General features: G+C 72.5%; 48 protein-coding genes (1 of these 48 cut by a window edge). 37 read left to right on the top strand and 11 right to left on the bottom strand.

Going from position 1 to position 57,671, the window contains the following annotated elements; genetic code table 11:
* The 9 genes from AB0J40_RS19015 to AB0J40_RS18975 form a co-directional block, all read left to right on the top strand.
* On the top strand, positions 1–932 hold the end of the coding sequence (locus AB0J40_RS19015; RefSeq protein ID WP_364454487.1) for a phage tail protein I. It extends 985 nt beyond the left edge of the window; the window shows 932 of its 1,917 coding nt (coding positions 986–1,917); its start codon lies beyond the left edge, outside the window; it ends in the stop codon at positions 930–932.
* A gap of 15 nt (positions 933–947) precedes the next feature.
* Entirely contained in the window at positions 948–2,150 is a 1,203-nt protein-coding gene (locus tag AB0J40_RS19010; RefSeq protein ID WP_364454484.1) for a hypothetical protein, read from the top strand.
* Positions 2,147–4,126, top strand: a complete 1,980-nt coding sequence (locus tag AB0J40_RS19005) for a hypothetical protein (RefSeq protein WP_364454482.1) — start codon at positions 2,147–2,149, stop codon at positions 4,124–4,126. The genes AB0J40_RS19010 and AB0J40_RS19005 overlap by 4 nt, the downstream gene beginning before the upstream one ends.
* Complete coding sequence (locus AB0J40_RS19000; RefSeq protein WP_364454480.1) at positions 4,123–5,259, top strand: hypothetical protein; 1,137 nt, start codon at positions 4,123–4,125, stop codon at positions 5,257–5,259. Before AB0J40_RS19005 ends, AB0J40_RS19000 begins: the two co-directional genes overlap by 4 nt.
* Positions 5,260–5,261: 2 nt before the next feature.
* Positions 5,262–5,789 carry a hypothetical protein gene (locus AB0J40_RS18995; RefSeq protein ID WP_364454478.1) on the top strand — a complete coding sequence of 176 codons (528 nt, stop codon included), beginning with the start codon at positions 5,262–5,264 and terminating at the stop codon, positions 5,787–5,789.
* Positions 5,786–7,441, top strand: coding sequence for a hypothetical protein (locus AB0J40_RS18990; protein WP_364454475.1), 1,656 nt, complete (start codon positions 5,786–5,788; stop codon positions 7,439–7,441). The genes AB0J40_RS18995 and AB0J40_RS18990 overlap by 4 nt, the downstream gene beginning before the upstream one ends.
* Position 7,442: 1 nt before the next feature.
* Positions 7,443–9,506, top strand: coding sequence for an ATP-binding protein (locus AB0J40_RS18985; RefSeq protein WP_364454473.1), 2,064 nt, complete (start codon positions 7,443–7,445; stop codon positions 9,504–9,506).
* Positions 9,506–9,802 carry a hypothetical protein gene (locus tag AB0J40_RS18980; RefSeq protein ID WP_364454471.1) on the top strand — a complete coding sequence of 99 codons (297 nt, stop codon included), beginning with the start codon at positions 9,506–9,508 and terminating at the stop codon, positions 9,800–9,802. Before AB0J40_RS18985 ends, AB0J40_RS18980 begins: the two co-directional genes overlap by 1 nt.
* A gap of 104 nt (positions 9,803–9,906) precedes the next feature.
* Entirely contained in the window at positions 9,907–10,275 is a 369-nt protein-coding gene (locus AB0J40_RS18975) for an STAS domain-containing protein (protein ID WP_364454468.1), read from the top strand.
* On the opposite strand, the gene AB0J40_RS18970 is transcribed toward AB0J40_RS18975, so the two are convergent.
* On the bottom strand, positions 10,265–10,555 hold the full coding sequence (locus AB0J40_RS18970) for a hypothetical protein (RefSeq protein ID WP_364454466.1): 291 nt from the start codon (positions 10,553–10,555) through the stop codon (positions 10,265–10,267). The genes AB0J40_RS18975 and AB0J40_RS18970 overlap by 11 nt on opposite strands.
* 158 nt (positions 10,556–10,713) lie before the next feature.
* On the opposite strand from AB0J40_RS18970, the gene AB0J40_RS18965 reads away from it, so the two are divergent.
* From AB0J40_RS18965 to AB0J40_RS18945, 5 genes are all read left to right on the top strand, one after another.
* Entirely contained in the window at positions 10,714–11,223 is a 510-nt protein-coding gene (locus AB0J40_RS18965; protein ID WP_364454464.1) for a hypothetical protein, read from the top strand.
* Between the two features lie 9 nt (positions 11,224–11,232).
* Complete coding sequence (locus AB0J40_RS18960) at positions 11,233–12,171, top strand: GNAT family N-acetyltransferase (RefSeq protein WP_364454462.1); 939 nt, start codon at positions 11,233–11,235, stop codon at positions 12,169–12,171.
* A 94-nt stretch (positions 12,172–12,265) separates the two neighbouring features.
* Positions 12,266–13,705 (top strand): hypothetical protein, encoded by a 1,440-nt coding sequence (locus AB0J40_RS18955; protein ID WP_364454459.1) that lies wholly within the window; start codon positions 12,266–12,268, stop codon positions 13,703–13,705.
* Positions 13,702–14,736 (top strand): hypothetical protein, encoded by a 1,035-nt coding sequence (locus AB0J40_RS18950; protein ID WP_364454456.1) that lies wholly within the window; start codon positions 13,702–13,704, stop codon positions 14,734–14,736. The genes AB0J40_RS18955 and AB0J40_RS18950 overlap by 4 nt, the downstream gene beginning before the upstream one ends.
* Before the next feature lie 28 nt (positions 14,737–14,764).
* Positions 14,765–15,364, top strand: a complete 600-nt coding sequence (locus tag AB0J40_RS18945; protein ID WP_364454453.1) for a TetR/AcrR family transcriptional regulator — start codon at positions 14,765–14,767, stop codon at positions 15,362–15,364.
* Positions 15,365–15,392: 28 nt separating this feature from the next.
* Here AB0J40_RS18945 and AB0J40_RS18940 read toward each other — a convergent pair whose 3' ends face one another.
* Positions 15,393–17,699 (bottom strand): hydantoinase B/oxoprolinase family protein, encoded by a 2,307-nt coding sequence (locus tag AB0J40_RS18940; RefSeq protein ID WP_364454451.1) that lies wholly within the window; start codon positions 17,697–17,699, stop codon positions 15,393–15,395.
* The gene (locus AB0J40_RS18935) at positions 17,696–19,792 is read right to left on the bottom strand and encodes a hydantoinase/oxoprolinase family protein (RefSeq protein ID WP_364454448.1); all 2,097 of its coding nucleotides are present in this window, start codon (positions 19,790–19,792) and stop codon (positions 17,696–17,698) included. The genes AB0J40_RS18940 and AB0J40_RS18935 overlap by 4 nt, the downstream gene beginning before the upstream one ends.
* A 140-nt stretch (positions 19,793–19,932) precedes the next feature.
* Between AB0J40_RS18935 and AB0J40_RS18930 the strand changes: the two genes are divergently transcribed.
* From AB0J40_RS18930 to AB0J40_RS18900, 7 genes are all read left to right on the top strand, one after another.
* Positions 19,933–21,408, top strand: a complete 1,476-nt coding sequence (locus AB0J40_RS18930) for an FAD-dependent monooxygenase (RefSeq protein ID WP_364454447.1) — start codon at positions 19,933–19,935, stop codon at positions 21,406–21,408.
* Entirely contained in the window at positions 21,405–23,051 is a 1,647-nt protein-coding gene (locus AB0J40_RS18925) for an AMP-binding protein (RefSeq protein WP_364454444.1), read from the top strand. Before AB0J40_RS18930 ends, AB0J40_RS18925 begins: the two co-directional genes overlap by 4 nt.
* Entirely contained in the window at positions 23,048–23,797 is a 750-nt protein-coding gene (locus tag AB0J40_RS18920) for a maleate cis-trans isomerase (protein WP_364454442.1), read from the top strand. Before AB0J40_RS18925 ends, AB0J40_RS18920 begins: the two co-directional genes overlap by 4 nt.
* Positions 23,794–24,507, top strand: coding sequence for a TetR/AcrR family transcriptional regulator (locus AB0J40_RS18915; RefSeq protein ID WP_364454439.1), 714 nt, complete (start codon positions 23,794–23,796; stop codon positions 24,505–24,507). Before AB0J40_RS18920 ends, AB0J40_RS18915 begins: the two co-directional genes overlap by 4 nt.
* A gap of 561 nt (positions 24,508–25,068) precedes the next feature.
* Complete coding sequence (locus AB0J40_RS18910; protein ID WP_364454436.1) at positions 25,069–25,698, top strand: VOC family protein; 630 nt, start codon at positions 25,069–25,071, stop codon at positions 25,696–25,698.
* Positions 25,695–25,943 carry a hypothetical protein gene (locus AB0J40_RS18905; RefSeq protein ID WP_364454434.1) on the top strand — a complete coding sequence of 83 codons (249 nt, stop codon included), beginning with the start codon at positions 25,695–25,697 and terminating at the stop codon, positions 25,941–25,943. Before AB0J40_RS18910 ends, AB0J40_RS18905 begins: the two co-directional genes overlap by 4 nt.
* The gene (locus AB0J40_RS18900) at positions 25,940–27,151 is read left to right on the top strand and encodes an alpha/beta hydrolase (RefSeq protein ID WP_364454432.1); all 1,212 of its coding nucleotides are present in this window, start codon (positions 25,940–25,942) and stop codon (positions 27,149–27,151) included. Before AB0J40_RS18905 ends, AB0J40_RS18900 begins: the two co-directional genes overlap by 4 nt.
* Here the strand turns inward: AB0J40_RS18900 and AB0J40_RS18895 are convergent.
* Complete coding sequence (locus AB0J40_RS18895) at positions 27,142–27,585, bottom strand: helix-turn-helix domain-containing protein (protein WP_364454429.1); 444 nt, start codon at positions 27,583–27,585, stop codon at positions 27,142–27,144. The genes AB0J40_RS18900 and AB0J40_RS18895 overlap by 10 nt on opposite strands.
* A gap of 69 nt (positions 27,586–27,654) precedes the next feature.
* On the opposite strand from AB0J40_RS18895, the gene AB0J40_RS18890 reads away from it, so the two are divergent.
* The 5 genes from AB0J40_RS18890 (at position 27,655) to AB0J40_RS18870 (ending at position 34,262) form a co-directional block, all read left to right on the top strand.
* Positions 27,655–28,779, top strand: a complete 1,125-nt coding sequence (locus AB0J40_RS18890) for an MFS transporter (protein WP_364454426.1) — start codon at positions 27,655–27,657, stop codon at positions 28,777–28,779.
* A 177-nt stretch (positions 28,780–28,956) separates the two neighbouring features.
* Positions 28,957–29,880, top strand: coding sequence for an ABC transporter permease (locus AB0J40_RS18885; RefSeq protein ID WP_364454423.1), 924 nt, complete (start codon positions 28,957–28,959; stop codon positions 29,878–29,880).
* On the top strand, positions 29,880–30,875 hold the full coding sequence (locus AB0J40_RS18880; RefSeq protein WP_364454421.1) for an ABC transporter permease: 996 nt from the start codon (positions 29,880–29,882) through the stop codon (positions 30,873–30,875). The genes AB0J40_RS18885 and AB0J40_RS18880 overlap by 1 nt, the downstream gene beginning before the upstream one ends.
* A 10-nt stretch (positions 30,876–30,885) precedes the next feature.
* A complete protein-coding gene (locus AB0J40_RS18875) occupies positions 30,886–32,556 on the top strand; it encodes an ABC transporter substrate-binding protein (protein WP_364454419.1) in 1,671 nt (556 codons plus the stop codon).
* Positions 32,553–34,262, top strand: a complete 1,710-nt coding sequence (locus AB0J40_RS18870) for an ABC transporter ATP-binding protein (protein ID WP_364454418.1) — start codon at positions 32,553–32,555, stop codon at positions 34,260–34,262. Before AB0J40_RS18875 ends, AB0J40_RS18870 begins: the two co-directional genes overlap by 4 nt.
* A gap of 33 nt (positions 34,263–34,295) precedes the next feature.
* Here the strand turns inward: AB0J40_RS18870 and AB0J40_RS18865 are convergent, their stop codons facing one another.
* Positions 34,296–34,928: an HD domain-containing protein gene (locus tag AB0J40_RS18865; protein ID WP_364454416.1), complete on the bottom strand. Its 633-nt coding sequence runs from the start codon at positions 34,926–34,928 to the stop codon at positions 34,296–34,298.
* Positions 34,929–34,999: 71 nt separating this feature from the next.
* Between AB0J40_RS18865 and AB0J40_RS18860 the strand changes: the two genes are divergently transcribed.
* Positions 35,000–35,947, top strand: coding sequence for a helix-turn-helix domain-containing protein (locus tag AB0J40_RS18860; protein ID WP_364454413.1), 948 nt, complete (start codon positions 35,000–35,002; stop codon positions 35,945–35,947).
* A gap of 84 nt (positions 35,948–36,031) precedes the next feature.
* Here the strand turns inward: AB0J40_RS18860 and AB0J40_RS18855 are convergent, their stop codons facing one another.
* Positions 36,032–36,199: a hypothetical protein gene (locus tag AB0J40_RS18855; protein ID WP_364454410.1), complete on the bottom strand. Its 168-nt coding sequence runs from the start codon at positions 36,197–36,199 to the stop codon at positions 36,032–36,034.
* 65 nt (positions 36,200–36,264) lie between these two features.
* On the bottom strand, positions 36,265–40,881 hold the full coding sequence (locus AB0J40_RS18850) for a DUF6531 domain-containing protein (RefSeq protein WP_364454409.1): 4,617 nt from the start codon (positions 40,879–40,881) through the stop codon (positions 36,265–36,267).
* A 184-nt stretch (positions 40,882–41,065) separates the two neighbouring features.
* Between AB0J40_RS18850 and AB0J40_RS18845 the strand changes: the two genes are divergently transcribed.
* A complete protein-coding gene (locus AB0J40_RS18845) occupies positions 41,066–41,644 on the top strand; it encodes a helix-turn-helix domain-containing protein (RefSeq protein WP_364454407.1) in 579 nt (192 codons plus the stop codon).
* Positions 41,645–41,657: 13 nt separating this feature from the next.
* Positions 41,658–41,846: a hypothetical protein gene (locus AB0J40_RS18840; RefSeq protein WP_364454404.1), complete on the top strand. Its 189-nt coding sequence runs from the start codon at positions 41,658–41,660 to the stop codon at positions 41,844–41,846.
* Here AB0J40_RS18840 and AB0J40_RS18835 read toward each other — a convergent pair.
* The gene (locus tag AB0J40_RS18835) at positions 41,804–42,832 is read right to left on the bottom strand and encodes an epoxide hydrolase family protein (RefSeq protein WP_364454401.1); all 1,029 of its coding nucleotides are present in this window, start codon (positions 42,830–42,832) and stop codon (positions 41,804–41,806) included. The two genes, AB0J40_RS18840 and AB0J40_RS18835, sit on opposite strands and share 43 nt — an antisense overlap.
* A 37-nt stretch (positions 42,833–42,869) precedes the next feature.
* Between AB0J40_RS18835 and AB0J40_RS18830 the strand changes: the two genes are divergently transcribed.
* Positions 42,870–43,430 carry a TetR family transcriptional regulator gene (locus tag AB0J40_RS18830; protein WP_364454399.1) on the top strand — a complete coding sequence of 187 codons (561 nt, stop codon included), beginning with the start codon at positions 42,870–42,872 and terminating at the stop codon, positions 43,428–43,430.
* Positions 43,431–43,496: 66 nt separating this feature from the next.
* On the opposite strand, the gene AB0J40_RS18825 is transcribed toward AB0J40_RS18830, so the two are convergent.
* Positions 43,497–44,309 carry a SigB/SigF/SigG family RNA polymerase sigma factor gene (locus AB0J40_RS18825; RefSeq protein WP_364454397.1) on the bottom strand — a complete coding sequence of 271 codons (813 nt, stop codon included), beginning with the start codon at positions 44,307–44,309 and terminating at the stop codon, positions 43,497–43,499.
* Between the two features lie 75 nt (positions 44,310–44,384).
* Entirely contained in the window at positions 44,385–45,362 is a 978-nt protein-coding gene (locus AB0J40_RS18820) for a hypothetical protein (protein WP_364454394.1), read from the bottom strand.
* Between the two features lie 177 nt (positions 45,363–45,539).
* On the opposite strand from AB0J40_RS18820, the gene AB0J40_RS18815 reads away from it, so the two are divergent.
* Together AB0J40_RS18815 and AB0J40_RS18810 are read left to right on the top strand one after the other, a co-directional pair.
* Complete coding sequence (locus AB0J40_RS18815) at positions 45,540–47,117, top strand: metallophosphoesterase family protein (protein WP_364454391.1); 1,578 nt, start codon at positions 45,540–45,542, stop codon at positions 47,115–47,117.
* A 14-nt stretch (positions 47,118–47,131) separates the two neighbouring features.
* Positions 47,132–48,577, top strand: a complete 1,446-nt coding sequence (locus AB0J40_RS18810) for a metallophosphoesterase family protein (RefSeq protein ID WP_364454389.1) — start codon at positions 47,132–47,134, stop codon at positions 48,575–48,577.
* Between the two features lie 15 nt (positions 48,578–48,592).
* Here the strand turns inward: AB0J40_RS18810 and AB0J40_RS18805 are convergent, their stop codons facing one another.
* The gene (locus tag AB0J40_RS18805) at positions 48,593–49,063 is read right to left on the bottom strand and encodes an SDR family oxidoreductase (protein WP_364454386.1); all 471 of its coding nucleotides are present in this window, start codon (positions 49,061–49,063) and stop codon (positions 48,593–48,595) included.
* Between the two features lie 159 nt (positions 49,064–49,222).
* Between AB0J40_RS18805 and AB0J40_RS18800 the strand changes: the two genes are divergently transcribed.
* The 5 genes from AB0J40_RS18800 (at position 49,223) to AB0J40_RS18780 (ending at position 57,578) form a co-directional block, all read left to right on the top strand.
* Entirely contained in the window at positions 49,223–51,490 is a 2,268-nt protein-coding gene (locus tag AB0J40_RS18800; protein ID WP_364454384.1) for a cellulase family glycosylhydrolase, read from the top strand.
* Positions 51,491–51,517: 27 nt separating this feature from the next.
* Positions 51,518–53,335 (top strand): rhamnogalacturonan lyase, encoded by a 1,818-nt coding sequence (locus tag AB0J40_RS18795; RefSeq protein WP_364454383.1) that lies wholly within the window; start codon positions 51,518–51,520, stop codon positions 53,333–53,335.
* A gap of 62 nt (positions 53,336–53,397) precedes the next feature.
* A complete protein-coding gene (locus AB0J40_RS18790) occupies positions 53,398–54,609 on the top strand; it encodes a helix-turn-helix domain-containing protein (protein ID WP_364454381.1) in 1,212 nt (403 codons plus the stop codon).
* A gap of 152 nt (positions 54,610–54,761) precedes the next feature.
* Entirely contained in the window at positions 54,762–57,092 is a 2,331-nt protein-coding gene (locus AB0J40_RS18785; RefSeq protein WP_364454378.1) for a molybdopterin cofactor-binding domain-containing protein, read from the top strand.
* A gap of 9 nt (positions 57,093–57,101) precedes the next feature.
* Positions 57,102–57,578 (top strand): (2Fe-2S)-binding protein, encoded by a 477-nt coding sequence (locus AB0J40_RS18780; protein WP_364454376.1) that lies wholly within the window; start codon positions 57,102–57,104, stop codon positions 57,576–57,578.
* Positions 57,579–57,671 lie beyond the last annotated feature (93 nt).

Below are 57,671 nucleotides of genomic sequence, written 5' to 3'. Positions count from 1 at the left end.
ACTTCCTCGTCGACCAGCCACCCGGCCGCTACCTCACGGCCCGGGTGCGGTTGTCCGGCGACTCGTCGGCGACGCCGGTGCTGCACCGGATCCGGCTCGACTTCCCCCGGGCCACCAGCGCGGACCTGCTGCCCGCCGCGTTCCGGCAGGACCCGGCGGCCGACGACTTCACCGAGCGGTTCCTGGCGCTGTTCGACGCCACCACGGCCGAGATCGACCGGGTCGTCGAGCGGTACCCGGCGCTGCTCGACCCGGCGGGCGTGCCGGACGGCGCGCTGCCGTGGCTGGCCGGGCTGCTCGGCCTGTCGTTCGAGGCCGGCTGGGACGCGGCGACGCGCCGGAAGCTGATCCGGGCCGCCCCCGCGCTGTACCGGCGGCGCGGCACGCCCCGCGCCCTGACGGAGGCGATCGAGATCGTCTTCGGCGTCACGCCGGTGGTCGACGAGCTGGCCGGCGACCGCCACTGGGCGCAGGTGCGCGCGACCGCGGTCCCGTCGCCGGCCCGCGGTCTCGGCTCGGTGCGGTTGTTCGGCCGCTCGTCGGCGCGGCTGCGGCTGGGCACCTCGACGCTGGGCGGGGCGCCGCTGCGGGCGTTCGGCGACCCGGACACCGACCCCCTCACCGAGCACGCCCACCGGTTCCGCGTACTGCTGCCCGCCGGCACGGCCGACGAGGACGCCGTGCGGCGCCTGGTCGTCCGGCAGGCGCCCGCGCACACGAAGGGGTCGGTGCGCGTCGGCGGGACGGGGTTCGTGGTCGGCGCGCGGTCGGCGGTCGGGGTGGACACCGCGTTCGTCCCGCTGCCGCCGCCGGTGGTGGGCGCGGTGCGGCTGAACCACGACGGAGTTCTGAGACCCGGGCCACGGGGTGCCCGCCACGGCGTGGGCGTCGGCGTGGTGTCCGCGGTCGGGGTCCACACGCGAGTGTCTTGAGAGGACAGAAGAGAGATGACCGAGGCAACGACGACACACGAACAGCCCTTCCGCCGGCTGCGGTACTTCCACGGGCAGCTGCTCACCGCCCGCGACTTCCAGCGCGAGCAGGAGTACTTCCGCGAGAAGCTGAAGCTGCGGATGCGCTGCCTGCTGGGCTACGGCGTGGTGTGCGGGCTGCTCGTCGAACCCGCCCCGCCCGCCGACGACAAGGAGCAGCACGACCACCAGGCGCGCGTCCGCATCACCGCCGGGCTCGGCGTCGACTGCGACGGCAACGAGGTCGTCGTGCCCGGTGGCTGCGCGATCGACCTGTGGGAGGCCCTGCACGAGGACGAGCGCACCGCCGGGACGACGGTGTGGGTCGGCGTCGAGTACACCGAGCGCGCGGTCGAGCCGACCCGGACGGTCTTCAACTCCGCCTGCGCGGACACCTCCGACTGCGACTTCGGCTACACCGAAGAGAGCTACTGCGTCCGGGTCACCACCAAGACACCGCCGACGGACGAACGGTGCGAGACCTGCTGCACCCCGTGCGAGCACAAGGTCCTGTGGCTGGCCCGGATCGACGACGTCGACTTCGGCAAGCCCGTCGCCGAGAACCGGATCCACCTCAACGTCCGCCGCTTCTTCGGCAGGCACGTGCCGACGGTCATCACCGGGATCAACTGGCGCCACGGCCACACCTACACCGTGGCCGAAGCCAAGGAGCTGCTGGGCACGCAGAAGAACTCGGGCGGGCTCGTCGTCGAGTTCTCCGACGACGTCCGCGTCGACAGCCTGCGCCGCGGCGTCGTCGAGATCCAGGTGATCGAGGGCGGCGCCGGTCGCAACGCCGACACCTGGTACATGGGCGGGCAGTTCGAGGAGCCCACCGGGAAGGACGGCGAGTTCACCCGCCACTTCCGCTACCGGCAGACGACCCGCGAGACGCTGCAGGACGGCGACCGCGTGCTCGTCACGGTCCGCGCGGCGTTCCTGCTCGACCGCTGCTGCCGCCCGGTGGACGGCACCAACGTCGGCGGCCGCGTCCCCTTCACCGGCGCGGCGACGGCCGACGCCGAAACCGAAACGGGGCACGGCCACGACCCGGGGCCCGAGCCCGAGCCGACGGGCTGCCTGGTCCCGCCGTCGGGTATCGGGCCGTGGACGTCGGGTACCGGCGCGGGCGGCGACGTCTTCGAGAGCTGGTTCTTCATCACCGAGGAGCGTTCATGAGCAAGCCTGATTGCGGATGCGGGTGCGGCGGGACGTCGGCCTTCCCGGCCGCGTTCGCCCGGCCGCGGTTCTACGCCGGCCAGCTGCTCACCGAGGACGACCTGTCGCTGCTGACCGACTACGTCGCCGGGAAGGACCGGTTGCACAGCCGGATGCTGTCCGGCCCCGGCGTGGTCTGCGGGCTCGAGGTGTCGTGCGACTCGTGCGCGGGCGGGACGGTCCTCGTGCACCCCGGGCACGCGCTCGACTGCTGCGGCAACGACATCGTGTTGTCCTGCAAGGAGAAGGTCGACGTGCAGGCGCTCGTGCGCGAGCTGCGGGTGTCCTCGCCGGGAGTCGAGTGCGGCGACCCGTGCGACGACGGCTCGCGCCACTACGGGCTGTACGTCCGGTACGAGGAGAGCATGGCCGACCCGGTGACGCCGTTCGCCACCGAGGAGCCGTGCCCCGCGCCGGGCTGCGTGCCTTCGCGCGTCCAGGAGGGCTTCCGGTTCGTCGTCAAGTGCGACACCGCCGACGACCACCGCTACAACCCCGGCACGCGGCTGCTGGAGCGGATCGGCCCACTGGCCAAGTACGAGGCGGTGCGCCTGCGCGCCCAGCGGCTCGGGCTGTACCTGGACGCGATGTCGGTGGCCAAGTCCGCGTCGACCCGGACGATCGAGTTCGCGCCGGCCGACCGGACCCGGTACCAGGACTCGCTCAAGTGGTTGCAGGACAACACCGGAGTGGCGCTGACGCCGCCGGTCGTCGCCGAGATGACCGAGCGCGTCCGCGCGCTGGCCGCCGCGCTCGCCCGGTACGACACCTACGACGCCGAGGGGCAGCAGGCGCTGGACCTCGGCGACGTCGAGGACGCCCGGCGGGTCCTCGGCACCGCGTGCGACACACTGGGTGGCCTCGACGCGGAGAAGATGTGGCCGGAGCCGGCGCACCGCTCGATCGCCGTCGCGGTCGTGGCGGAAGCGCGGGCCCGGGTCGTCGAGCCGGCTCACGACGCGCCGCTGGAAGTCCGCCTGCTGGCGCAGGGCACGCCGATCGGCAACGTCCTGCAGGCCGAGTTCCGGGCCGACCTGGTCCAGCTCCGGGACTGGCTGCTCGGCCGCCTCGACCGGGTACCCGGCGTCGCGGACTGCACGCTGCGGGACCAGGTGCGGCAGGTGGCGGTGCCGCAGCCGCTGCCCGCACCCGACCCGGATCCCGCGCAGCGCCTGACGATGACCGACCTGGACCAGCTCGTCGACGCCGCCGGCAAGCTCACCCGGCACCTGCGGCGGTTCGTCACCGACGCCGCCTGCTCGACGCTGAACCCGCCGTGCGTCGACTGCTCCGACAACGACGTGCTGCTCGCGCACCTGGAACTGGACGGCTGCGACGTGGTGCGCGTCTGCTCGGCGACGCGGGAGCAGGTGCTGCCGGGCGGTTCCGCGTACGGCGAGTGGCTGCCGAAGCTGTATCCACTGCGGGAACTGGCCGAGCGCGTGTGCTGCCAGCCGCCGCCGGTGTATCGGGAACCGACGCCGCCGCCGAACGGCCCGGTGCCGTCGCCGTACGTCGCGGGACTGCTGCTCGACTGGCCCCGCGACACCGACCTGGACCGGATGTGGAGCCTGCTGGTCCAGCGCGCGCCGGGGGAGACGCCGCCGAAGCCGATCCACGAGCAGGTGTACACGGTGCCGGACGAGGTGACCGACAGCCTGCAGGAGATGAACGCGCTGCGGAGCCAGGTGAGCGATCTCGTCGCGACCGTGGAGGCGTTGCGCGGGCAGCTGGACTCCGCGCGGGAACAGGTTTCCCGGGTGCGGGAGGAACTGCCGGAACGGCTGTCCGACCGGCTCTCGGAGCTGGAGAACGCGCCGGAAGCCGCTCCGGAGGAGGACGAGGAGAAGCCGAAGCCGCCGCCCCGGCGGACCCGGTCGACGTCGAGCCGCGGCAGTGGCTCGGCCCGCAAGCCGCGGTCGGGTGAGTCGTCGTGACCGGTCCGCTGCGCCCGGAGTTCCGCGAGGGCCAGGTGCTCGCCGCCGCGGACCTGGCGGCGACCGTCGCCTACGCCCGCGCGACGGCGGTCCGGCACGCGCGCCTGGCGCACGACTGGGGTATCGCCGACGGGCTCGCCCTGACCACCGAGAGCCGGACCGACCCGGCGACGGGCGCCCGGTACGTCGAGGTGAGCGTGCAGGCCGGGCTGGCGGTCGACGGGACCGGCCGCGAGATCGTGGTGCCGGCGCCGGTCGTGCTGTCGGAGGCGGACTTCGCGGCCGTCAACGGCGCCGACCGGGCGACCTCCGAGCCGTACCCGGTGTTCCTCACCGCCGCCGACCGGGCGCGGCCGGCCACCGGCCCGGCGTCCTGCGCCGGCTCGTCGGGGCCGGCCCGCGTGGAGGAGTCCTACCAGCTCCTCTTCCGGCGGCTCGGCGACGAGCGGCTGGTGGCCGACCAGCAGCCGCCCGCGGTGAGCGCCGCGCCGGCCGCGCCGCCCGTCCAGTGGCTGGTGCTGCTGGGCTTCGTCCAGTGGACCGCCGGGCACTTCACCGCGGTGTTCCCGGCGGCCCGGGGCGTCGGCCCGCGGTACCTCGGCGTGCGCGCGGACACCGTGTCGGCCCGGGCCGGCTCGCTCGCGCTGCGGACCCAGCCGGTGGCACAGGAAGGAAAACCGGCCCTGGTGCTGTCCGATGCGGATGCTCCGACGCTGGTCTACGGGCTGTACAAGGGAACCGGCGCCGTCGATCCGCTGCTGACGGTGGAGTCCAACGGCAACCTCACCATCGCGGGGAGCTTCTCGGGCCGGATCTCCGCAGGCAGCGTGCTGGCGACGTCCGGCAGCGCGACGGACGGCGTGGTGCTGCCGCTGCCGTCCGGGGTGACGCCGGAGGAGGTCGCCGACGGCCGGGTGTCGCTGCACGTCCACGTGACGCCGCGGATCCCGCCGACGGCGACGGGGTCGGCGCTGACCAGCCCGGCCGAGGCCACTGTGGACAGTGCGCGGCGGGTCCGGTGCCGGATCCGGGTCTACGACCCCACGGCGTCCCCGGCGCAGGTCTTCGAACAGCCGGGCGTGGTCGACTTCCTGGTACTGGCAACGGTCGCGGCGACGGGTGGTGGTGGCTGACCATGAGCCTCTTCGTGGTGTACGTGAAGAAGACCGGCCACGTCGTCGGCGCGGTCCGGGCCGTCGGCGCTGCCCTGCCGACCGTGGCGCAGGTGGTCGGCGACGAGCTGCCGGTGCGCGTCTCGCTCCTCCCGGCGGAGGTCGCGACGCTCGCACTGGACGCCGGCGAGCTGGGCGTGCAGGAGGCCGACGACGAGCCGGACGTGTTCCTCGACCCGCTCGCGTTCGGGGTCGAGCCGGTGCCGGAGGGACAGCCGGCGAAACCCGCGCTCGTGCCGCTGGTGGCGTCGAGCAGGCCGTTGGTGTTCAAGGACAACGGCCTGCGCGTCGAGGTGGACAACCCGGTCGGGGCCGACACCGCGGTGCGGGTGTTCATCTCCGCCGGGCGGGCGACGACCGTGCTGCCCGGGCAGATCAACAAGGGCGACACCGCCACGACGCTCCCGACGGCCGTCGACGACGATCCGCACGGCGTGCTGGTGCTGGTCCCGGGGTGGGCGGGCCGGCTGGAGAAGGTCGAGAAGCCGTGAGCGCGCCCGCCACCGGCGAGATCACCGTGCGGCGGTGCGTGGTGCACGTGGTCCGGCGGGGTGGGTGGAGCTGGGGGCCCGATCCCCGGGGCCTGGTCCGCCGGGTGCTCGACGCGCTGCCGGAGCTGCTGGCCGCGGAGTTCGACGAGTACCTCGCCGGCGACGGGCCGGACCTGGAGATCACCGAGCCGGTGCGGCTGTCCGTCCGGTTGTCCGCGCTCGGGGGAGGAGGGGCGCTGGTGCCGGCCGGTCTCGTCGTCGAACCCGTGCCGGACCGGGGTTCGCGGCCCGAACCCCTGGCTGTCCCGGCAGCGTCCACAGTAGACGTCGTGGCGGAGTTTCCGGAGCCCGGAACGGACTTCCCGGAGCCGACGGTGGCCGCGTTGGTCGAGGAGCTCGCCGTGCGCGGCGAACTCGGCGCGCTGCTCGCCCTGCTGCCCGAAGAGACCTTGCGGGCGTACCTCTCGGCGCTGCTCGAAGATGCTCCCGGAGAACGCACCGGATCGTTCACCGCGGGCGGACCGGTGGACGAGCTGGTACGGGAACTGGCCCGCCGGTGGTCTCTCCCGCGGCCGCCGGCCACTCGCGCGGAACTCGCCGAGCTGCTGGGTTCGCGCGGCGGAACCGGCTCACCGGATGCGGCCGTCGGCGAGAGGGCGACCGTCTCGCCGCGGACGGCGGGGGAGACGAGGATCGGCTCGGTGCTGCCGTTCCTGCTGGCCGGCCCCCTCGCCAGGACCGGCTACCTGGACGCGATCGGTCCCGCGCTGTCCGGAGTGGACCTGCTCCCGGAGACCCCGCTGTTCGCCGCGGCGCTGGCGTACAAAGTACTGGGCGCGCCGCAGCGGGGCTGGCGGCGGACGCCCGAAGACGAGGCCTCGGCGGCGGCGTTCGCCGGTCTGGACGCGGTGCCGGACCTGGCTGCCTTCGCGCGCCGGGTGGCTCCCGCGCTGCCGGTGCTGGACGGCGTGCTCGCGCTGTCGCTGTGCCGCGGCCACGATCCCGCCGACGCGTTGCTCGTCGCGGGCGTCGACGACGGGCTCCTGCTCGTCGACACCGCAGGCCTGTTCCCGGTCGCGTGGGCGTCCACAGTGGACGGTCTGCTGCCGCACTGGGAAGCCTGCGGCCGGCCGCCGGTGCTGGTCCGGGCCGGCCCGTTCCCGCTCCCGCCGGCGTGCCTGCGCGACCTGGCCGCGGCCGGCGTCCGGTTCGTCACGGACGCGCGCCCGCTGCGCGACGACCCGCTGACCCGCCTGCGGTGGCGCACTCCACTGTGGACGACCGGCGGCGTGCAGCCCCGGCTGGCCGCGGATCTGCCCGCCGAGCGCGTGGACGAGCTGGTCCGGACGGTGTTCGTCGAACACCGGGCCGTGCCGTTGGCGGCGGAGGGGGCTCTGGACCGCTGCGTCGCGCTGGCGGCGTCCCTGGCGCTGGGCATGATCGCCGGGCAGCTGTGGGGCGGCGACACCCCCGTCCTGGCCCTGAGCAGGTTCGCCGACCTGGAAGCCACGGTCCGGTTCACCCGCGACGCGGTGCGGGTGAAGATCCCGCTGGGCCGCCGCCACACGGACCTGTGGCGGGGCGGCGCCCTCACCGACGTGCCGAACGTGGTCTGGCTCGGCGGCCGGACCCTGACCTTCTCCGGTGGCTGACGTGAGCGCACTGGCGGTCGAGCACCTCAGAGCGCGCCTGGCGGAACTGCACCAGGCGCTGCGGATCGCCGTCGCGGCGCAGGCGCGCGCGGCCGCGGCGCTGACGCGGCCGGACCTGACCCCGTTCTGCGTGACCGACGAGCAGGTGGCGGCGTTGCTCGACCGCGTCGACGCGTTCACCGAGGCGATGACCGAGCCGCCGTCGCCCGCCCGGGCGGACCCGGAGTCGGAGCAGCAGCTGCGGCGCCTGGCGGCGTCGCGCGGGGTCACGCTGCCGCTCGACGCGCTGGCGACCCGGTACGGCCTGTCCCGGGTCGAGCAGGACGCGCTGCTGCTGGTGGCCGCGCCGGAGCTGGACCCGGGCTACGAGCGCGTCTACGCCTACGTCGTGGACAACCTCAACCGGCGGGCGCCGTGCGTGGAACTGCTGGTGACCGTGCTCGGGGAGACGCCGGCGGACCGGCTGGCGCTGCGCCGCGCGCTGGGCGCTGCGGGCCGGCTGCGCCGCTACGGCCTGCTGCGGGCGTACGGCGAGGCACCGGCCGAGCCGTCCCGCGAACTGGCGCTCGGCGACGGCGTGTTCGAGTACCTGATGGGGTGGGGCGGCGACGTCGGCACCCTGGGCGACGATCCCGGCGAGGTCGCCCCGGCCGCGGCGCCGGTCCACCTCGCGCCGGCCCGGCTGACCAGGCTCGGGCAGGCCCTGCGCGCCGGCGACGTCGACGTGGTCGGCCTCTGGGGGCTGCCGGCCGACAGCCAGCCCGACGCGGCACAGGCGCTGGCAGCCGCGGCCGGGCGGCCCCTGCGCCGCGTCACCGCCGACGTGGCACACGACCTGCGGACCGCGGCCGCGCTCGAGGCGATCCTGTGGATCCCGGCCGACGGCCGCGCCGCCCACCCGGACGAGGTGCTGGTGCGCTCGGGCGTGCCGCTGTGCCTGACCGGTGTCACCCCGTGGCGCCCGCCCCCGCTGCTGGCCGCGCGCACGTACGCCGAGGTGACGATCCCGGCGCCGGGCTTTCCGGAGCGCCGCGCGATGTGGTCGTCGGCGTTCCCGGTGCTGGCCCCGGAGGTGGTGACGGACCTGGCCGCCCGCTACCGGATGAGCGGCGGCGAGCTGCGGGCCGTGGCGTCGGTCGCGGACGCGGACGCGCGCCTGTCCGGCACCGGCAACCCGATCGCCGAGCACGTGGAGCCGGCGATCGCGACGGTGACCCGGGGCCGCACGAGCGGGGCGGTCAAGTCGATCATCCCGCGCCGGGGCCTGGCCGACCTGGTGCTGCCGGATGCCCAGATGAACCAGATCGCCGAGATCGCGTCGGCGTTCCGCGCGTGGCCCCGCATCGCGGAGTCCTGGGGCTTCGCCCGCAAGTCGGCGACCGGCGGGGTGAAGGCGCTGTTCACCGGCGAGCCGGGCACGGGCAAGACGATGTCGGCGGAGGTCGTCACCGGAATCCTGGGCCTGGAGCTGCTGAAGGTGGACCTGGCTCAGGTGGTGTCGAAGTGGGTGGGGGAGACGGAGAAGAACATGGAGGCGGTGTTCCGCCAGGCGGAGGACAGCCACGCGGTGGTGCTGTTCGACGAGGCGGACGCGCTGTTCGGCAAGCGCGGCGAGGTCAAGCAGGGCACCGACCGCTACGCCAACCTGGAGGTCGGCTACCTGTTGCAGCGCCTGGAAGCCAGCGACGGGCTGATCATCCTGACGAGCAACCTCAAGGAGAACATCGACCCGGCGTTCACCCGGCGCTTCCACTTCGTGGTGCACTTCCCGCGGCCGTCCCTGGCCGAGCGCCGCCGGTTGTGGCGCCTGGCGTTCCCGACGGAGGCCCCGGTGGGGCCGGACGTCGACGTGGACGTGCTGGCGCGCTTGGACATGACGGGAGCGGGCATCGCCGCGGCGGCCCGCACGGCGGCGCTGTCGGCGGCCGACGAATCCGGCGAGTCGATCTCGATGCGGCACGTGGTGCGCGGGGTGTCGCGGCAGTTCCAGCGGGAGGCTCGGTTGTTCCGGCCGGCCGAGCTGGGCCGGTATGCTGGGTTGCTGGCCGAGAACGGGAGTGCGTGATGCCTGAGTTGATGCCTCCGCAGACGAAGCCCGCCGTTCCGGTGACCGCCCACGAGCTGAGCACGGCCTCGGCGGCGGACCGGGGCAGGAAGAAGCTCGTGCTGGTGCCTGCGGTGATCGGGAACGCCCAAGCCGCGAAGACGGCGATGGACGGGTCGTCGAAGACGGTGCCCTCGCACCTGGCCTCGACGTTCGCGGCGGGCCAGGACCGGGTGGGCAACGCGGCGATCGCCGGCGCGGCGGTGCGGGTGGTCCCGATGGCGGTCGCGAAGAAGGACGCCTGCCCCGGCTGCTGAAGCGGCCTTGACACCGGTGTTTGGGCCGGCGCGGGAGTGGGTACGCGCCCCGGGAGGACAGCTTCCCGCCCCAGGTGCCGGAGGCCGAGCGACCGGAGGTGAAGGTGACCGCTGACGGAGGCCGGGTCCGGCCCCAGGACCTGCTGGACGTGACGGTGCACCGACCCGACGGCGAGGCCGAGGTCCTCGAGGTGATCGGCGAAGTCGACCTGCTCAGCGTGGAGGTCCTGGACGACGCGCTCGCGGCGGCACTCGCCCGCGAGCCCGGGCGGCTCGTGATCGATTTGACCGGAGTGTCGTTTCTCGCCTCGGTGGGGATGACGGTTCTGCTCAAGGCGCACCGTGGCGCCGGTGGCACCCGGCTGCGGGTGGTCGCGCCGGGGCGCGGCACCGTGGGCCGGGCGCTGGAGCTGACCGGCTTGACCGAGGCGCTGGCCGTCGCCGGTACCCGGGCGGAGGCGCTCACCGGCTGAGGTCCACAGTGGACTCCCGGCCGGCGGCGCCGTCGACTTCTCCGCCGCAGCTGTTCCCCTCTTCGATCGTGCGGACCTCGCGCGGGTCTTCCACCGCGGCTTTCGCGATCACCCGGGGTACGCGGTCGCCGCGGACACCTTGTTCGTGATCGGCGGCACGCGCGCGGGCGAACTCGCCGGCGAAGAGGTGTGCTCCCTCGCCGACGACGGTCCGGCCCAGCTCACCGCCGGTGTCCGCTGGTGCGCGGAGATCGGGCTCGGCCCGCGGCGGCCGCACCACCGGTGGCAGCCCCGGCGTGTACCACCGCGACCCCGGCCGCGGAACCCGGATGTGACGCAGGACTGGACCACCCCTTAGAGACCGCTGGGCCACCGCCGGAGACCCGGCGGCCGGAGGTACGATCTGCCGATTCGCACCATCGTTGAAGGGTTCCTCCGTTGACCGAATCACTAGCGCAGCGGGTGAAAACGATCCGCATCGTCAACGGCCTGCGCCATCCGCTGCTGGCCGTCGTGGCGCGGTGCTCGGCGGAGTTCCTGGTGCGCCCCGGCGGCGAGCTCGAAATCCGCGAGACCGCTCCGCGCGGCGGGTACGTCGAGCTCACCCTCGACAACGAGGAACAGACCGGCCTGCGGATCGACACGGGCGAGACCGCGAAGATGGAGGTCCTCCTCGACGGGGAGCCGCAGCTGCTGCCGTCCGTCGTCCTGGACGGTCCGCGCGCTTGGCCCGACGTCGAAGCCGCCTTCGGCAGCCTGCACGTCTTCGACACCCGATCGGGGCCCCGGACCGTGCGGGTCGAGGAGAAGAACGGCACCACCACCCTGGTGGGCGCCGGCCGCGAGCCGATCCGGTTCGCCGGCGTCGGGGTGAACGACTGCCCGACCGAGCTGATCATCGAGGCGGACGGGCTGCGCATCCGCGGTTCCCACGGCTCGGCTCGCTAGCCTGGGGGAATGACCGAACTGCCGGTGACCGCCGGGCGGCTGGTCGTGCGGCGGTTCACGGCCGCGGACGTGGCCGCTTTCACCGCGTACCGCTCGGACCCCCACGTGGCCCGGTACCAGGGGTGGGCAGCCCCGGTGCCGGAGGCGGACGCCCGGCAGCTCGTCGCCGAGTTCGCGGAAGCCGAGGAGGGCGTGCCCGGCTGGTTCCAGTACGCCGTCGAGGCCGGCGGCGTACTGGTCGGGGACGTCGGAGTCTGCCTGGCGGACAACCGGATGCAGGCCGACCTGGGCTTCACCATCGCCCGCGAGCACCAGGGGCGCGGCTACGCGACCGAAGCCGTGCGGTGTGTGCTGGACCGCGTGTTCGCCACGGGCGTGCGCCGGGTCTCGGCCGAGTGCGACGCGCGCAACACCGCGTCGGCGCGCCTGCTGGACCGGCTCGGGTTCGGCCGCGAAGGGCTGCGCCGCCGGCACACGTGGCTCAAGGGCGAGTGGACCGACGACCTCCTGTTCGGCCTGCTGGCCGAAGACTGGGACGCGGCCGCACCCGGGCCGGCGATCTTCGCCTGCCGGCCCAACCTGCTGGTGGCCGACGTCGGCGCCAGCCTCGGGTTCTACGCGGACGAGCTGGGCTTCGCGGTCGGCTGGCGCTGGTCCGACCGCAAGGCCCGGTTCCTCACCGAGGGCGAACCGCACGAGCCGGGCACCGCGCTCGTCGGCCGCGACCACGTCCAGCTGATGCTGACCCAGGTCCCGGGCGCCCACACGACGCGGCTGCACCTCGACGTCCACTCGGCCGCGCAGGTCGACCGGCTGTTCGGGGAGTGGCGGGAACGCGGCGTCGAGATCGCGGAGCCGCCGTTCGTGCGGCCGTGGGGGAAGTACGAAATGCGGCTGCACGACCCGGACGGGAACGTCCTGCGGGTCAGCTCCCCGCCGGCGTCCTAGCCGCGCGAACGCCGACCGGAGCCTTGACACCCGCGCCCATCCATTCATACATTCGTCGTCACTTTGTATGATTCGACGTGGGGAGTTGGTCCGCATGCGGCTCGGCAAGACCGCCGTCGTCCTCGGGGGCAGTGCCGCCGGGCTGTGCTCCGCCGGTGCGCTCGCGCCGTACTTCGACCAGGTGATCGTGCTGGAACGCGACGAGCTCCCCGCCGGGGCCGAGCACCGCCGCGGGGTGCCGCAGAGCAAGCACCCGCACTTCCTGCTGAACTCCGGCCGCCGCGCGATCGGGGCGCTCTTCCCCGGCTTCGAAGCCGACCTCGTCGCCGCCGGCGGGCTGCACCTCATGCCGTCCATGGACGCCGCCTACCTCGACGGCGTCGGCTGGTCGGCCCGCAAGCGCAGCGCGATGACCATGGTCTACAGCTCGCGGATCCTCATCGAGCGCGTCCTGCGGGACAAGGTCCGGGAACTGCCCAACGTCGCCATCCGCGAAGGCGTCGTGGTCACCGGCCTGACCACCCGCGCCGGCGGGATCACCGGTGTCGACACCGACGGCGGGCACCTCGGCGCCGACTTCGTCGTCGACGCCATGGGTCGCGGCTCTTCCGTCGGTGCCTGGCTGGCGGCGGCGGGCTGGCCCGAACCGGAGACCAGGACCCTCGACGCCAAGGTCACCTACACCTCGCGCTGGTACGACCTCCCCGTCCCGCGGCCGGCGTCCTGGTGGTGGCGGCACCTGGTGATCATGCCGACGCCGGACAAGGGCGAGCACCCCGACGAACACGACTACCTGGTCAACTTCTTCCCCGTCGAGGGCAACCGGGTCATCGCCTGCATGGGGTCGTGGGGCCTGCCGATGCCGCGTACCACCGACGCGTTCGTCGAGACGGCCCGCCGGGTGCGGACGCCGTTGTTCGCGGCCGCGATGGACCGGTGCGAGCCCACCTCGGAAGTCCACCTGACCCGCTCGACGGGCAACAAGTGGCGGCGCTACGACCGGCTGCGCACCCCGCCGGAGCGGCTGGCGTTCGTCGGCGACTCGATCTGCGCGTTCAACCCGTTCTACGCCCAGGGCATCAGCTCCGCCGCCGGTTCGGCACTGCTGCTGCGCGAGCACCTCGCGCGCGCCGACCGCGTCGACACGAAGTTCTCCGCGGGCTTCCTTGCCGCGCAACGCAAGCTGCTGAACGTCCCGTGGCGCCTGGCGATGGCCCGCGACCAGGGGTACGAGTGCGCGGAGGGCACCGAGAAGCCGCCCGAGTGGAAGCGCCGGATCCTCGCCGCCGTCTCGGCTCCGGCGTTCAGCCTGATCGTCGGGGCCGCCCGGGAGGACGAAGCCGTCGACGAGCACTTCGCCAAGGTGTTCAACCTCGACGAGTCGCTGGGGGACATGCTGCGCAACCCGCGGGTGCTCGCGGGGCTCGTGCGCTACCGCGTCCGCGCGGCGCTCGGCCGGCACCGGGTGCCGTTCGGGTTCGACGCCCAGGCCGAGCCGCCGGCCACGGACTACTCGACGGCGACCGCGCGATGAGCGCGGCGTGCGGGCCCGACGCCGAAGCCGTCACCCGCGGCCTGGGCTTCGACTGCCACGACGTCTCGCCGGTGGCCTCGGTCCACGTCCCGTGGGACCTGGCCCACTGGACGATGCCGCTGCTCGAACTGCTCGTCGTCGCCGGCGCGGTCTTCGCGCTGGTGCACGCCGTCCGCCGGTACCGCGCGGGCGATCCGGTCAACCTGGCGCTGTGGTGGGCTTCGCTGGTCTACCTGTTCGTCACCGAGCCGCCGCTGTACTTCCCGGAGTGGTTCGGCCTCGACAAGGTCTACGGCTTCATCTTCGCCCACAACGAGTTCACGGTGCAGTTCATGGCGGACCGGCTGCCGCTCTACATCGTGGCGTTCTACCCGGCGTTCAGCCAGCTCGCCTACGAGCTGGTGCGGGCACTCGGGATCTTCCGGGCCCGGGGCCCGGTCGCCGGCTCGGTCGCGGTCGCGTTCGTCTGCCAGGTGTTCTACGAAGTCTTCGACCAGCTCGGCCCGCGCCTGAAGTGGTGGGCGTGGAACCCGGGCAACCACATCGTCAACCGGCCGGCGCTGGCGTCGGTGCCGATGACCAGCATGCTGTTGTTCGCCTCGGTCTCCTTCGGCGCCTTGACCTACCTGGTGGTACGGCTGGCCGGCGGTCCGCGACGCGGGTGGTCGCTGACCTGGCGGACGCTGGTGGCCGGCGTGCTCACCCCGCCGGCGATGGCGGTCGCCGGCATCCCGTCGAGCCTCTTCGACGGCCACACCGCCGCGCAGGCGTGGATCCTCGGCGCCGAGCTGGCGCTCGTCTGGGTGGCGGGTGCCTGGATCATCGCCGCGAACCGGGCGGACCGCCCACCGCCGTCCGCTTTCGCGCGGGTCTATCCCGCCGCCTACCTGGGTGTGCTCGCGGTGTTCTGGCTCGCCGCGGACGGCGGCGGCCCGGCCGGGAGCGTCCCGTACGTGCTCGCGTGCTTCGCCGCGGCCGGGCTCGTGCTGCTCGCGCTCTACCGGACCGAGCGGGCCCCTGCTCCCGGGTGACGCCGTCCGGTCGGGGAAGATGGGGCGCATGGGGCACCACGGCTGGCGGGGCAACCCACCCGGCACCGAAGACGAGGCACGCCGCCGGATCGTCGACGCCGCGACGGCGTGCCTCGACCGCGTCGGCCTGGCCAAGACCAGCCTGTCCGACGTCGCCGCCGAGGCCGGGGTGACGCGGCAGACCGTCTACCGCTACTTCCCGAGCCTCAACGACATCCTGCGCGCGGTCGCCCTGGCCGGCGTCGAGGAGTTCGCCGGGCGGATGGAACGCCACCTCGCCGCCTTCGCCACGCCCACCGAGGTCGCGGTGGAGTCCGTGGTGTTCGCGGTCCGGACCCTGCCCGGCGAGCCCCACCTCGGCCTGCTCCTGCGGGCGGGCGAGGCCGACTTCTTCACGGTCGGCGTGATCTCGCCGCTGGCGTTCTCCTACGGCGCCAGGATTCTCCGCAACGTCCCCGTCGACTGGCGGGCGGCCGGCGTCGTCACCGACGCGGACTTCGCGGGGCTGGCCGAAGTCCTGATGCGCCTGTTCCTGTCGTACCTGCAGTACCCGTCCACGCCGGCACTGACCGACGACGGGATCCGGGCGCTCGTCCGGCGCTGGATCGGGCCCGCGCTGCGCGGGTGACGCCGGTCGCCGGCGCGGGCCGCCCGACTCAGGCGACCGGCGCCGCGGTCCGGTGGCCCAGGGCGCGCAGCGAATCCGGGTGATCCGCCGGGACCACGCCCGAGTACACCGCCGTCCAGCAGGACGGGCAGCAGTACTGCCGGAACACCACGGTCGCGTCCACGTAGTCGGCCGCCGTCGCGATGATCTGGGGGCCCGCTTCCGTGGGCGGTCCCTCGTACACCGCCACCGCCGGTTCGCCGTCCGGCGTACGCAGGACTTCGCCGCAGTGGCCGCACGCCAAGCCGCCGCCGGCGGGCTCGACCAGGTTGTCGTCGAGCCGGCGGGCGCCGGACAACCCCGCCTTGCCCAGCGAAGGCCCCGGCACCGACGAACGCGCACGGCGCGCGTCACGCTGCCGGGCCCGCTCGGCCGCCGTCGCCGCCGGATCCACGGCGCCGTCGCGGACCACCACGCCGTAGACGGCGAGCGCCGCTTCCGGCGTGATCTTGGCTTCGCGCAGGTCGCGCACCACCGCGGCGGGGTCCCGCGACAGGGGATCGCCGTAGCCGCCGCCACCCTGCCACGTCATCGCGAACACCTCGCCCGGCGCGAGGTAGCTCGACGCGTAGTTCTGCCCCGGCTCCAGCGCGGACCCCAGCTCGTCCATTGTGGACGGAATCCGTCCGGAAGCGAGCAGCGAGGCGACCGGGCTCTGGCGCGCCACGACGTCCAGGCCGCTGTTGCCCGGGTGCCCGCCGGCGAGCCCGCCGTTCTGCGCGACCGCCTTGCCCGCCGACGCCAGCACCAGTCCCATCGGGACGCTCGTGCCGTGCGGGGTCAGCGCGATCGATGCGCCGAGCCCGCCGCGGTGGCGCCCGGGCCCGCCGGAGTCGGGCACTTCCCGCCGCCACAGCGTCAGGACCGGGTAGAGGAACTCCGTCATCTCGACGTCGGGAACGCGGCCCATCGGGATGCAGAACAGCCCGCCGGTGTCGATGCCGTCCGCGTCGGGGCGGGCGCCGTAGCCGCCCGCCATCGGTTCCATGATGATGTTCAGGAACGGCGCCGGTTGCTCGCCGCGTTCGTCGAGACCGGCGATGACCGCGGTGTCCCAGGTGCCGCAACAGGTCGCCTGGACGTTCTTGCCCAGCTCGAGGTCGCGGTCGAGCATCTGCGCGAGGCACTCGGCGATGAGGTTGCCGGTGAGCCAGGCCGGGCCGATCGGCCCGCGCCCGACCGCGGCGGGGAAGGTCGCGTTGTTGAGCGTCCCTTCTTCGGTGACGAGGTCGAAGCAGCGCATCAGCCCGCCCGCCGACCACGGGATGTCGCCCGCCAGGATCGGCAGCAGCGCCAGCATCACGCCGCCGCGCATGCCCGCGTACGTGCAGTTGATGACCCCGGCCTGGGGGTCGGTGCCGGTGAAGTCGAACGTCAGGTGGTCGCCGGTCTTGGTGGTGGTGACCGTGATTTTGTGCAGGTTCCGGTCGCCCTCGTGCGACTGGTCCTGGTAGCCGGTGGCGGTCCAGGTGCCGTCGGGCAGCGCGGAGAGCTTGTCCCGCAACCGGCTTTCGGCGTCGGACATCATCCGCTTCATGACGGCCTTGACGGTGTCCGGGCCGTACTGGTCGATCAGCGCGTGCAGGCGTTCGGCGCCGACGTTGTTCGCGCCGATCTTCGCGCGCAGGTCGAGCCCGACGAGCATCGGCACGCGCGAGCGGCGGACCCAGAGGTCGGCGACGTCGCGCTGCAGCCGCCCGTCGCGGACGACCTTCACCGGCGGCGTCGGCAGGGACTCGGAGAAGACGTCTTCGGCGGCGGGGGAGAAGGAGCCGAGCCCGACGCCGCCGAGGTCGGGCTGGTGGGCGATCGCGCTGGTCCAGGCGAACAGCTCGCCGTCGTGGAACACCGGCTGGTAGACGATGACGTCGTTCTGGTGCAGCCCGCCGCCGACCCACGGGTCGTTGCAGAGGAACATGTCGCCGGCTTCGATGCCCGGGTTGGCCGCGCGGTTGCGCAGCGTCCAGTAGATGGCGAGGTCGACTGCCCCGACGAGCATCGTGTTGTAGAGGCCGACCTGCACCTCCTGGCCGAGCTCGTCGGAGATGGCGAAGTCGAAGTCGTTGGCGTCGGTGACGATCGGCGAGCCCGACATGCGCTTGAGCGCCTCGCCCATCTCGTCGGTGACCGACCACAGCCGGTGCCGGACGACCTCGTAGGTGAGCGGGTCGAGGGCGTCGATCTGGTCCTGCGTGACACTGTGGACGGCCAAAGTGGACGGCAGCGACCGCCGCAGCTCGCCGAGGTCGACCGGACGGCTGGAGAACTGCTCCGAACCCGGGATGGGCATGCTCATGACGCGCTCCTGATCGTGAGGTTGCCGAGGTGGTCGACGGTGCCGGTGGAGCCGGCGGGCACCACGACGGTGGTGGTCGGGACCTCGACGATGGCGGGGCCGGCCAGCACGTGGCCGCTGCGGAGTTCGCGGTAGTCGTAGACGGCGGTGTCGACGTAGCCCAGTGCGGCGTCGAGGCAGACGGGCCGCGAGCCGGCCGGCGTGGCGGGTGACTCCGCCGCCGGGACCTCGGGCAGCCGCGGGCTGAACGGCAGGATTCCGACCCCGCGGACCCGGAAGGTGATGGCCTGGATCCCGGCTTCGCGGAACCCGGCGTCCTTGCCGTACAGGGCGGCGTAACGCTCTTCGAACCCGGCGGCGGCTTCCTCGATCGCCGCCGTGTCGAGAGGTCCTCGGACGACGGGGGTCGTGACTTCGGCGAGCTGCATCGAGTAGCGCATGTCGATTTCCCGGAACAGCTCGACCTTCTCGAACTTCAGGCCCTGCCGGTCGAGGCCCTCGCGGACGCGGTGTTCCAGCTGGGCGAAGTTGCGCTCGGCGCGCCGCGGGTCGAAGGGGACGTTCAGCGGGTCCGACAGTTCGGCCGCCAGCACGATGTCCGACGAGGCCAGGCCGAACGCGGAGAACGCCGACGCGACCGGCCCGAGCGGGACGACGACCTCGGTGCACCCGACTTCGGCCGCGTAGCCCGCGCAGTGCGCCGGTCCGGCGCCGCCGAACGCGTAGAGCACGAACCCACGCGGGTCGTGGCCGGCTTCGACGACGGTCTTGCGCAGCAGGTCGCCGGTCTGCGCGTTCTGCACGGTGTAGATCGCGGCGGCGGCTTCTTCGACGGTGAGGCCGAGCGGCTTCGCGATGTGCGTGTCGATGGCCTCGCGGGCCAGCTCCAGCGACAGCGGCTTGCGGCCGCCGAGCAGCCCGCGCTCGGGCAGGATGCCGAGCACGAGGTTGGCGTCGGTGTTGGTCGGCTCGGTGCCGCCGTTGCCGTAGCACGCCGGCCCCGGGACGGCCTGGGCGCTGTGCGGTCCGATGCGCAGGTTCCCGCCCGCGTCGAGCCAGGCGATCGCGCCGCCGCCGGACCCGATCGCGTCGACCCGCAGGGTGGGGACGTTGATCGGGTGGTGGTTGATGACGGTCGTGGTGTCGCGCACCGGTTCGCCGTCGACGACCAGCCCGGCGAGGAACGTGGTGCCGCCGACGTCGGTCGAGATGATGTTGCGGTGGCCGAGCTGGCGGCCCAGTGCCACCGAGCCGATCACGCCGCCGGTGAGCACGGACCCGACGGTGCTGATCGCCGCGGCGGGTGCCTCCTTCGCCGCGACCGCGCCGCCGTTGCTCTGCATCACCAGCAGGGGACCGGCAAGCCGGTTCGCGCGCAGCGTGTCTTCCAGGGTGCTGAGGTAGTCGCGCAGGCCGGGGCCGATCTGCGTGCTCATGATCGTGGTGGCGTTGCGGGCGAACTCGCGGATGCGCGGGCTCACCTCCGACGACAGCGCGACGAAGACGTCCGGGTCCTCTTCGGCGATCAGCTCGCGGATCCGCTGTTCGTGCGCCGGGTTGCGGAAGGACCACAGCAGCGAGACGGCGATGGCGCGGACGCCGTCGGCCAGCAGCGCGCGGATCTTCGCGCGGGTTTCGTCCTCGTCGAGCCGGACGACGACGGTGCCGTCGCGGTCGACCCGCTCGGTCACCTCCTGCGCGAGCCGCTTCGGCAGCAGCCCGTGGTCCTTCTTCTGTGCCAGCACGTTCTGCAGCTCGTGCGGCGAGCGCCCGAGGTAGCGGCCCTCGACGTTCATGATGAAGATCGAGTCGCGGTGGCCCTTGGTGGTGAGGAACCCGACCGGCGGGACGTTGCCCATCACCAGCGCGTTGAGCGACGACGTCGTCCCGTGGGCGATGTGGTGGGTCTCGGCCAGCAGCTCCGGCAGCGACTTCCCGAGCTGCTCGGCCAGCAGCCCGAGCACGTCGAGCACTCCCCGGGAGTAGTCGGGCGGGGTCGAGGGGGACTTCGCGGCGAGCACGGTCCCGGCGTCGTCGTCGAGAACGGCGTCGGTGAACGTGCCGCCCACGTCCACGCCGATGACATAGGCCATGACTCACGCTCCTTTGCGCGGGGAAAGCTGCTAACTGCGGCGTAGACTATTCAACGCATGTGACAAGAGTCAACCCTCTTGACGACGTCTGGTCGTTGACGTCAAATAGTCGACGTAGTTGTCAAACAAGGAGGTCGGAGATGCAGCCACGTCGGGTCGCGGTGCTGGGTGGCGGGCCGGGCGGGCTCTACGCCGCGCGTCTGCTCAAGCTGGCGTTCCCCTCCTGCGAAGTCGCCGTCCACGAGCAGGGCGAGCCGGACACCACCTTCGGGTTCGGCGTCGGGCTGGCCGCGGGCACCCAGCGCAAGCTGGCCGCGGCCGACCCCGACACGTTGCGCGACGTCGTCGCCGCGGGCTGCCGGCACGACATGACCCTGCGGGCCGGCGGGCGCGTCGCCCGGGTGCGCAACGACCGCCTGGTCGGCGTCGCCCGCACCGACCTCCTCGCGATCCTGCAGCGCCACGCCGAAAAGGCCGGCGTGGACCTGCACTTCGGCGTCCGCCGGGCGGCCGCCGACCTCGACGCGGACGTGGTGGTCGCCGCCGACGGCGTCGGCAGCGCCACGCGCGAGCAGGGCGACTTCGGGGCGCGGATCGGCACCGGGCGGGGCCTCTACCTGTGGTGCGGGGCTGACTTCGCGCTCGACGATGCCCTGTTCGAGCCGGTGCGCACCGAGCACGGCGTGTTCGTCACCCACGCCTACCCGTACGGCACGGGGAACAGCACCTTCCTCATCGAGACCGACGAGGCCACCTGGCGCCGGGCCGGGTTCGACCACGACGTCGCGGACGGGGAGTCCGACGAGGTGTCCCTGCGGTACCTCCAAGAAGCCTTCGCCGAGCAGTTGCGCGGCCACCGGCTGATCGGCAACCGCACGCGCTGGCTGCGCTTCCGGACCGTCCACTGTGACCGGTGGGCGGCCGGCAGCACCGTCCTGCTGGGCGATGCCGCGCACACCGCGCACTTTTCCATCGGTTCGGGCACGAAACTCGCCATGGAGGACGCGATCGGGCTGGTCGACGCGCTGCGGTCCGCGCCGGACGCCGCGGCGGCGTTCGCGCGGTACGAGGCGGACCGGCGGCCGGCCGTCGAACGGCTGCAGGAGCTGGCCCGGCGCAGTCAGCTGTGGTGGGAGTCGTTCCCCGCGCGGCTGCACCTGCCGGTCGAGCGCCTGATGGTCGCGTACATGACCCGCGCCGGGAACGTCCCCTTGGAACGCTTCGCCGCCACCAGCCCGGACGTCGTCGGGGCCGCGCTGACCCAGTACGCCGGGACGCCACCGCCGCCGGACGGGCTCGTCGACTGGGTCCTCGACCGGCAGCCGGCCCCGCCCGGCGACCTCGTCACGATCGACGACGTCGTCGACGATCCGTGGGATCTCGCTGGCGACGCGGTGGTGGCTCGCGCCCGGGAGGCCCGGGAGCGCGGCGCGGCGGGCTTCCGGTTCACCGGACCGGGTGACCGCGGGGCGCTGCTCACCCGGCTGGACCTCGCCGAGCGCGTCCGGCTCGAAACCGGTGGGATCGTGCTGGTGGCAGGACCCGCGGCGCGGCGGGACGACCTGGCCGCCGGCCTGGTCAGCGGCCGCACCGACCTGATCGAGGAGACGGCATGAACCGGGGTGACAAGGTGGTCGCCTACCCGGCGGACTTCGTGCGCGCGTACCGGGACCGCGGGCTGTGGGGGACCCGCACGATCGCCACCCAGCTGCACGAGATCGCGCGGGCCCACCCGGACCGCGACGCCGTCGTGGCGCTCGACGGCCGCGTCACCTTCCGCGAGCTGGACGAGCGCACCGACCTGCTGGCCGCCGGACTGGCCGGCCTCGGCCTCGCCCCCGGGGACCCCGTCCTGTTCCAGGTCACCAACCGGCTCGCCGCGGTGCTCGCCTGGTACGGCGTGCTCAAGGCGGGCCTGGTGCCGGTGTGCACCCTCGCGGCCCACCGCGGCCACGAGATCGGCGAGGTCAGCCGCCGCGTCGGCGCCGTCGCGCACCTCGTGGAGACCGGCGGGTTCGACCTCGTCGGCTTCGCGCTCGAGCAGGCCGCCGGCCACCCGACCCTGCGGCACGTGCTGGTGCTCGGCGACGACCCGCGCGGCGTTTCCGTGGAGGCGCTCGGCCGGGACGTCGACGCGGGAGCCGCGCGCAAGACGGTCGAGGAGATCCAGGCCGGCATCGGCCCGGACGACGTCGCGGTCTTCCAGCTCTCGGGCGGCACCACCGGCGTGCCCAAGGTGATCCCGCGACTGCACGCCGAGTACTGGTACAACGCCCTGGCTTACGCGCGGTCGTGGGGGTGGACCGCCGAGTCGAGGGTCGCGCACCTCATCCCGATCGTGCACAACGCGGGGATCGTCTGCGCGCTGCACGGCCCGCACAGCGTCGGCGCGTGCCTGATCCTCGGCACCGCCGACCTGGACGTGTCGCTGCCGCTGCTGGCGCGGGAAGCGGCCACGCACGTCCTGCTCGGCCACGGCCACTTCCGGGCCGTCGGCCACCCGGGGTTCGCCGCCGCCGCGGCCGCGCTGACCCAGGTCGTGCTGTCGGGCAGCAAGGTCCCGCCCGCGCTGTTCGACGACCTCGAGCGCCGCGGGCTGTGGTCGGGGCAGCTGTTCGGCATGGGGGAGGGCCTGTTCCTGACCACCCGCCCCGGCGCGCCCCGGCTCGCGCGCGCCACGACCGTCGGCACGCCACTGTCCGAACTGGACGAAGTGCGCGTCCTCGAACCGGGCACCGAAGACGAGGTCCCGGACGGCGAAGCCGGCGAACTGTGCTGCCGCGGCCCGTACACGCTGCGCGGCTACTTCGACGCCGCCGAGCACAACGCGCGCGCGTTCACCACCGACGGCTTCTACCGCACCGGCGACCTCGCGGCGATCCGCGTCCTCGGCGGCGAGCGGTACGTGAGCATCGAAGGCCGGCTCAAGGACGTCATCAACCGCGGCGGCGAGAAGATCAACGCCGAGGAGGTCGAGCTGCTCCTGCTGCGCCACCCGCGCGTCACCGCGGCCGCCGTCGTGGCGATGCCCGACCCGCGGCTGGGGGAGCGGTCGTGCGCGTTCGTGACCGGCGGGCCGCTGGACCTGCCCGAGGTCCAGCGGCACTTCGCCGGGCTGGGCGTGGCCAAGTTCAAGTGGCCGGAACGCGTCGAAGTCGTCGACGAGATCCCGCGCACCCTCGTGGGGAAGCTGGACAAGAAGCGCCTGCAGGCCGAAATCGCCGCCAAGATCGCCACCGAGCAAGGAGTAACCCCGTGACCCCGCACCGCATCGGCCTCGTCGTCCCCAGCTCGAACGTCACCGTCGAGACGGAGATCCCGGCGCTGCTCGCGCGCCACGCCGACACCTTTTCCTTCCACGCCAGCCGGATGCGCATGCACCAGGTGTCGCCGGAGGAGCTGCGCGCGATGAACGCCCAGCGCGAACGCTGCGTCGACGAACTGGCCGACGCCGGCGTCGACGCGCTGCTCTACGCGTGCCTCGTCGCGGTGATGGCGCAGGGGCCCGGCGAGCACGCGCGCACGGAGAAGGCGGTGGTGGACCAGCTGGCGACGCGGGACGCGCACCCGGCCGTGCTGTCCAGCGCCGGCGCTCTCGTCGAAGGGCTGCGCGCGCTCGGCGCCCGCCGGATCGCGCTCGTCACGCCGTACGTGCGGCCGCTCGCCGAAGAGGTGGTCGCCTACCTGCGCGCGGAGGGCTTCGACGTCGTGGACTGGGTCGCTCTGGAGGTCGCGGACAACGCCGAGGTGGGGTGCATCCCCGGCGCGCGCGTCCTGGCCGCCGCGCGGGGCCTCGACCTTTCCCGTGCGGACGCCCTGGTCATCTCCGCCTGCGTCCAGATGCCGTCGCTGGAGCTGGTCGAACCGGCGGAGACGGAGTTCGGGCTGCCGGTCCTGTCGGCGGCCACGGCCGGTGCGTACGCGCTGTTGAAGGGCTTGAACCTCGCGCCGCGGCTGCCGGGAGCCGGGCGGCTGCTCGCGGGACCTCTACCATCACGAGGATGAGCGGCAGCACACCGCGGGGCGGGTCCCGCGAAAAGGGGACCACCGCCCGGCGGGAACTGGTGGAGAACGAGCTCTACGAGCACGCCACCCGGCTCTTCGCCGAGCGCGGCTTCGCGGGCACGAGCCTGCAGGACATCGCGGACGCTTTGGGGATCACGCGGCCGGCGCTCTACTACTACGTCAAGAGCAAGGAAGAGCTGCTCGCCAAGCTCGTCACCGAGGTCACCAACGGGCCGCTGGAAGAGCTGACCGAGCTGGTGGCGCGCGACCTCGACCCGGTGGCGAAGCTGCGCGGGATCGTGGAGATCATCGTCGGCCGCCGGGCCCGGCAGCCGGAGCGGTTCCGGCTGCTCATCCGGTCGGAGGCCGAGCTGCCCGCCGAACTGACGGAGGCGTACGACGAGGGCCGCCGGGCGGTGCTGAAGACGATCGCGGGAGTGATCGAGGAGGGCGTGCGCGCGGGCCGGTTCCGGCCGGTCGACGGCCGCGTCGCGGCGCTGGGTGTGCTGGGGATGTGCAACTGGGTGGCGTGGTGGTTCAACCCGGGCGGGCGCGATTCGGCGGAGTCGGTCGTCGAGCAGCTGGCGGACATGGCCGTGGGTGCGCTGCAGCGTCCGGACCAGCATATTCTCGACGGTGAAGGGCCGGCCGCGGCGTTGAAGATGCTGCGCCAGGACCTCGACCACCTGGAGCGCATCCTCGACGTCTGACGCTGATCGGCTGTCGAGTCCGGTTCGGCGTCGGGTGGGATCGCCGCCCGCGCGGCCGAGGGCTTGCCGCGCAATCGGGATCGTCCGCCGTGATCCTGTCTCGACCTGGTGACAGGTGGTCTCGAACGCCCGCGAGACATGGTGCGCGAGCCCGCTCCACGAGCGGTCCTTGTGGCGGCCGAACTCCCGAACTTCGAAACCGGCGGCTTCGATGGTCCCCCGGACCTGTTCGGCCGAACCCGGGGTTGCCCGGGGGCCGGGCCAAGGTGGCTCTTGCTGCCTTCCCACAGGCCCGGCCATCCGTCCGGATCGAGGCCGGCCTCTATCTCGACGACGCGCCGGAGATGTCGACCGCGTCAGAACCTGTGTCCGTCGCGTCGGAAGTCCACTAGGGGGCCGCTTTGTCACAGTTCTCGTCGCGAAGCAGGGCAAACCAGGGCAGCCATCGCGAAGCCCACAGATTTCTGAAGCATCGTGTCGTTCGGCACAGGCGTCAGAATATTGACTCACTCGTCGACTCCCGCGTACCGTGGACTTCACGAGACCACGCGGGAGGCAGTCATGACCGAGCTGGACCACCGGGTGCGGGGCGTCGACCACGTCGCCTTCCCCACCTTCGACCCCGCCGCCACCGTGCGCTTCTACCGGGACGTGCTGGGATTCCCCGTCGTCCACTCGATCTGCGCGGCGGGCTGGGGCCCGGAGAACCACCCCGACTTCATCCACTTCTTCTTCGACATCGGCAACGACGACCGGATCGCGTTCTTCTACTACTTCGGCACCACCCCCGAAGTCGGCGGCCGCCCGGGAGCGAAGGGTGACGTCTACGCGCGGTTCGGCGCGGACGTCCCCGAGTACTTCGTGCGCTCGCGGCACCTCGCGATCCACGTCGAGAACGAAGCAGACCTGCTGGAGTACCGCCGCCGGCTCGACGCGAGCGACTGGCCGGTCGAGATGCAGATCCAGCACGAGACCATCGAGTCGATCTACACCCACGACCCGAACGGCTACATGGTCGAGCTGACCCGCGCGATGCGGCCGGTGACGCCCCAGGAAGACCTCGACGCGAACCTGACCATCGACGCGCTCCTCGACGTCGTCGGCGAGCCGGAGCCGACGTTCGGGAAGCTCCTGGCGCGCAAGGCCGAGCTGATCGTCGAGCGCGCGGCGGACTGGGAACCGGCGCGATGACCGCGTTCTACGTCCTCGACGTCCCGGAGAACACCGCGGTCGCCAAGATCGCCGGCGCGGATCCCGCCGTGACCGTCGACCGGATCGGGCCGTACTTCGCCATCACCGCGCCGGGGGCGATCGTGGTCGACCGGCGCGCGACCGGCTGCCGGCACGCCGTCTGGTATTCCTGCGTCGGCGGGGTGGCCCGGGACAGCCGGATCACCCGGCACGACAAGGACGCCCTGCGCGTGGAGCCGGTGTGAGCGGGCGCCTCGGCGCCGGCCGCTACCTCGCCGCGGGGGAGCGGCCCGCCTCGACCGTCCACGAACTGACCACTGTGGACGGGGCGACCGTGCGCGGCGTCCTGTCCACAGTGGCCGGTGCGCGGACCGTCGTGGCGCTGATGCACCCCCGGCAGGACCTGACGCACCACCCGCTCGTCCCGCTGCTGCTGCGGGCCGGGGTCGCGGTGTGGACCCAGCACACCCGCTCGGTCAACAACGACCTGAACCTCGTCCACGAGCAAACGCTCCTCGACGTCGCCGCCGGGCAGGTCTTCCTGCGGCAGCAGGGGTTCGACGCGGTCGTGGTGCTCGGCCACTCGGGCGGCGGCACGCTCTTCGCCTACTACTGCGAGCAGGCCGCGCGCACCGACCGTGTCGAATCCACGCCGGGCGGACGGCCGACCCGGCTGGCCGAAGCGGAGATGCCCCTGCCCGACGGCGTCGTCTTCCTGGCGCCGCACCCCGGCCAGGGCAAGCTGCTGCTGGCGTGCATCGACCCGTCCGTGGCCGACGAGACGGACCCGATGTCGGTCGTCCCCGAACTCGACCCGTTCTCGCCGGCCAACGGCTTCGCCGAGCCGCCGGAGAGTTCTTGCTACTCAACGGAATTCCTGGACCGCTACCGGGCGGCCCAGCGCGACCGCGTCGCCCGCATCGACGCGGTGGCCCGCGCGCACCTGGCCGGCGCCGCGGCGGCGCGCGAGGCGTTCAAGGCGAGCGGCCGCGCCGAAGACCGTCGCCGGTCGCTGGCGCCGCACGTCATCACGGTGTTCCGCACCGACGCCGACCCGCGCACGGTCGACCTGAGCCTGGACCCCAGCGAGCGCCCGTACGGCTCGCTGTTCGGCAAGCGCCCCGACCTGATCGACTACGGCCTGGTCGGCTTCGGCAGGCTCGCGACCCCGGAGGCGTGGCTGTCGACGTGGTCGGGCCTGAGCTCCCGCGCCGACTTCGTGCGGTGCGGGCCGGGCGTCACCGTCCCGACGCTGTTCATCGAGCTGACGGGCGACCAGGCGGCGTTCCCGGCGGACTCCCGGCGCATGATCGCCTCCCTCGGCGCGGCCGATCTGACGGCGACGACGGTGCGCGGCCTGCACTTCGGCGGCGCCATCGCCGACGGCGAGCCGACGGGCAACGAGCTCGCGGCCGCCGAGATCGTCGAGTGGCTGGGCAAGCGCTACGGCTGAGCGACCTTCCGGACCGAGGTCGTCTCGCAGGTCAGCGGTGAGCCGTCGGACGCGGTGGGGACGAGCGGCGGGACGACCGTGCCGTGCTCGTCCACCAGCACCGAATGCGGCTCGCCCGCCTCGAAAGCGTGCCGCTCACCCCACTGGCGCAGCGTCACGATCACGGCGAAGAGGTCGCGGCCCGCCTCGGTGAGCGCGTACTGCCGCCGCTTGCCCGACGGTGCCTCGACCTGGACGAGCAGGCCGTGCCCGGTGAGCCTGCGCAGCCGGTCGGTCAGGATGTTGCGGGCGATGCCGGTGCGCTGCTGGAAGTCGGTGAACGAGCGGGCGCCGTCCATCGCGTCGCGGACGATCAGCAGGCTCCAGCGATCGCCGATCACGTCCGCCGCCCGCGCGACCGGGCAGGTCGGGTCCGTCCACATCGCGTCTCCCATGAGTTGCGTTATGAAACCATTCTCGCTTACGCTCCGAAGAGTTGCAAATCGCAACCAATCGGAGGTGTCGTGGGACGCGGGACGAGGCTGCTCCTGGCCGTGGTGTGCGGGGTGGCGGTCGCCGGGGTGTACGCCGGGCAGCCGGTGCTGGGCCTGATGGGCGACGACCTCGGCGTGCCCCGGGACTCCGTCGGCTGGTTCGTGGCCGCCGGGCAGTTCGGCTACCTCGCCGGGCTGGTGCTGCTGGTGCCGCTCGGCGACCGGCTCGACCGGCGTCGCCTGATCGCCGCCCACCTGGGCTTGGTGGCGGCCGGGCTGGCGGTCACCGCCGCCGCGCCGGTCGCCTGGGTGGCGTTCGGCGGCCTCGCCGTCGCGGGGCTCTTCGCGGTGGTGGTGCAGACGACGGTCGCCTACGCGGCCTCGATCTCGCCGCCCGCCGAGCGCGGCCGCACCCTCGGCGTCGTCACCTCCGGCGTGGTGGCCGGCATCCTCGGTGCCCGGGTGCTCGCCGGTGCTTTGGCCGATCTTGGTGGCTGGCGCGCCGGCTACCTCGCCCTCGCGGTCCTCGCCGCCGTCCTCTCCGCGCTGTGCCTGGTGGCCTTGCCCGCGGACGTCCGGACCGGCACGGAGTCCTACCGGCGGATACTCGGGGCGCTGGCCGGGCTCTTCGCGCGGCCGTTCTTCCTCGGCCGGGGGCTGATCGCGTTCTTCCTCTTCGCGTCCTTCGGCACGTTGTGGAGCGGCATGGCGCTTCCGTTGGCCGGCGAGCCGTGGCGCTTGGGCGAAACGCAGATCGGGCTGTTCGGCATCGCCGGGCTCGCGGGCGCGCTGGGCGCGGCCCGGGCCGGCCGCTGGGGCGACGCGGGACACGCCCGCCGCGTCACCGGGATCGCGCTGGTGCTGCTGCTCGGGTCGTGGCTCGCCATCGGGCAGCTCGGCTGGTCGTTGCCGCTGCTGGGGTTCGGCGTGCTGCTGCTCGACTTCGCCGTCCAGGTCGTGCACGTGGCCAACCAGCACCTGCTGACGACCGCGTTCCCCGGCCGCACCAGCACGGTGATCGGCGGGTACATGGTCTGCTACTCCCTCGGCTCGGCGGCCGGCGCCGCCGCGACCACGACGGTCTACGCCGTCGCGGGCTGGGTGGGCTCCACCGTGGTCGGTGCGGCCTTCGCTTGCGGAGCCCTGATCACCTGAGCGGTGGCGCTCTCGAACCGTCCGCATGGTGCGAAAAAACCGGGACGAGCCGGACCAATCGCCCGCAAGCGCGTTACTTCCCGTCCACATGCTGAGACGGTTGAATGATCACCGACGCACCTCCCTAGAGTTCCCGATCGTCACTCGATCGACTGAACCTTGACTCCTGAAGGTGCTGTGTCCGCCCCCTCCTTGCCGCCGCTCGCGGCGCGCTCCTTGCCCGCCGCGGTGTGGCGCGCCGTCCGGACCGGGCGGTGGACGCCGGTCTGCGCGCTGCTGATCGTCGTCATCCTGCTGCTCGCCGCCGGCGCCGACCTGTTCGTCCTCGCCGAGGGGCAGAGCCTCGCCCCGGACATCGCCACGCTCGGCCCGACCGGGCTGCCCGCGGGCGCGCTCGGCGGGGTGAGCGGTGCCCACTGGTTCGGCGTCGAGCCCCTCACCGGCGTCGACCTCTTCGCGCTAGTCGCCCACGGCGCCCGGACGTCCCTGCTCGTCGGCCTCGGCGCCACCGTGCTGGGAACGGTGCTCGGCGTCGTGATCGGCGTCAGCGCCGGCTACCTCGGCGGCTGGTGGGACCGGCTGGTCACCTGGACCGCCGACGTCATCCTCGGCTTCCCGTACCTCATCTTCATGATCGCGCTCGGCGCCGTCCTGCCGGTGGACTTCCCCCGGCAGATCACCCTCATCGTGGTCCTCGGGCTCTTCGGCTGGCCGCGCATCGCCCGCATCGTCCGCGCCCAGACCCTGACGCTGGCCCAGCGCGACTTCGTCGCCGCGGCCCGGGTCGTCGGCGGCGGCCCGTGGCACGTGTTCACCAAGGAGCTCCTGCCGAACCTGTGGGCGCCGGTCATCGTCGTCGCCAGCCTGTCCATCCCGTCGATGATCGGCAACGAGGCCGCGCTGTCGTTCCTCGGCGTCGGCGTCCTGCCGCCGACCCCCAGCTGGGGTCGCACCATCAGCGCGGCCATCGACTTCTTCGAGACGGACCCCATGTACCTGGTCTTCCCCGGCGCGATGCTGTTCTTGATCACCTTGGCGTTCAACGTCGTCGGCGACGCGATCCGCGACGCGCTCGACCCGCGGTCCGGGGGTGCCGCCTGATGCGCACCGCCCGGTTCGTGGCCACCCGCTTCGCGGGGATGCTGCTGGTCCTGTTCGTCGTCGCCTTCGTGACGTTCGTGGTGTTCTACGTCCTGCCCGCCGACCCGGCACGGCTGGCCTGCGGCCGCCCGTGCTCGCCCGAGGGGCTGCAGCTGGCGCGGGAGTTCATGGGCTACGACGTCCCGTGGTACCACCAGTTCCTCGACTTCCTGGGCGGCATCTTCGGCGGCCGCACGTTCGGCACCGGCGCCGCGGCGGTCCACTGCACCGCGCCGTGCTTCGGCTGGGACTTCCAGAACAACGTCGACGTGCTGAGCGAGATCGGCGGCCGGATCGAGGTCAGCTTCTCGGTCGCGCTGGGCGCGGCCGCGATCTGGATCGTCCTGGGTGTCGGCCTCGGCGTGCTTTCCGCGCTGCGGCGGGGAACCGCCGTCGACCGGATCACGATGGCCACCGCGATGGCCGGGGTGTCCATGCCCGCCTACCTCGCCGGGATGATCGGCATCACGATCTTCGCGTTCGCGCTCGACGTCGTCCCGAAGTCCGGGTACGTGCCGCTGACCGAAGACCCGGCGCAGTGGGCGTGGCACCTCGTGCTGCCGTGGTTCGTGCTGGCGTTCCTGCACGCCGCGATCTACGCGCGGCTCACCCGCGGCCAGATGCTCGAAACCCTCGGCGAGGACTACATCCGCACCGCGCGGGCGAAGGGCCTCACCGAGCGGAAGGTGGTGGGCCGGCACGCGCTGCGCAACGTCCTGCTGCCGGTCATCACCGTCTTCGGCGTCGACCTCGGCGGCCTGCTCGCCGGCACGGTGATCACCGAGCGGATCTTCGGCATGGCCGGGGTCGGCCGGCTGCTGGTCGACGCGATCGCCTCGCTCAACCTGCCGGTCCTGCTGGGCGTGACGCTGTTCTCGGCCCTGCTGGTGACGGTCCTGAACTTCCTGGTCGATCTCTGCTACGGCGCGCTCGATCCGCGAGCGCGCCTCGTCTGAAGGGGACACGATGAAAAAGCTGCGGTTCGCCGCGGGGGTCCTTGCCGCCGTCACGCTGCTGACGGCGTGCGGCGCCAACGACACACCGGCCGGGCAGGGCGGCACCGTCAAGCCGGGCGGGAACCTCGTCCTGCTCAACGACGCGCCGTCGATCACCTGGGACCCGGCGAAGAGCTCGAACCTCGTCGTCACGACGCTCGGGCTGATCCACCGGCGGCTGACGTCGTGGGACGTCGCGCCGGGCAAGGACACCACCATCGTGCCGGACCTGGCCACCGACACCGGGAAGGCCACCGACGGCGGCAAGACGTGGACGTTCACCCTCAAGGACGGCCTCAAGTACGCCGACGGCACCGCCATCACCTCGGCGGACGTCAAGTGGGGCCTGGAGCGCTCGTTCGCGCCCGCGTTCTCCGGCGGCCTGGCCTACCACAAGGACCTGCTCTCGCCCGGCCTGGCGTACAAGGGCCCGTTCGACGGCAAGGAACTCGACACCATCCAGACGCCGGATCCGAAGACGATCGTCTTCCACCTCGCCCGCGCCTACGGCGACTTCAACTGGGTCGCCAGCACCCCGGCGTTCTCGCCGGTGCCGAAGGGCAAGGGCGCCGAGGCGAACTACGGTGACCACCCGGTCGCTTCGGGTCCGTACCAGCTGCAGAGCTACGAGCGCGGCAAGTCGGCGAAGCTGGTGCGCAACCCGAACTGGAGCCGTGACGAGGACAAGACGCGGCTGGCCTACGCCGACACCATCGACTTCGAGCTCGGCCAGGACACCAGCGTCATCTCCAAGCGGCTGATCGACGACACCGGCAAGGACCGCAACGCCTTCGGCATGTCGTTCGCCTCGCCCGCGCAGCTGGCGCAGATCCAGGGCAACGCGTCGGCGAAGGCGCGGCTGGTGACGTCGGAATCCGGGGCGCTGGCCTACCTTTCGCTCAACACCCAGCGCGGAAACCTCACCAACCCCAAGGTGCGCCAGGCGTTCCAGTACGCCGTCGACAAGGCCGCCTACCAGGTCGCGAGCGCGGGCAGCGCCCAGCTGGCCGGCGACGTCGCCACCACGCTCATCACCCCGGGCCTGCAGGGCCGCGAGCAGTACGACCTGTACCCGGCGCCGCCGTCCGGCGACCCGGCGAAGGCCAAGCAGCTGCTGGCCGAAGCCGGCTTCCCGAACGGGCTCGACGGGCTGGTCCTGGCCACCCACAACGAAAACGGCTACCCGGAGAAGGCCGCGGCGATCCAGGCCGCGCTCGCGCGGGCGAACATCAAGGTCACCATCAAGCCGCTCGACGAGGACACCTACACGTCCGAAGTGGACACCAAGGGCCTGTCGGACTACGACCTGACGCTCACCTCGTGGCAGCCCGACATCCCGTCCGCGAACGCGAACATCCAGCCGCTGTTCCAGTCGACCGAGATCGGCAACGGCGGGTACAACGAGTCGCGGTACAGCAACCCGGAGGTCGACAAGCTGATCGGCGAGGCGCAGGCCACTGTGGACCCGGTCGAGGCCGGCAAGAAGTGGGCGGCGCTGGACAAGAAGATCCTCGCCGACTCGCCGGTCGTGCCGCTGATCTACACCCGCAACTCGTTCCTGCACGGGTCGCAGGTCGGGAACGTCCAGATCGGCCGGTTCCCGGCCTACGTCGACTACCGCAAGTTCGGGATCCTGCAGTGACCGCGGCCGGGCTCCTGCGGCTGCACGACGTCGCGGTCTCGTTCGGGGACGTCGAAGCCGTCCGCGGGGTCGGCTACGAGGTCCGCGCGGGCGAAGTCGTCGCGGTGGTCGGGGAGTCCGGCTCCGGCAAGACGGTCACCGCGATGTCCCTGCTCGGCCTGCTCCCGCCCACGGCTCGCGTCACGGGCCGCGCGGAGCTGGCCGGGCGGAACCTCTACGCGATGACGCCGGCCGAGCTGCGCGCGGTGCGCGGCGGCGAGGTCGGCATGGTGTTCCAGGAGCCGATGAGCGCGCTGAACCCGGTGTTCATCATCGGCGACCAGCTCGTCGAGGCGATCAGGACGCACCAGCCACTGGCGGCACCCGCCGCCCGGGACCGGGCGATCGAGCTCCTCGGCCTGGTCGGGCTGCCGGAGCCGCTTGAGCGGTTCCGCGCCTACCCGCACGAGCTGTCCGGCGGGCAGCTGCAGCGCGTCGTGATCGCCATGGCGGTGGCGAACGAGCCGAAGCTGCTGATCGCCGACGAGCCGACGACGGCACTGGACGTCACCGTCCAGGCGGAGATCCTGGAGCTGCTGCGGGACCTGCGCTCGCGGCTGGGGACGGCGATCCTGCTGATCACCCACGACATGGGCGTGGTCGCCGACCTGGCCGACCGCGTGGTGGTAATGCACGACGGCCGGGTCGTCGAGCAGGGGACCGCCGCCGCGATCTTCACCGCGCCGGCCGAGGAGTACACGCGGCAGCTGCTCGGTTCGGTCGTCTCGCTTTCGGCGACGGCGACGTCGGGGCTCGAACGCGCGCTGACGGCGGAGCTTTCGGTCGGCCCCGGCCACGTCGCCGCGGCGGAGCACCCCGCGGTGGCGTCGGTCCCGGACGTGCCCGCCGAGGCACCGCTGCTGCGCGTGGCGGACCTCTCGGTGACCTACCGCGGCCGGTTCCGCTCGATCGCCGTCCGTGCGGCCTCGGGGGTGAACCTGCACGTGGAGCCGGGGGAGGTGCTCGGCCTGGTCGGCGAGTCCGGCTCGGGCAAGAGCACGGTCGCCCGCGCGGTGACGGGGCTGCTCGCGCCGACCGGCGGGTCCGTCCACATCGGAGGCACGGACATCACCCGGGTGCGCGGCCGGGCGGCGAAAGCGTTGCGGGGCCGGATCGGTGTGGTGTTCCAGGACCCGTTGTCGTCGTTGAACCCGCGCACGACGGTGGGGGAGAGCGTGGCGACGCCGCTGCGGCTGCACCGCGCGGTCCGTGCGTCCGAAGTGGACGGCCGGGTGGCGGAGCTGCTGGACTCGGTCCAGCTTTCGCCGTCGCTCGCCGGGCGTTACCCGCACGAGCTGTCGGGCGGTCAGCGCCAGCGGGCGTGCATCGCCCGCGCCCTGGCGCTGAACCCGGACCTGCTGGTGGCCGACGAGCCGACGAGCGCGCTCGACGTCACGATCCAGGCGAAGGTCCTCGACCTGCTGCGCGACCTGCGCCACGAGTTCGGCTTCGCGTGCCTGTTCATCAGCCACGACCTGGCGGTGATCGAGCAGCTGGCCGACCGGGTGGCGGTGATGCACCGCGGCCACGTGGTCGAGCAGGGCCCGACGAAGGACGTCTTGACCGCCCCGGCGCACCCGTACACGCAGCGCCTGCTTTCGGCGGCTCCGGTGGCGGACCCGGAGGCGCAGCGGCGCCGCCGGGAGGCCTGGCGGCAGCTGCGTTGAACCGGAGGTGGCCTGGGCACGTGCCAGGAGCGGTCACGCCCAGGGCGTGCCGGCGGCCGCGCGTTCCAGGCCGGTGACTCCGGCTTCCCGGCGTTCGCGCAGCAGTTCGCCGGCGATCGAGTAGCGCGGCGCCGCGGCTTCTTCCGCGCGGGCCGCGTGCTCGACGATCGCGTCGACCAGCGACGGGACCATCGACAGCCGTGGGTGCTCCTGGTGGATCCGTTCGTGCCGGCCGGTGACGACGTGGGCGTTGCGGCCGAAGTCGATGCCCACGCCTTCGCGCGTCAGGTAGGCCAGCAGGCCACGGCGTTCGGCGATGCCGGGTGAGGTGTGCAGCGCGATCGCCTCCCACACGAGGTCCACCTGCGGCGCGCCGACGCCGTGCTCGGTCAGCAGCTCGGCGGCGAGATCCGCGCCCTCGACCTCGAAGCGCGTGCGGCCGGGCGCCCGCGTGCCCAGGCCGAGGTCGTGCAGGACGGTGGCCGCGAACAGCAGCCCGGCGTCGTAGGCCGGGTCGGCCAGGCAGCCTTCGTGCTCGGCGAGCAGGCGGGCGAACAGGAAGCTCCGGACGCTGTGGTTGGCCACCGCCGGGCTTTCGGTGTCCCGCACGGTGGCGAGGATCGTGGCGGCGAGCGGCCCGGCGGGCAGGGCGAGGAAGTCGTTCACCGCGTCGACGCTAGAAGCCGGCCGCGCCCGGCGACAGTGGCCCGCAGGCCGGTCACCGCTAGGATCGTGCCATGAAGCGGCACGGCGTCACGGTGCTGGCGCTCCCGGGCGTGCTCGCCCTGGACATCGGGATCCCGGTGCAGGTCTTCGGCTCGGACCCGCACTACGAGCTCACGGTCTGCGCGGACCGGCGCCCGGTTCCGGTGGCCGGCGGCGGCCTGACGATCGCCGCGGACGCCGGGCTCGAGGCCCTCGACGGCGCCGGGACGGTGATCGTCCCGGGCTACGCCGACACGGGCACCTCGCCGCCCACGGCCGTGCTGGACGCGGTGCGGGCCGCCCACGCGCGGGGCGCGCGGATCGTCTCGATCTGCACGGGGGCCTTCGCGCTCGCCGAGGCCGGCCTGCTCGACGGGCGGCCCGCGACCACGCACTGGCAGTTCACCGCCGACCTGAGCACCCGCTTCCCGCGCGTCGAGGTGCTGCCCAACCGGCTGTACGTCGACGACGGCGACATCCTGACCTCGGCCGGCGTGACCGCGGGGATCGACCTGTGTCTGCACCTGATCCGCACCGACGAAGGCGCCGCGGCGGCGAACGCCAAGGCCCGCCAGCTCGTCGCCCCGCCGCAGCGCGCGGGCGGCCAGGCGCAGTACGTCGAGCGCCTGCGCCCGGAGGCGACGGGCGACCGGCTCGGCCCGCTGCGCGAGTGGCTGCTGGCCGACCTCACGCGCCCCGTGGACGTCGACGCGCTCGCCGCCCGCGTCCACCTGTCCCGGCGCACGTTCCTGCGGCGGTTCCGCGAGGAGACGGGGACGTCGCCGATGGCCTGGCTGACCGGCGCACGGCTGGACCGGGCGAGGGAACTGCTGGAGACGACGGACCTCCCCGTGGAGCACCTGGGCAGGCACACGGGCCTGGGCAGCACGGCTTCCGTGCGGGCGGCCTTCCACCGGCACCTCGGCACTTCACCGCGGGAGTATCGGGCGCTGTTCCGCCACCGGCGCGCCTCGGACTGAGGTACCGCGAACCCTTCCGGCGCCCGGGGATCGGCCCTCGGCGGCGGTTCGGGCCGAGGGCCGCCACCGGTGCGGCCCGGCGGGTCAGCTGTCTTCGGGGTGGAGGCTGATGGTGGTCCAGGTGCTGAGCGTGCCGAGGCTGTCCCGGCGGGCACGGCGGCCGGTCAGCGCCTGGTTGCGGGCGTTGACCGGGGCCGCTTGGCCGAGCACCGGCGGGCCGAGCGGGTCCTCGGGCAGCGTGTTCTGGTCCATCGGGATTCCTCTCCGGTCGGGGTGTGGACGGCACTCCCACGCCCGAACGCCCCGGCCGGTTGAGGTCAGCGCTTGTTCTTGTCCCAGATGACCACCGGCGGCGCGTCCGGGTAGTCGGTGTCGTGGGCGATGACCTTGTCCACCTTCGGGTTGTGCCGCAGGATCGGGAACTCGTCCATGTCGAAGACGTTGTTCGGCCGGCGGGAACCCAGCTCGTCGCCCTGGCCGGGCCAGCCGCTCGACTTGCCCGGGGTGTTCGGCAGGGCGATGTGGACGTCGCCCTCCGCGTTGTGCGCCAGCGCCTTCGACGCGTCCTTCCAGACCTTCTCGCCGTTCGGGTGGTTGTCGGAGAACTTCGGCATCTCGACGCCGTTGTCCTTCAGGAGGCCTTCGAGCGTGTTGCCGCCGTTCTTCTTCGCCAGGTCGATCGCCGGGTCCTCGATCGAGCCGTGGTACTTCGACTCGGAGACGGTCTTGCCGGTCGCGGGGTCGACGACCGAGTCCTTGATGTGGCCGCCCGACCAGAACCACGACTTGTCCTTGCCCGGCGCCATCATCTCGTCCCACTTTTTCGAGAACTTGGCGTACTGCTCGTCGGTCATGTTGTGCGGCCGGATCTTGCCGTCCGGGTCGCGGAACTCGTCGAGGCCGTCCGGTTTCTTCGACCCGGGCGGCAGCTTCGCCGCGTCGCCGCCGCCCGCCGGGTTGTCCGGGGCCTTCGGGCCGCCCGTCTTGCCGCACGGGCTCTGCACCAGGCCGAGCGGGTCGCCGTGCAGGTGCGGCTGGTCGACATACCCGGCCGGGTCGGGCGCCGCGGCCAGGCCGAGCGGGTCCTGGCTCAGGTACCGGCCCGTGCGCGGGTCGTAGTAGCGGTAGACGTTGTAGTGCAGGCCGGTCTCGGCGTCCCGGTACTGACCGGGGAAGGCCAGCGGCATCGGCGCGGTCCCGGACGTCGAGGGCAGCAGTTCGCCCCAGAAGCTCGTGCGCGCCCGCCACTCGATCGTCCCGTCCGGGGCGACGAGCTCGGTCGGCGTGCCGGCCGGCGACGTGACCACCGTGTGGAACCGCACCTCGGCACCCCGCTGCTCGACCTGGACCACCGGCCTCCCGTCGTCGGGATGGCGTTCCCACGTCAGCACGCGCGAGTGCCCGTCGTCGGTCAGCTCGATCTCCTCGACGAGCTCGGCGCCGCTCCAGACGAACCACGTCTCGGCGGTCTGCCGCGGCGCGCCGTCGTCGCCGAGGACCCAGCGCCGCTTGGCGAACCGGCGGCCGAGCGGGTCGTAGAGGTAGGTCCAGAACGACTCGTCCGGGGCGATGACGGCGACCAGCCGGTCCAGCTCGTCCCAGACGAAGCGCCACTCGGCGGCCGCGTGCACCCGGCTGGTCACCCGGCCCTGCGGGTCGTGGCCGTACCGCGTCCCGGCCGGCGGCACGAGCCGGCCCGCCGCGTCGTAGGCGAAGCGTTCGACGCCGTCGGGTGCGTGCACCTCGGCGACCCGGCCGGCGGTGTCGAACCCGAACCGGACCGGCCGCGGGTCGTCGATCGCGGCGAGCCTGCCGTCCGGCGTGTAGGTGTAGGCACGCCGGTCCAGGCCGGCGCTCACCTGCTCACCGAGCCGGTCCGCGGCGTCGAAGGCCTGGCGCAGCACCTCCGAGCCGTCGACCGACCGGCGGACCTCGCGGCCGGCTTCGTCGTACTCGAACGCGAGTTCGTGCCCCGCGACGCGAAGCGCCACCGGACGGTCGCCGTCGTAGTGCCACTCACTGTCCACACCGGACAGCGTGTGGCGGCGGACGCTCGTGGCCGAGTACGTCCAGCGCACGCCGACGCCGTTGAGCGTTTCCTCCCGCACGCGCCCGTGTTCGTCGCGCACGATCTGCAGGACCGACTCGTTGTTGACCGCGTGCTCCAGCTGCCCGAGGGCGTCGTAGGCGTACCCGGTGACGCCGGTGGCCGTCCGCCGTTCGACGACGTTGCCGAGCTGGTCGTAGGCGAACTCGGTGACCTCGCCGAGGCCGTTGGTCATCCGCCGCAGCTGGCCGGCCTCGTCGTAGGCGTAGGTCAGCCGGCGCCCGTCGAAGTCGGTCTCCTCGACGAGCCGCCCGGCCGGGTCGTAGGTGTAGCGCCAGGTCCGGCCACCCGGATTCGTCACGGAGACCAGGCGCAGCTCGGCGTCGTAGCCGTACGCGGTGCGCGCGCCGGCGGCGTCGAACTCCTCGACCGGCAGGCCGAACGGGCCGTACGTGCGCCGCGTCGTCCGCCCGGCCGCGTCGCGGTGTTCGACGACGCGTCCTTCGCCGTCGTGGCGCCAGCTCTCCCGCTCGCCGTGCGGGCCGATCCGCCAGGAGCGTTGCCCTTCCGCCGTCCAGCCCAGGCGGGCCGCGCCGCCGGACGCGGTGTGCACCAGCCGGGGCCGGCCGAACGGGTCGCGGTCGCCGGGCCGGGCCGCCGCGGTGAGCACCGGCTCGTCGCCGAGGGCGTCGGCCGGACCGTCGACGCGCAGCCGGGTCGAGACACCCGGGAGGGCGGCGTAGGGGTCGGCCGCCGGGACGACGGCCCGCGCGTCGCCGGCCCGCAGCTCCACCTCGCCGGTTCCGGTGGGCGTCAGCCGCACCACGGAACCGTCCGGCCGCGTGACGGTCGTCAGCACGCCGTTTTCGTAGCCGTAGAAGGTGATCCGCCCGAGTTCGTCGGCCTGCGACAGCAGGTCGTCGTAGCGGGTCCAGGAGTACCGGCGCGTGTGCCCGAGCGGGTCGGTCCGCTCGACGAGCTGGCCGGCCTCGTTCATCCGGTAGATCCAGGTGTGGCCCAGCGCGTCGGTGTGCCGCGTGGTCCGCGCTTCGGTGTCGTAGGCGAACGTGCCGTTGAGGTAGCGCTCGGCGCCGACGCTGCGGACACAGCGGCCCGCGGCGTCGTAGACGTACCGGTACCAGGTGCCGGTGCGGTCCTGCCAGCCGACGATCCGGTCGTCGACGTCGTAGTCGAGGTTCACCGGGCGTCCGGTGAACCCGGCGATCTGGGTCAGCTGGCCGAGCCGGTTGTAGCCGTACCGCACCACCGGCGCGCCGCCGGGGACGCCGAGCGCGGTGATCCGGCCGGCGCCGGAGTCGATGCCGATCTCGGTGCCGTCGTCCCGGCGCAGCAGCCGAGGGGCACCGTTGCCGTCGTGGTCGATCGTGGTGCGGGCGCCGCCCTGCTCGATCAGCGTCAGCGGCCGCACCGGGCCGGGGCCGGCCGCGAACCCGAGCTCACGCGCGCCGGTCGCCAACCGGTAGCCCTCGGCGGTCCGTCGTAGCGGGTACCGCGGTCCTTCGATCGGCAGCACGGGCCGGTCGCCTTCGGGCAGCGGGTACACGAGAACCATGCCGTCCTCGGCGTAGAACCGGACCCGGTCGCGGCCGACCTCCAGCCGCTGGTCCAAAGTGGACGCCCAGGAGCGGCCGAACCACCGGCCCGCGCGGTAGGACGACAGGTGCGTGCGCGACAGCACCAGCTCGCCCGCGTCGCCCGGCAGGGTGAGGTCGAGCTGGGTCAGCACCACCTCGCCGGTGGCGACGTCGACCGGGTCGGAGACGCAGACCTTCTTGTCGTCCGGCACCGCGCGGTCGCGCGGGCCGTCGCCTTTCGGATCGCCCTTGGGATCGCCCTTCGGCGCGCCGCCGCCATCGGGGTCGCCCTTCGGGGTGCCTCCGGTCGGCCCGTCGGCGGGCGGCTCGCTCTTCGGCGGCGGATCGGTCTTGGGCGGCGGGTCGGACTTCGGCGGCGGGTCGGCTTTCGCGCCCGACGTGCTGGTGCTGTCGTCGCCCTTGGGCGGCGGATCGGTCTTGGGCGGTGGCGCGTCGGGGTCGCCCTTGCCCTTGGGGCCGCCGAGGTCCTTCGGGTTGCCGTTGATGTCGGCGTGCTTCGGCGGTGGCGCGGCCTTGCCGGGCTTGATGTTCTTCAGGGCTTTGGCCGCGTCGCCGAACAAGTCGCCGGCTCGCTTGAGCAGCGGAACGAGCGCCTGCAGCGCCTTGACGAGCCGCTTGGTCAGGTCGGCGATCTTCGACGCCGTCTTCGCGACCGCGGTGACCACCTGCGGGACGACCCAGGTCATCCCGATCCCGAGGGTGAAGACGACCTGCAGCGCCCAGCTGATCAGGTGGCCGACGAGTTCGGCGATGATGTCGCGCACCAGCGCGCGCACGGCCGCGACGACCTCACCGGCGGTTTTGACGCCGCTGGAGGCGCCTTCGCAGCCTTTCTGGGCCGTTTCCAGCAACGTCACCGTGTCCTGCGCGCGCTGTCGGTAGGTGTCGGCGGCATTGCCGGTCCACGACGCGACGTCCGTCTTGACCATGCCCGTGAGGTCCTGGCCGATGCTGCCGAGTTCCGTGGCGACGTTCTTCCAGGTTTCCGACTGCGCCGCGATTTCGTCGGCGTTGCCGGTCAGGGCGTTGAGGGCTTCTTTGAGGGGGCCGACGTGCTCGATCAGCCAGCCGACGCCGGCGGCGAGGATGGCGCCGAAGGGATCCATGGCCATCGACAACGCGTCGAGCGCGGTGCCGACGGCGCCGAGCGCGACCGAGGCCCAGTCGCCGCTTTCGATCGCGGACTTCAGGTCGTTCGCCGACTCCAGCAGCGAAATGCCCGAATACGCCTTGGTGGAGTCCTTGGTCTCCGCGACCAGCGGGTTGCCCACTACGCGACCTTCCTGACGTCACGGCGAACAGTCGTCAAACTTTCAAACAGCTTCCGGCGAACGTAGCAGCGCCACCGCGGCGGAAGACGTGGTTGCCCGAAAATCCGGCGATCCCTGGCTCGGGCGGGCAAGCAGAGCGCAGAGGACTCTTTGCAAAGCGCTCTCTGTAGTCTACGGTGGCGGCATGACCACGAACGAGCCGTCCCGGCCGCTCGACGCGCGGATGCTCCGGGCGCTCGCTCACCCGCTGCGGATGCGCATGCTCGAGCTGCTGCAGGCGGACGGCCCGGCGACCGCGACCGGGCTGGGCAAGCGGGTCGGGGAGAGCTCCGGCACCACCAGCTGGCACCTGCGGCAGCTGGCCGAGGCCGGCTTGGTCGAAGAGGACAGCGAACGCGGCAACAAGCGCGAACGGTGGTGGAAGCCCGCCCAGAAGTCGACGCGGATGCGGGTCGTCGACTTCATCGACGACCCGGATCTCGCGGCGCCGCTGGACACCTACCTGCGCTCGGTGATCGAGCACCGGTACGAGGCCGAATCGCGGTTCGTCAGTGAACTTCCGCGCTGGATCGACCAGTGGTACGACAAGGCGGTCTTCAGCGACGTGCGGCTTTCGCTGACGCCCGAGGAGGCGGCGGCGATGAGCGCCGAGGTCGACGCCGTGATCGAACGCTACCGCCGGGACGCGCGACCGGGCGACCACGACGTGATCGCCCACTGGTCGGCGTTCCCGCGGCAGGCGCAGCCCGAAGAATCCGACTGAGGGGGACGAAACGATGGTGCATTTCCTGCTGGCCGAGGACCTGGTCCGCGAGCGCGAAGCGGACCTGAGACAGGCGGCGGTCCGCGTCCGGCGCGAAGAAACGCGACGGGAACGCCTCGGCTGGATCCTCGTGGCAGCCGGTCTGAAACTGGTGTCCGCTCAAGCGCCCAAGCTGACCGCCCGGCGCACGTCGCCGGCATAGGCCTCGGGCTGTTCCCAGGCCGCGAAATGGCCGCCCGCGGGGTGTTCCACGTACTCGCGGATGTTCAGGAACGCCTCGGCGTAGCTGCACGGCTCGGGCTTGGTGTCGCGCGGGAACACCGACAGCACGGTCGGCGTGCCGACCCGGCCGGGGAGGCCGACCGGTTCGGCGTAGGTGGTGAACGACGTGCCGATCGTGCCGGTGACCCAGTACGCGGTGACCCACGTGAGGAGCTCGTCCGGGGTGAAAGCCGAGGCGTCCGACCAGAAGTCCAGCTTCTCGGCGATCCACGCCACGAGCCCGGCGGGTGAATCGCCGAGGGCGACGGCGAGGGTGTTGGGCCGCGTCGACTGCTCGGCGATGTATCCGCCCTCGGTGCGGAACCACTGCGCCGCCCGGCCGAGGTAGGCCGCGGCGTCCGGGGCGAGCGTCGCGGGGTCCGCGGTGAGCGCGCGCTGCGGGGCGACGTTCGTCAGGTGCAGTGCCGCCACGCGGTCCGGGTGCTCGGTCGCGAGGATTTCCGCGACGGTGCCGCCGATGTCGCCGCCGGACACCGTGTAGCGCGGGTAGCCGAGTTCGGCGAGGGCGTCCGCGACGAGTGCGGCGATCCGGCCGGCCGACATGCCGGGCTCGGTGAGCGGGGCGGCGAACGGGAAGCCCGGCAGTGCCGGGACCACCACGTGCAGGTCCGCCAGCAGCGGCAGGACGCGTTCGAACCGCAGCACGGAGTCCGGCCAGCCGTGCAGCAGCACGACGACGGGGGCGTCCGGATCGGCCGCCCGCCGGTGGATCACCCGCAGGGCTCCCGCGGTCGTCCACGGGAGTGCGCGGATGCGGCGCTCGTGGACGTCCCAGTCGTAGCCGTTCGCCCAGTGGTCCAGGAGTTCGTCGAGGCGGGTGCGGCTGATGCCGCGGGCCGGGTCGTCGCTCCATGGGGTGGTGATCCGCCGCGTGCGCCGGAGTCTTTCGCGTAGGTCGTCGGTCATGTGTATCACCGTACACATGATGTGTATGGTCGTACACATGACTTCGCGCGACGCGGCGGCCACCCGGCAGCGGATCTTGGAGCACGCGAGACACCAGTTCGCCCGGCACGGCTACCGGGCGGTCACGGTCAAGGGCGTGGCCGACGCGGCCGGCGTGTCGCCGAACCTCATCACGCGCTACTTCGGCGGCAAGGACGGCCTGTTCCTCGCGGCGACCCGGGTGGAGATCCCGGTCGCGGCCTCGTTCGACGGCGACCGCGCCACACTGGGGCCGCGCCTGGCGGCGAGCATCGTCCGCCGCTGGTTCGGCGAACCGGGCGAGGACCCGCTGCTGGCGCTGCACCGCGCAGCCGGCGAGCGCCCCGAGGCGGCGGAGGCGCTCGCGGCGTTCCTGGACGCGAATTCGGTGGAGCCGTTGCACCGCTACCTGCGTGACAGCGGGCTGAACGACGCGGAGGCCCGCGGCCGGGCCGCGGCGATCGATGCGTTCGTGCTCGGCGTCTCGACCCGGCGCCGCGTCCTGCGCGCCGAACTCGGCGACCCGGCCGAACTCGAGGCCTGGCTGGGCGAGACGATCCAGCGGCTGGCCGACGGGTGAGGGAGTGACGAAGGTGTGGTACGCGGACCCCCTCGGCGCGGCGACCGGCAGCGAGCACCGGGCCGGCTAGCCGGCGACCACGCGGTGGCGCAGCTGTTCCAGGGTCTTCGCCAGCAGCCGGGACACCTGCATCTGCGACACACCCACCCGCTCCGCGATCTGGCTCTGCGTCAGCTCTTCCACGAACCGCATCTCGATGATCGCGCGCTCGCGGGGTGGGAGGTCGGCCATCGCCGCCTCGAGCGTCAGGTGGTCGTCGGCCTTGCTGTACGGGGATTCCCGGTCGGCCAGCTGGTCGCCGATCGTGCCGGCGTCGCCGCCGCCGCGGGCCGGGGCGTCCAAAGAGGCCGGTTTGTACGCCTCGGCCGCCAGCAGTCCTTCTCGGACCGTCTCGACGTCGATGTCCAGGTGTGCCGCGAGTTCACTTGGGGTGGGGGAGCGGCCCAGGTCGTGGGCCAGTTCGCCGGTCGCCTTGACCAGGTTCTGCTGCAGCTCCTTCAACGCCCTCGGCACGCGCATCGACCACGCGCTGTCGCGGAAGTGGCGGCGGACCTCGCCCATGATCGTCGGCACCGCGAAGGACAGGAAGTCGCGGCCGCGACCGGGGTCGTAGCGGTCGACCGCGTGGATGAGGCCGGTCCGCGCGACCTGCACGAGGTCGTCGAACGACTCGCCGCGGCCGGCGAAACGCTTGGCGATGTTCTCCGCCAGGGCGAGGTGCTCGGTGATCAGCCGGGCGCGCAGCTCGGCGTGCCGGGGGTCGCCGGGCGTGAGCTCGCTGCGTTCGTCGAACAGCGGAGCGCAGTGGGCGAACTGGTTGGCCCGCCGCGGCGCGGGGGTGGGCGTCGCGACGGGTCGCTCAGGGGCTCTGACAACCATGGTGACCACTTACCCAAAGCCGTCACGATCCACACGAACCGGTGAGCCGTTGGTACATCCGGAGCAATGCCGGGCTCAGCAGGGCAGCGTGCCCGCCCGCAGGGCGTGGCCGCCGTCGTTCGCGTCGTCGGCCCACACGACGGCCTTGCGCCCCGACGAGCACGTCGACGGCGGCGCGATCGCGAAGCCTTCGTTGTTGTAGTTGGGCATCTTCGACGGCCGCGCGTAGGTCGCCGACACCGCGAACTTGCCGTTGACGATTTTCAAGGTCGCCGTCTTGCCGCCGCACGTGTCGTCGCAGACCGTCCAGAGGCGGCCGGCCGACGGCTCGAACTCCAGCTCCATCACCTTCGGGAATCCGGCCGGAAAGGCCGCGACGCGGGTGAAACCGCCACCCGACTGGGTGAGGGCGTAGGCGTAGACCATGCCTTTGTCCTCGAGGCCGACGAAGTACAGGCCGCTGCCGTGGCCGGGGTAGGCGGCCGGGTCGTACGTGGCCTTCGCGTGGTCGTCGCGGAAGCCGTTCGCGGTCAGGAACGAGTCCGGGACCCAGGTGATGCCCTCGAACCCGCCGTTGTCGTCGACGTCGGGCAGGTCGCCGGTGAGGTCCCACTCCGCCACCGCGCTGAGCGACCCGGCCGCCGACGCGGTGTCGAACCGCAGCACCTTCAGCAGGCTGCCGTCGCCGTCGTTGTCGTGCTCGGTCGCGGCGAACACCCCGTCGGGCGTGGCCACGACCCCTTCGGCGTCCGGGTCGCCGCTGCCGTTGCGATAGTGCAGCGCCTTCCCGGACGGCCAGCCGGCCGCCGGGGTCCACTTGCCGCCGTCGCGGACGAGCCGGTACAGGGTGCCGGGGCCGTTCTTGACCGCCCACAGCACGTCGGGGCCGTCGAAGGAGAGCCCGCTCAGGTTTTCGCCGAAGACTCCGGCGGCGTCGGCGACGGTCACGGCGGGATCGCCGGGCCAGGCCGCCGTCGCGGCTTCGGCGTTGCCGACGGGGACGGCGAGCAACGCGGTGAAAAGGACTGCGGAAAGCCGGGAAGGGATGCGCACGTCGTGCTCCTGCGGGAGGTGGGCAACGCGGCGTCGGCGAGAACGATCTTGCCGTCCCGGACTGTACCGAGCCGGTCGTGCGCGGGCAACGGTTCCGCGTTGCGCCATTCCGGGCACGATCGATCAAGATCGGCGCACCTCGTTGACGTAGTTAGGAAAGTTTCTTAACTTATGATCATGTCCGAGAATCGGGAACTCCGGCTGGCCGAGTGGTACGACCACCACGTGCGGCGGCACACGCGGCGCGGCGTCTTCCGCGCGGCCGCCGCCGGTGGTGCCGCGCTGGCCGCCGGCCGCCTCCTGCTGCCCTCGACGGCACAGGCGGCCGGCCCGACGGTGCTGCTCAACGCCGAAACGGTGCCGGGCTCGACGCTGCGCCCCTTCGGCCGCCACCTCGCCTACGGCGCCGATGCCTCGCGGCAGGTCGTCGTCTCCTGGCAGACGCCGGCCAAGGTGACCGCGCCCTACCTGCGCGTCGGCACCGCCGAGGGCGACTACGGCGCGACGCTGCCGGCCGAAGTCCGCGCGCTGACGAGCGATCTGTCGTGGCAGACCGCGACGCACACCTTCTCCCCGCACAGCCCGTCGGCGATCACGCAGTACTACCTTCACGTCAAGCTCGACAACCTGGTGCCGAACACGACCTACCACTACGTCGTCGGCCACCAGGGCTACGACCCGCTCACCAGTGGCCGGGCCGGCGAGGTCGGCACGTTCCGCACCGCGCCGGCGGCCGGGCGCACCGACGGCTTCTCCTTCACCGCCTTCGGGGACCAGGGCGTCGGCTACAACGCGATCGCCACCAACAGCCTGATCGCCGACCTGGACCCGCGGTTCCACCTCGCAATGGGGGATCTGAGCTACGCGCTCAACGGCGAAGGCGGCCACCCGGACGAAGACAAGTACGACGCCCGCAAGTGGGACTCGTTCTTCGCGCAGAACGAGCTCGTCGCGGCCGGGATCCCGTGGATGGTCGCCCTCGGCAACCACGAGATGGAGGGCTGGTACGACGACCACGGCTACGGCGGCATGCGCGCCCGGTTCACCATGCCCGACAACGCCTGGGCCGGCTCGACGTGCATCTACTCGTGGCGCTACCAGAACGTCGGCCTGATCAGCCTGGACGGCAACGACATCTGCTACAACAGCCCGTCCAATCTGGACTATACGCAGGGCAGGCAGACGTCCTGGCTCAAGTCCCAGCTCGCGAAGTTCCGCGGTGACCCGGCGATCGAGTTCATCGTCGTCTACTGCCACCAGTGCACCTATTCGACGTCCGACGCGAACGGCGCCGAGCTCGGCGCGCAGCAGAAGTGGGCGCCGCTGTTCGACCAGTACCAAGTGGACCTGGTGCTCAACGGGCACAACCACCTCTACGAGCGCACGGACCCGATCAAGGCGGGCAAGGGGACGAAGAAGGCCGCGCCCGGCGCCACCGTCGACCCCCGGAAGGACGGCGTCACCTACATCACCGCCGGGGGCGGCGGCGAGAGCATCAACGACTGGATCGACGAAGCCGCCGGCGACTCCTACCTCGGCCACGTCCACGACGCGACGGTCACCATGCGGTGGGACGACGAAGAAGGCGGCGGGCACTCCAAAAAGGTCGACTGGTCGCGGGTGCGCTTCCGGGGCTACAGCCTGGTGCACGTCGACGTCACCCCGGCCGCCGGCGGGCAGCCCGGCCGGCTGCACGTGCGGGCGCTGACCGAGGACGGCGTGCTCGTCGACGACCTGACCATCCGCCGCGGCTGACCGGAGGACCCGCGATGACCACGTACCCTTCCCGGCGCGCGTTGCTCAGGGCCGGCGTGTTCGCCGCCGCGCCGGCCGCCGCCGGGGCGAAGCTGCGCCCGTTCGGCAGGCACCTGGCCTTCGGGGCGGACCCGGCCACGCAGGTGACGGTGTCCTGGCAGGTGCCGGGCGCGGTGACCGGCCCCTACCTGCGCGTCGGCACCTCGCGGGCGACGCTCGGCCCGCCCGTCGCGGCGGAACTGCGCCCGCTGACGAGCAAGCTGTCCTGGCAGCACCCCGAGGAGCACGACTTCCCGCCGCACGCGCCCGCGACGCAGACGCAGTACTTCGTGCACGCCAAGCTGACCGGCCTGACTCCAAGTACGGCGTACTCCTACGTGCTCGGGCACGCGGACTACGACCCGCTCGCCGCCGGCCGGCTCGGCGAGGTCGCCTCCTTCCGCACGGCGGGCACCACGGGCCCGTTCACGTTCACCGCGTTCGGCGAGCAGGGCGTCGGCTACAACGCGATCGCCGCGGCCGGCCGCGTGGCGGACCTCGCGCCGGCGTTCCACCTGGCACTGGGCGGCCTGAGCTACGCGATGCACGAGCCCGAGGGCCGGCCCGCGTCGGAAGACTTCGAGTACGACGCCCGGAAGTGGGACACCTACTTCGCGCAGAACGACCCGGTGGCGTGCGCGGTGCCGTGGATGGTCACCCCCGGCCACCGCGAGTACGAGAAGTTCTACGACAGCACCGGAAACGGCGGCCTGCGCGCCCGGTTCTCGATGCCGGACAACGCCTGGGCCGGTTCCACCGGGATCTACGCCTGGCGCCACCACAACGTCGGCCTGCTCAGCCTCGACGCCGGCGAGGTCTGCTACCGCTTCCCGGCCAAGCTCGGCTACACGGCGGGCAAGCAGCTGAAGTGGCTGGACGCGCAGCTCGGGCGGTTCCGGGCCGACCCCGCCGTCGACTTCGTCGTGGTCTGCTGCAACCACTCCGTCTACAGCACCGGCGATCGCTACGGCGCCGAGCTGGGAGCACAGGAGAGCTGGGCGCCGCTGTTCGACAAGCACGGCGTCGACCTGGTGCTCACCGGCCACAACCGCGTCTACGAGCGGACAGATCCGATCAAAGCCGGGAAGGGGACCCGGAAAGTCCCGCCCGGCGGCACGGTCGTCGCGAAGACCGACGGCACCACGTACCTCACCGCCGGTGGCGGCGGCCAGGCCCTGGACGGTTTCTTCAAGAACGTGCCCGAGAGCTACCCGGGCCACGAATCGAGCGCGACCAGCGCGACGATGAAGACCTACCGGAAGGGCGCCACGAAGCCGACCGAGACCAAGGTGACGTGGTCCCGGGTCCGCTACCGGGGCTATGGCCTGGTGGCGGTCGACGTCACCCCGGGCGCCATGACCGTCCGCGCCGTGGCGGAGAACGGCGACCAGATCGACGAGGTGACCCTGCGTCGCGGCTGACCGTCCACATCGGACTCACATGACCCAGCGACGGAAGCCGCCCTCGGCGTTGACGACCTGACCGGTGATCCACCGGCTTTCGTCGGAGGCCAGCCAGCGGACCAGCCGGGCCACTTCGTCCGGACGGCACCACCGGCCGGCGGGCAGGGCCCGGCCGACGCGCTCGGCGAGGTCCGGATCATCGGCGCCAGGTGCTGCCCGGAGGGGAACAGGATGATCCGCCCGCCGGGGCGGGCGTCGTCGTGGGCGGCGGCGAACGCCTGAGCCGGCAGCACGCTCGCGCGGGCGTTCACCGCCCAGGTGTTCCACGATTCCGGCGTCGCCGACGGGATCTTTGCCCCACGGTTGTTCCGCGTCGTGCGGGGACCACGAGTGCGCGAGCACCGACGCGCCGGCCGCCAGCAGCTCCGCGGCCACCGCGAAGCCGATCCCGGCCCGGCGGCTCACCCCGGTCACGACCGCGACCCGGCCCTCCAGTGCTGTCACGCCGTCGACGGTAATCCGGGAGCCGCCGCGGATCGACCGGTTTTCGACGACGTGGTCGAATAGCCCGATACTTTCGTTCCCGGTAGGCAAGCCGTTACACTCCCGGGCTGGGAGCGCTCCCACGTCGACTGTCCCTGTCGGTTACCCCAGGAGGTCGGTATGCCCCGGCGGTTCCTCCGGGCGGTCGTGGTCGGCGTGCTCTTCGCCGTCTGCGCGCTCGTTCCGCTACCAGCCACAGCCACCACCACAGCGGTCGCACCCACGCGGATCATGGCGCTGGGCGACTCCATCACCGGCTCGCCGGGGTGCTGGCGGGCGCTGCTGTGGAAACACCTGCAGGACACCGGGCACACCGACGTCGACTTCGTCGGCACGCTGCCCCCGCAAGGCTGCGGGTTCGCCTACGACGGCGAGAACGAAGGCCACGGCGGCTTCCTCGCCACCGGCATCGTGCGCGACAACCAGCTGCCCGGCTGGCTCTCGGCCACCCGGCCGGACATCGTCCTCATGCACCTGGGCACCAACGACGTCTGGAACGGCATCGCCGCGAGCGCGATCCTCGACGCCTTCACCACGCTGCTCGGCCAGATGCGGGCGGGCAACCCGGCGACCAAGCTCGTCGTCGCGAAGATCATCCCGATGAACCCGGCCGACTGCGCCGCCTGCGCGCAGCGCGTGATCGACCTGGACAACGCGATCCCCGGCTGGGCGCAGGCGCATTCCACGGCGGCGTCCCCGATCACCGTCGTCGACCAGTGGACCGGGTTCGACACCGCGGCCGACACGACCGACGGCGTGCACCCCAACAGCACCAGCGGCATCCAGAAGATGGAAAGCCGCTGGTACCCGGCCCTGGTCGCGGCGCTGCCCTGCGCGACGGCGGCGACCGGGCTGCACGTCAGCGGCACGCAGGTCGCCGAGGCGAACGGCGCGGCGTTCGTGATGCGTGGCGTCAACCACCCGTACGCCTGGTACCCGAGCCAGACCGGCGCTTTCGCGGACATCAAGTCCTTCGGGGCCAACACCGTCCGCGTCGTGCTCGGCAGCGGCCAGCGGTGGGGACCGACTTCGGCCGCCGAAGTCACGAGCGTCGTCGCGCTGTGCAAGCAGAACCGGCTCATCTGCGTGCTGGAAGCGCACGACACCACCGGCTACGGCGAGGAGGGCGCGGCCGCGAGCCTGGACCAGGCCGCGAGCTACTGGATCAGTGTCGCCAGTGCACTCAAGGGCCAGGAGAACTACGTCGTCATCAACCTGGGCAACGAGCCGTTCGGCAACAACCAGCAGGTGAGCGCGACGTGGGCGAGCGCGACGAGTGCCGCGATCACCCGGTTGCGTGGCGCGGGCCTGCAGCACCTGCTGATGGCCGACGCGCCGATGTGGGGGCAGGACTGGCAGAACGTCATGCGGGACAACGCGGCTTCGGTGCTCGCCGCCGACCCGCAGCACAACACGGTGTTCTCCATCCACATGTACGGCGTCTACGACACCGCCGCCGAGATCACCGGGTACTTCGACGCCTTCCGCACCGCCGGCCTGCCGCTGGTGGTGGGCGAGTTCGGGAACCTGCACACCGACGGCGACCCCGACGAGGACACGATCATGGCCGAGGCGCAGGCCCGCGGCCTCGGCTACCTCGGCTGGTCGTGGAGCGGCAACAGCAGCGACGTCGCCTACCTCGACCTGGTCACTTCGTTCGACCCGGCCAGGTTGACGGCTTGGGGAGAGCGCTTTCTCACCGGGGCGAACGGCGTCCGCCGGACGTCGAAGGAAGCCACGGTCTACGGCGGCGGCACCACCGACACCCAGGCCCCGACGACGCCGGGTACGCCGTCCGCGTCGGCCGTGACGGCCACCGGCGCCACGCTGTCCTGGGCCGCCTCGACCGACAACGTCGGCGTCACCGGCTACGACGTCCTGCGCGCGACGGGCAGCGGCACGTTCATCCAGGTCGGCACGACCGGCACGACGACGTTCACCGACTCCGGCCTGACGGCGTCGACGACCTACCGCTACCAGGTGCGCGCCCGCGACGCGGCGGGGAACACCTCGGCGAACTCCGCGGCCGTGAGCGTGACGACCGCCGCGGGCGGCGGCACCGGAAGCTGCAAGATCGGCTACTCCGCACCCGCCTGGGGTGGCGGCAACGGGTTCACCGCGAGCGTGACCATCACCAACACCGGCGCGAGCACGCTCACCGGCTGGACCCTCGCCTTCGGCTACACCGCGGGCCAGCGGGTCACCCTGCCCGGCTGGGGCGCCACGTTCACGCAGAGCGGCGGCGACGTCACCGCCACCAACCTCGCTTGGAACGGGACCCTGGCCCCGAACGCCTCGACGAGCATCGGCTTCAACGGCACGTCCACCGGGACCAACCCGGCGCCGGCGGCGTTCACCCTCAACGGCACCACCTGCACGGCCGGCTGATCGTCCACACCAGACAAGGAGAAAACCATGTACGCGCTGAACCGGCGGCTGGTCGTGGCCGCCGTGGGTGTCCTCGTGCTGGGGCTGACCCCGGCCGTCGCGGCGGCGGGAACCGCGCCGCCGCGGTACGACAGACTGAACCGCGGAGTCGTCAGTGTCCCTACTCCGCAAGGAAACCGGGTCAGCTGGCGCCTGCTCGCCGACGACCCCGCGGGCGTCACGTTCGCCGTCTACCGCGACGGCACCCGCGTGACGCGGACCGCGGCCGGCGGGCCGACCGGCTTCCTGGACGCCGGCGCTCCGGCGGGGGCGAAGTACACCGTCCGGGCCGTCGTCGGCGGCGTCGAGCGGATGTCGGCCTTCGCCGCCGAGGAGTCGCTGACGCTCGACAGCACGGCCGCGGCGAGCACCCGGGACGTGCCGATCCAGATCCCGCCCGGCGGCACGACGCCGTCGGGGGAGAGCTACACCTACAGCGCCAACGACGCGAGCGTCGGCGACCTCGACGGCGACGGCCAGTACGAGATCGTGCTCAAGTGGGATCCGAGCAACGCCAAGGACAACTCGCAGTCCGGTTACACGGGGAACGTCTACGTCGACGCCTACCGGCTGGACGGCACCCGGCTGTGGCGGATCGACCTGGGCCGCAACATCCGCGCCGGCGCGCACTACACGCAGTTCCAGGTCTTCGACTACGACGGCGACGGCCGGGCCGAGGTCGCCATGAAGACCGCCGACGGCACGCGCTCCGGCACCGGGCAGGTCATCGGCAGCGCCGGCGCGGACTACCGCAACTCCAGCGGGTACGTCCTCGCCGGCCCGGAGTACCTGACGATGTTCGACGGCCAGACCGGCGCGGCGATGTCGACCGTCAACTACGACCCGCCGCGCGGCACGGTGTCGTCGTGGGGGGACAGCTACGGCAACCGGGTTGACCGGTTCCTCGCCGGGACGGCGTACCTGGACGGCGCGCACCCGAGCCTGATCATGTCCCGCGGCTACTACACCCGCACGGTCATCGCCGCCTGGGACTTCCGGGGCGGCGCGCTGACCGAGCGGTGGAAGTTCGACTCGAACTCGGCCGGCTCGCAGTACACCGGCCAGGGCGACCACCAGCTGGCGATCGCGGACGCCGACGGCGACGGCCGCGACGAGATCGTCTTCGGGGCCATGGCGATCGACGACAACGGCGCTCCACTGTGGAATACCCGGCTCGGGCACGGCGACGCCATGCACGTCGGCGACCTGATCCCGAGCCGGCCCGGGCTCGAAGAGTTCAAAGTGGACGAAGACCCGGCCAAGCCGGCAGCGTGGATGGCCGACGCGAGGACCGGGCAGATCATCTGGCAGAACGCGTCCTGCTCGTGCGACAACGGCCGCGGCGTCTCCGACGACATCTACGCCGGCAGCCCCGGCGCCGAGTCGTGGTCGTCCGCGGTGTCCGGGCTGCTGAACACCAGCGGGCAGAACATCGGACGCAAGCCGTCCTCGACGAACTTCGTCGTCTGGTGGGACGGCGACGCCCAGCGCGAGCTGCTCGACGGCACCCACATCGACAAGTACGGCACCGGCGGCGACTCCCGGCTGCTGACTGCGTCCGGCGTGCACGCGAACAACGGCACGAAGAACACGCCGTCGCTGCAGGCGGACCTGTTCGGCGACTGGCGCGAAGAGGTCGTCTGGCCGACGTCGGACAACCGGGCGCTGCGGATCTACTCGACCACGGACGCGACGAGCATCGCCCACGTCTCGCTGATGCAGGACCGCCAGTACCGGGAGGCCGTCGCGTGGCAGAACACCGCCTACAACCAGCCGCCGCACCCGAGCTTCGCGCTCGCGAGGTGAGCGGGAACCGGGGTGGCGACGTAGGCTGACGCGCCGGCGGGAGCGCGACAGTGGTGGTGTGGATGGGCGAGACGCGGGCGGTGGCCCGGGACACCGCGTGGTCACTGGCGGCCAGGGTGCTGGACGAGCTGGACGAGCTCACCGGCGCCCTGGTCGCCGTCATCGTCGAGCAGAACCCCGGCTACCAGGTGACCGACGTGGTGCCCGACGACGACCTCTGGCGCTCCTGCCACGACAACCTCCGCCGGGTCCTGCAGCTGATCGGCCGCGGCGCGGGGACCGACGAAGACCTCTACGACGCGGCGAAGGCGACCGGCCGGCGCCGCGCGGAACAGCAGCTCCCGCTCGACGACGTGCTGCGCTCGTTCCGCATCGGCGGCCGGCTGGTCTGGCAGGCCCTCACGGCCCAGGCCCGGGCGACCGGGTCGGTGAACAACGAAGCCATGCTCGACCTCGCGACCCGCGTGTGGGAGGTCGTCGACGCGACCTCGGCCCAGGTGGCGCTGGCCTACCACGCGGCCGAACGCAGCTTCGTCCGCGCGGACGAGCAGCGGCGGGCGTCGCTGTGGGAGGGGCTGCTGCAGGGCCGGGCGACCGACGCGGGGTTCGCCTACGAGGCCGGCCGCGCGCTGCGCCTGCCGATCTCGGGGCCGTACGTCGTCGTCGCGGCCGCGGGCCCCGGCGACGCCGCCTTCGCCGAGCCCCTGGGAGCCGCGCTGGAGGACCTCGGCTCGGCGTCGGCCTGGCAGTCGCGGGCGGACGTGCTCGTCGGGCTCGTGTCCCTGCCGGGCCGGGAGGTGACCGACGTCGTCGAGGCGATCGGGTCCGTGCTGACCGTGCCGGCCGGGGTGTCCCTGGTCGTCACCGGGCTGGCGGCGGTGCACACCGCCTACCGGCAGGCGGTGCTGGCGATGCGGACGGTCCCGCCGGGCCGGGTCGAGGTCGTCTGCCTGGCCGAACGGCTGCCCGAAGCCCTGCTGCTCTCCTCGCCCGAGCTGACCGAGTCGCTGCAGCGGGACTGGCTCGGCGACCTGCTGGACCTGCGGTCGGCGGAGCGCGGCCCGCTGCTGGAGACCCTGGCGACGTGGGTGCGCACCGGCGGCTCGGCGACCCGCTCGGCGCAGGCGCTGCACTGCCACCGCAACACCGTGCTCAACCGGATCCACCGGATCGAAGAGCTGACCGGCCGGTCGCTGACCGGCGGTGAACTGGCCCTCGAGCTCGCGCTGGTGGTCCGCGCGCTGCCGTTCCTCCCGCCACCGCGCGTGCCCTGACCGGTACCCGCTGTGCACTCTGCACAACGACACTAGGCCAAATGTAGGCACCCAGGTCCTTCATCCGGCGGCGTGATCTGTGCAACACTCCGGCCCGGCGGTGCTCCGGCCCGCGCTCTCCCACACCGTCGTTCGAGAGGTCCCAGCCGCTCATGCCCGAACACGACCCCGCCGTCCCGCCACCCGGGTCCGAGCCGCGCGCGATGGCCCGCCGCCGGTTCCTCGGTTTCGTGCTGGCCGCGCCCACGCTCGCCGTCGCCGCCCAGATCGGCGGGTCCGAACTGGCCCCGCGCGAAGCCGACGCGGCGATCCCGTCCCTGCCCCAGCCCGAGGACATCTTCGACCTCGGCGACCTGCAGAACCTCGCCGCCCTGCCGACGTCGGGCCTGATCAGCGTCCAGGTCGGCGCCGACGGCCGGGCCGCGTTCGCCGTGCCGCGCACCGAGGTCGGCCAGGGGATGACCACCGCGGTGGCGATGATGATCGCCGAGGAGCTCGACCTCCCGCTGGACAAGATCGACGTCACCCTCGCCGACGCCCGCCCGGAGCTGCTGATGAACCAGCTCACCGGCGGCTCGAACTCGATGCGCAGCATCTACACGCCGGTGCGGACGGCGTCGGCGATCGCCCGGCAGCGGCTGCTGGCCGCGGCCGCCGCGAAGTGGGGTGTGCCGGTGTCGCAGCTGACGACGTCCGGCGGCGTCGTGCGCGATTCCGGCGGCCGCACGGCGAGCTACGGCTCGCTCGCCAAGGCCGCGGCGTCCGCGACGACGATCAGCGTGGCCGCGACGCTCAAGCCGCGTTCGGAGTTCAAGGTCCTCGGCACCCCGCAGAACCGGCTCGACGCGCACGCGGCGGTCACCGGCACCAAGCAGTTCACCCTCGACCTCGACGTCCCGGGCGCGCTGCCGACCATGGTCGCCCGGCCGCCGACGATCAACGGCACCCCGCGCTCGATCCTCAACGCCGCCGAGGTCAAGGCGATGCCGGGGATCACCGACGTCGCCGCGATCTCGCACGGCGTCGCGGTGCGGGGCCGCACGTTCGGCCAGTGCATCGACGCGATCCGCGCGCTGAAGGTGACCTGGGGCCCGGGCACGGTCGACGGCGAATCCGACGCGACCGTGCTCAAGAAGCTCAAGGCCGCGCAGCTGCCGATGACCGTCCCCGGCCTGCTCGACCAGTACATCGACGCCGAGTTCACCTTCGCCGCGGCCAGCAACAGCCCGCTCGAAACGGGCGCCGCGATCGCCGACGTCCGCGCCGACCGCGCGGAGATCTGGTCGTGCGTGAAGGTGCCGATCGTCGCCCAGGCAGACATCGCCAAGCAGCTGGGGCTGCCGCAGGACGCGGTCACCGTGCACGTCACCCAGGGCGGCGGGTCGTTCGGCAGGCACCTGTTCCACGACGCGGCCGCCGAAGCGGCGGAGGCGTCGCAGAAGATGGGCAAGCCGGTCAAGCTGATGTGGTCGCGCACCGACGACTTCCGGCAGGGCCGCATCCACCCGATGTGCGTCTCGCGCGTGCGGGCGACCTACCTGCTCGGCAACGTGGTCAGCTTCGAGCAGCGCCACACGAGCGTGCAGACGGAGTTCAGCCACGGGCTGGGCGAGATGCTCACCTCGTACGCCGCGAAGCTGCCGATCGGCGGCAACCTCAGCTTCGCCGAGTCGATCTTCCTCCTGAGCCAGTCCTCGCCGTACAACTTCGGCGTCACCACCCAGCTGCTCAACGAAATCCCGCTGAAGTTCAACACCGGCAGCATGCGCAACATCTACTCGCCGAACGTGGTCACGGCCGAGGAGCTCGTCGTCGACCAGCTGGCGAAGAAGTTCGGCAAGGACCCGGTCGCGTTCCGCCGCGAGTTCCTCAAGGACGACCGGCTGCGCGCGGTGCTGGACAAGGCCGTCCAGGTCGGCAACTGGGGCCGCGCGCTGCCCGCCGGGGTGGCGCAGGGGATCGCGCTGCACTCGGAGTACCGCGGCGCGGTCGCGGTGCTGGTGGAGATCGACTGCCGGCCGGAAACGGTCAACCGCAAGGTCCGCGACGGCGTCACCGGCCCGCGCGTGACGAAGGCACTGGTCGTCGTCGACCCCGGCTTCGCGATCAACCCGCGCGGCCTCGAGGCCCAGATGATCGGCGGGCTCAACGACGGCATCGCGATGTGCCTGACGTCGAGCATCCACATCAAGGACGGGCTGCCGCTGGAAGGCAGCTGGGACAACTACTTCTACACGCGCGAGTGGAACACCCCGCCCGAGACGCAGGTCGTGGTCATGCCGAACACGTCGGACAGCCCGAGCGGCGCGGGGGAGCTGGCGGTGGCGCCGTCGTTCGCCGCGGTGGCCTGCGCGTACGCGCGCGCGGTCGGCAAGATGCCGACCTCGTTCCCGATCAACCACGGCACGCTCTCGTTCGAGCCGCTGCCGGTGCAGCCGTCCACGCCGCCGTCGCCGACCGACGGCCTCGACCACGCCTACTAGGAGACCGCAGTGCCGCAACACACCCTGAAGATCAACGGCAAGGTGGTCACGGTCGACGCCGACGACGACCTCCGGCTGCTGTGGGTCCTGCGCGACCTGCTCGGCATCACCGGCCCGAAGTACGGCTGCGGGCTCGACGTCTGCAAGGCGTGCACCAGCCACATCAACGGCAAGGCGTTCAACCCGTGCTCGGTGCGGGTGGCCGACATCAAGGAAACCGACGAGATCACGACGATCGAAGGTCTCCCGGCGACGGTCGGCAAGGACCTGCACTCGATGCAGGAGGCGTGGCTGGAGTTCGACGTGGCCCAGTGCGGGTACTGCCAGCCGGGCCAGATCATGGCGGCGGTGGCGAAGGTCCGCCAGGCGACCGCGGCCGGCCGCGAGATCACGGACGCGGACCTGGACGAGATCCGGAACATCTGCCGCTGCGGGACCTACGCGCGGATCCGCGAGGCGGTGAAGGCCGGAGCGGAGAAGATGTGACGCCCGCGGTCGTGGGGGGGGTTTAATTGTTTTTTTAAATTTATAATAAAAACACGCGACACCCCCCCTGCACCCCAAACAAGGGCGCCCGCC

The organism is Amycolatopsis sp. NPDC049691 (genome assembly GCF_040675005.1).
Lineage (GTDB): Bacteria > Actinomycetota > Actinomycetes > Mycobacteriales > Pseudonocardiaceae > Amycolatopsis.
Note: the sequence above shows the minus strand (reverse complement) of the source record. Positions and strands in the feature narration are given on the sequence as shown.

Excerpts from the sequence above, each read along its gene's own strand:
- AB0J40_RS18840 (WP_364454404.1), top strand. The coding sequence starts at position 41,658 with ATGGTGCATTTCCTGCTGGCCGAGGACCTGGTCCGCGAGCGCGAAGCG.
- AB0J40_RS18910 (WP_364454436.1), top strand. The coding sequence starts at position 25,069 with ATGACCGAGCTGGACCACCGGGTGCGGGGCGTCGACCACGTCGCCTTC.
- AB0J40_RS18895 (WP_364454429.1), bottom strand. The coding sequence starts at position 27,585 with ATGGGAGACGCGATGTGGACGGACCCGACCTGCCCGGTCGCGCGGGCG.
- AB0J40_RS18905 (WP_364454434.1), top strand. The coding sequence starts at position 25,695 with ATGACCGCGTTCTACGTCCTCGACGTCCCGGAGAACACCGCGGTCGCC.
- AB0J40_RS18980 (WP_364454471.1), top strand. The coding sequence starts at position 9,506 with ATGCCTGAGTTGATGCCTCCGCAGACGAAGCCCGCCGTTCCGGTGACC.
- AB0J40_RS18945 (WP_364454453.1), top strand. The coding sequence starts at position 14,765 with ATGGGGCACCACGGCTGGCGGGGCAACCCACCCGGCACCGAAGACGAG.
- AB0J40_RS19005 (WP_364454482.1), top strand. The coding sequence starts at position 2,147 with ATGAGCAAGCCTGATTGCGGATGCGGGTGCGGCGGGACGTCGGCCTTC.
- AB0J40_RS18960 (WP_364454462.1), top strand. The coding sequence starts at position 11,233 with ATGACCGAACTGCCGGTGACCGCCGGGCGGCTGGTCGTGCGGCGGTTC.
- AB0J40_RS18880 (WP_364454421.1), top strand. The coding sequence starts at position 29,880 with ATGCGCACCGCCCGGTTCGTGGCCACCCGCTTCGCGGGGATGCTGCTG.
- AB0J40_RS18815 (WP_364454391.1), top strand. The coding sequence starts at position 45,540 with ATGTCCGAGAATCGGGAACTCCGGCTGGCCGAGTGGTACGACCACCAC.
- AB0J40_RS18940 (WP_364454451.1), bottom strand. The coding sequence starts at position 17,699 with ATGAGCATGCCCATCCCGGGTTCGGAGCAGTTCTCCAGCCGTCCGGTC.
- AB0J40_RS18950 (WP_364454456.1), top strand. The coding sequence starts at position 13,702 with ATGAGCGCGGCGTGCGGGCCCGACGCCGAAGCCGTCACCCGCGGCCTG.
- AB0J40_RS18810 (WP_364454389.1), top strand. The coding sequence starts at position 47,132 with ATGACCACGTACCCTTCCCGGCGCGCGTTGCTCAGGGCCGGCGTGTTC.
- AB0J40_RS18785 (WP_364454378.1), top strand. The coding sequence starts at position 54,762 with ATGCCCGAACACGACCCCGCCGTCCCGCCACCCGGGTCCGAGCCGCGC.
- AB0J40_RS18855 (WP_364454410.1), bottom strand. The coding sequence starts at position 36,199 with ATGGACCAGAACACGCTGCCCGAGGACCCGCTCGGCCCGCCGGTGCTC.
- AB0J40_RS18795 (WP_364454383.1), top strand. The coding sequence starts at position 51,518 with ATGTACGCGCTGAACCGGCGGCTGGTCGTGGCCGCCGTGGGTGTCCTC.
- AB0J40_RS18930 (WP_364454447.1), top strand. The coding sequence starts at position 19,933 with ATGCAGCCACGTCGGGTCGCGGTGCTGGGTGGCGGGCCGGGCGGGCTC.
- AB0J40_RS18995 (WP_364454478.1), top strand. The coding sequence starts at position 5,262 with ATGAGCCTCTTCGTGGTGTACGTGAAGAAGACCGGCCACGTCGTCGGC.
- AB0J40_RS18845 (WP_364454407.1), top strand. The coding sequence starts at position 41,066 with ATGACCACGAACGAGCCGTCCCGGCCGCTCGACGCGCGGATGCTCCGG.
- AB0J40_RS19010 (WP_364454484.1), top strand. The coding sequence starts at position 948 with ATGACCGAGGCAACGACGACACACGAACAGCCCTTCCGCCGGCTGCGG.
- AB0J40_RS18860 (WP_364454413.1), top strand. The coding sequence starts at position 35,000 with ATGAAGCGGCACGGCGTCACGGTGCTGGCGCTCCCGGGCGTGCTCGCC.
- AB0J40_RS18955 (WP_364454459.1), top strand. The coding sequence starts at position 12,266 with ATGCGGCTCGGCAAGACCGCCGTCGTCCTCGGGGGCAGTGCCGCCGGG.
- AB0J40_RS18915 (WP_364454439.1), top strand. The coding sequence starts at position 23,794 with ATGAGCGGCAGCACACCGCGGGGCGGGTCCCGCGAAAAGGGGACCACC.
- AB0J40_RS18925 (WP_364454444.1), top strand. The coding sequence starts at position 21,405 with ATGAACCGGGGTGACAAGGTGGTCGCCTACCCGGCGGACTTCGTGCGC.
- AB0J40_RS18830 (WP_364454399.1), top strand. The coding sequence starts at position 42,870 with ATGACTTCGCGCGACGCGGCGGCCACCCGGCAGCGGATCTTGGAGCAC.
- AB0J40_RS18790 (WP_364454381.1), top strand. The coding sequence starts at position 53,398 with ATGGGCGAGACGCGGGCGGTGGCCCGGGACACCGCGTGGTCACTGGCG.
- AB0J40_RS18875 (WP_364454419.1), top strand. The coding sequence starts at position 30,886 with ATGAAAAAGCTGCGGTTCGCCGCGGGGGTCCTTGCCGCCGTCACGCTG.
- AB0J40_RS18835 (WP_364454401.1), bottom strand. The coding sequence starts at position 42,832 with ATGACCGACGACCTACGCGAAAGACTCCGGCGCACGCGGCGGATCACC.
- AB0J40_RS18825 (WP_364454397.1), bottom strand. The coding sequence starts at position 44,309 with ATGGTTGTCAGAGCCCCTGAGCGACCCGTCGCGACGCCCACCCCCGCG.
- AB0J40_RS18935 (WP_364454448.1), bottom strand. The coding sequence starts at position 19,792 with ATGGCCTATGTCATCGGCGTGGACGTGGGCGGCACGTTCACCGACGCC.
- AB0J40_RS18800 (WP_364454384.1), top strand. The coding sequence starts at position 49,223 with ATGCCCCGGCGGTTCCTCCGGGCGGTCGTGGTCGGCGTGCTCTTCGCC.